General features: G+C 40.3%; 55 protein-coding genes and 3 riboswitches (2 of these 58 running past the window's edge). Of the genes, 22 read left to right on the top strand and 33 right to left on the bottom strand.

Annotation, left to right across the window (positions count from 1 at the left end; genetic code table 11):
* Nucleotides 1–1,500: the start of an S-layer homology domain-containing protein gene (locus RCP16_RS19835; protein WP_308641133.1), read on the bottom strand. 2,580 nt of this gene lie to the left of the window's left edge; only the first 1,500 of its 4,080 coding nucleotides appear in the window; it begins with the start codon at nucleotides 1,498–1,500; its stop codon lies off the left edge, out of view.
* A 171-nt stretch (nucleotides 1,501–1,671) separates the two neighbouring features.
* Nucleotides 1,672–1,871: riboswitch (cobalamin riboswitch) on the bottom strand.
* A 136-nt stretch (nucleotides 1,872–2,007) separates the two neighbouring features.
* Nucleotides 2,008–3,084 carry a branched-chain amino acid aminotransferase gene (locus RCP16_RS19830; protein WP_137223989.1) on the bottom strand — a complete coding sequence of 359 codons (1,077 nt, stop codon included), beginning with the start codon at nucleotides 3,082–3,084 and terminating at the stop codon, nucleotides 2,008–2,010.
* Nucleotides 3,085–3,264: 180 nt separating this feature from the next.
* Between RCP16_RS19830 and RCP16_RS19825 the strand changes: the two genes are divergently transcribed.
* Nucleotides 3,265–4,089 (top strand): class I SAM-dependent methyltransferase, encoded by an 825-nt coding sequence (locus tag RCP16_RS19825; RefSeq protein ID WP_308641132.1) that lies wholly within the window; start codon nucleotides 3,265–3,267, stop codon nucleotides 4,087–4,089.
* 108 nt (nucleotides 4,090–4,197) lie between these two features.
* On the opposite strand, the gene RCP16_RS19820 is transcribed toward RCP16_RS19825, so the two are convergent.
* Entirely contained in the window at nucleotides 4,198–4,800 is a 603-nt protein-coding gene (locus tag RCP16_RS19820) for a YjgB family protein (RefSeq protein ID WP_308641131.1), read from the bottom strand.
* A 290-nt stretch (nucleotides 4,801–5,090) separates the two neighbouring features.
* On the opposite strand from RCP16_RS19820, the gene RCP16_RS19815 reads away from it, so the two are divergent.
* The 4 genes from RCP16_RS19815 (at nucleotide 5,091) to RCP16_RS19800 (ending at nucleotide 9,592) form a co-directional block, all read left to right on the top strand.
* Nucleotides 5,091–6,653 carry an NAD(P)H-binding protein gene (locus tag RCP16_RS19815; protein WP_241669387.1) on the top strand — a complete coding sequence of 521 codons (1,563 nt, stop codon included), beginning with the start codon at nucleotides 5,091–5,093 and terminating at the stop codon, nucleotides 6,651–6,653.
* Nucleotides 6,654–6,863: 210 nt separating this feature from the next.
* Complete coding sequence (gene pepT / locus RCP16_RS19810; protein WP_308641130.1) at nucleotides 6,864–8,102, top strand: peptidase T; 1,239 nt, start codon at nucleotides 6,864–6,866, stop codon at nucleotides 8,100–8,102.
* A 63-nt stretch (nucleotides 8,103–8,165) separates the two neighbouring features.
* Nucleotides 8,166–9,284, top strand: coding sequence for a 5-methyltetrahydropteroyltriglutamate--homocysteine S-methyltransferase (locus tag RCP16_RS19805; RefSeq protein ID WP_137223995.1), 1,119 nt, complete (start codon nucleotides 8,166–8,168; stop codon nucleotides 9,282–9,284).
* 38 nt (nucleotides 9,285–9,322) lie between these two features.
* Entirely contained in the window at nucleotides 9,323–9,592 is a 270-nt protein-coding gene (locus tag RCP16_RS19800) for a YkgJ family cysteine cluster protein (protein WP_069326579.1), read from the top strand.
* A gap of 114 nt (nucleotides 9,593–9,706) precedes the next feature.
* Here RCP16_RS19800 and RCP16_RS19795 read toward each other — a convergent pair whose 3' ends face one another.
* On the bottom strand, nucleotides 9,707–10,417 hold the full coding sequence (locus RCP16_RS19795) for a helix-turn-helix domain-containing protein (RefSeq protein WP_308641129.1): 711 nt from the start codon (nucleotides 10,415–10,417) through the stop codon (nucleotides 9,707–9,709).
* A 336-nt stretch (nucleotides 10,418–10,753) separates the two neighbouring features.
* Here RCP16_RS19795 and RCP16_RS19790 point away from each other — a divergent pair, with 336 nt between their 5' ends.
* Complete coding sequence (locus RCP16_RS19790) at nucleotides 10,754–11,596, top strand: methyl-accepting chemotaxis protein (RefSeq protein WP_137223999.1); 843 nt, start codon at nucleotides 10,754–10,756, stop codon at nucleotides 11,594–11,596.
* A 198-nt stretch (nucleotides 11,597–11,794) separates the two neighbouring features.
* Nucleotides 11,795–12,634, top strand: coding sequence for a methyl-accepting chemotaxis protein (locus RCP16_RS19785; protein WP_193555955.1), 840 nt, complete (start codon nucleotides 11,795–11,797; stop codon nucleotides 12,632–12,634).
* Between the two features lie 141 nt (nucleotides 12,635–12,775).
* Here the strand turns inward: RCP16_RS19785 and RCP16_RS19780 are convergent, their stop codons facing one another.
* Nucleotides 12,776–13,924 (bottom strand): GGDEF domain-containing protein, encoded by a 1,149-nt coding sequence (locus tag RCP16_RS19780; RefSeq protein WP_161594277.1) that lies wholly within the window; start codon nucleotides 13,922–13,924, stop codon nucleotides 12,776–12,778.
* A 265-nt stretch (nucleotides 13,925–14,189) separates the two neighbouring features.
* On the opposite strand from RCP16_RS19780, the gene RCP16_RS19775 reads away from it, so the two are divergent.
* Complete coding sequence (locus RCP16_RS19775; RefSeq protein ID WP_069326575.1) at nucleotides 14,190–14,813, top strand: acetate uptake transporter; 624 nt, start codon at nucleotides 14,190–14,192, stop codon at nucleotides 14,811–14,813.
* Between the two features lie 73 nt (nucleotides 14,814–14,886).
* On the opposite strand, the gene RCP16_RS19770 is transcribed toward RCP16_RS19775, so the two are convergent.
* The 4 genes from RCP16_RS19770 to RCP16_RS19755 form a co-directional block, all read right to left on the bottom strand.
* The gene (locus RCP16_RS19770) at nucleotides 14,887–15,525 is read right to left on the bottom strand and encodes a methyltransferase (protein WP_308641128.1); all 639 of its coding nucleotides are present in this window, start codon (nucleotides 15,523–15,525) and stop codon (nucleotides 14,887–14,889) included.
* A 148-nt stretch (nucleotides 15,526–15,673) separates the two neighbouring features.
* Nucleotides 15,674–16,777: a carbohydrate ABC transporter permease gene (locus RCP16_RS19765; RefSeq protein ID WP_069326573.1), complete on the bottom strand. Its 1,104-nt coding sequence runs from the start codon at nucleotides 16,775–16,777 to the stop codon at nucleotides 15,674–15,676.
* Nucleotides 16,777–17,859, bottom strand: coding sequence for a carbohydrate ABC transporter permease (locus RCP16_RS19760; protein ID WP_069326572.1), 1,083 nt, complete (start codon nucleotides 17,857–17,859; stop codon nucleotides 16,777–16,779). Before RCP16_RS19760 ends, RCP16_RS19765 begins: the two co-directional genes overlap by 1 nt.
* 107 nt (nucleotides 17,860–17,966) lie before the next feature.
* Nucleotides 17,967–19,394 carry an ABC transporter substrate-binding protein gene (locus tag RCP16_RS19755; RefSeq protein ID WP_069326571.1) on the bottom strand — a complete coding sequence of 476 codons (1,428 nt, stop codon included), beginning with the start codon at nucleotides 19,392–19,394 and terminating at the stop codon, nucleotides 17,967–17,969.
* Between the two features lie 482 nt (nucleotides 19,395–19,876).
* Between RCP16_RS19755 and RCP16_RS19750 the strand changes: the two genes are divergently transcribed.
* Entirely contained in the window at nucleotides 19,877–23,713 is a 3,837-nt protein-coding gene (locus tag RCP16_RS19750; protein WP_308641127.1) for an S-layer homology domain-containing protein, read from the top strand.
* A gap of 167 nt (nucleotides 23,714–23,880) precedes the next feature.
* Here RCP16_RS19750 and RCP16_RS19745 read toward each other — a convergent pair whose 3' ends face one another.
* Entirely contained in the window at nucleotides 23,881–24,216 is a 336-nt protein-coding gene (locus RCP16_RS19745) for a DUF1475 family protein (RefSeq protein WP_308641126.1), read from the bottom strand.
* Between the two features lie 488 nt (nucleotides 24,217–24,704).
* Here RCP16_RS19745 and RCP16_RS19740 point away from each other — a divergent pair, with 488 nt between their 5' ends.
* Nucleotides 24,705–25,640 (top strand): aldo/keto reductase, encoded by a 936-nt coding sequence (locus RCP16_RS19740; RefSeq protein WP_069326568.1) that lies wholly within the window; start codon nucleotides 24,705–24,707, stop codon nucleotides 25,638–25,640.
* A gap of 224 nt (nucleotides 25,641–25,864) precedes the next feature.
* Here RCP16_RS19740 and RCP16_RS19735 read toward each other — a convergent pair whose 3' ends face one another.
* From RCP16_RS19735 to RCP16_RS19700, 8 genes are all read right to left on the bottom strand, one after another.
* On the bottom strand, nucleotides 25,865–26,299 hold the full coding sequence (locus RCP16_RS19735; RefSeq protein WP_069326614.1) for a DUF6526 family protein: 435 nt from the start codon (nucleotides 26,297–26,299) through the stop codon (nucleotides 25,865–25,867).
* Nucleotides 26,300–26,492: 193 nt separating this feature from the next.
* Nucleotides 26,493–26,993 carry a DinB family protein gene (locus tag RCP16_RS19730; protein ID WP_069326567.1) on the bottom strand — a complete coding sequence of 167 codons (501 nt, stop codon included), beginning with the start codon at nucleotides 26,991–26,993 and terminating at the stop codon, nucleotides 26,493–26,495.
* 30 nt (nucleotides 26,994–27,023) lie between these two features.
* On the bottom strand, nucleotides 27,024–28,391 hold the full coding sequence (locus RCP16_RS19725; protein ID WP_069326566.1) for a sodium-dependent transporter: 1,368 nt from the start codon (nucleotides 28,389–28,391) through the stop codon (nucleotides 27,024–27,026).
* A 110-nt stretch (nucleotides 28,392–28,501) separates the two neighbouring features.
* Entirely contained in the window at nucleotides 28,502–29,059 is a 558-nt protein-coding gene (locus tag RCP16_RS19720) for a GNAT family N-acetyltransferase (RefSeq protein WP_069326565.1), read from the bottom strand.
* The gene (locus RCP16_RS19715) at nucleotides 29,059–29,595 is read right to left on the bottom strand and encodes a hypothetical protein (RefSeq protein WP_308641125.1); all 537 of its coding nucleotides are present in this window, start codon (nucleotides 29,593–29,595) and stop codon (nucleotides 29,059–29,061) included. Before RCP16_RS19715 ends, RCP16_RS19720 begins: the two co-directional genes overlap by 1 nt.
* Nucleotides 29,595–29,918, bottom strand: coding sequence for a hypothetical protein (locus tag RCP16_RS19710; RefSeq protein WP_273592752.1), 324 nt, complete (start codon nucleotides 29,916–29,918; stop codon nucleotides 29,595–29,597). The genes RCP16_RS19715 and RCP16_RS19710 overlap by 1 nt, the downstream gene beginning before the upstream one ends.
* Before the next feature lie 50 nt (nucleotides 29,919–29,968).
* Entirely contained in the window at nucleotides 29,969–30,685 is a 717-nt protein-coding gene (locus RCP16_RS19705) for an oxidoreductase (RefSeq protein WP_308641124.1), read from the bottom strand.
* Nucleotides 30,686–30,779: 94 nt separating this feature from the next.
* Nucleotides 30,780–31,175: a hypothetical protein gene (locus tag RCP16_RS19700; protein ID WP_069326562.1), complete on the bottom strand. Its 396-nt coding sequence runs from the start codon at nucleotides 31,173–31,175 to the stop codon at nucleotides 30,780–30,782.
* A 120-nt stretch (nucleotides 31,176–31,295) separates the two neighbouring features.
* Nucleotides 31,296–31,489, bottom strand: a riboswitch (cyclic di-AMP (ydaO/yuaA leader).
* A 393-nt stretch (nucleotides 31,490–31,882) separates the two neighbouring features.
* Here RCP16_RS19700 and RCP16_RS19695 point away from each other — a divergent pair.
* The gene (locus tag RCP16_RS19695; RefSeq protein WP_308641123.1) at nucleotides 31,883–32,341 is read left to right on the top strand and encodes a hypothetical protein; all 459 of its coding nucleotides are present in this window, start codon (nucleotides 31,883–31,885) and stop codon (nucleotides 32,339–32,341) included.
* 41 nt (nucleotides 32,342–32,382) lie between these two features.
* The gene (locus tag RCP16_RS19690) at nucleotides 32,383–33,042 is read left to right on the top strand and encodes a universal stress protein (protein ID WP_371748129.1); all 660 of its coding nucleotides are present in this window, start codon (nucleotides 32,383–32,385) and stop codon (nucleotides 33,040–33,042) included.
* Nucleotides 33,043–33,147: 105 nt separating this feature from the next.
* Here the strand turns inward: RCP16_RS19690 and RCP16_RS19685 are convergent, their stop codons facing one another.
* Nucleotides 33,148–33,996 (bottom strand): GNAT family N-acetyltransferase, encoded by an 849-nt coding sequence (locus RCP16_RS19685; RefSeq protein ID WP_308641121.1) that lies wholly within the window; start codon nucleotides 33,994–33,996, stop codon nucleotides 33,148–33,150.
* Between the two features lie 228 nt (nucleotides 33,997–34,224).
* On the opposite strand from RCP16_RS19685, the gene RCP16_RS19680 reads away from it, so the two are divergent.
* Nucleotides 34,225–34,914, top strand: a complete 690-nt coding sequence (locus tag RCP16_RS19680; protein ID WP_137224025.1) for an SDR family oxidoreductase — start codon at nucleotides 34,225–34,227, stop codon at nucleotides 34,912–34,914.
* Nucleotides 34,915–35,046: 132 nt separating this feature from the next.
* Here RCP16_RS19680 and RCP16_RS19675 read toward each other — a convergent pair whose 3' ends face one another.
* Genes RCP16_RS19675 through RCP16_RS19665 form a run of 3 tightly spaced genes read right to left on the bottom strand, consistent with a single transcriptional unit; the run spans nucleotide 35,047 to nucleotide 36,956 of the window.
* A complete protein-coding gene (locus tag RCP16_RS19675; protein ID WP_069326557.1) occupies nucleotides 35,047–35,340 on the bottom strand; it encodes a hypothetical protein in 294 nt (97 codons plus the stop codon).
* A 36-nt stretch (nucleotides 35,341–35,376) separates the two neighbouring features.
* Nucleotides 35,377–36,462 (bottom strand): DUF4153 domain-containing protein, encoded by a 1,086-nt coding sequence (locus RCP16_RS19670; RefSeq protein ID WP_308641120.1) that lies wholly within the window; start codon nucleotides 36,460–36,462, stop codon nucleotides 35,377–35,379.
* An 8-nt stretch (nucleotides 36,463–36,470) separates the two neighbouring features.
* On the bottom strand, nucleotides 36,471–36,956 hold the full coding sequence (locus RCP16_RS19665) for a DUF4153 domain-containing protein (protein WP_308641119.1): 486 nt from the start codon (nucleotides 36,954–36,956) through the stop codon (nucleotides 36,471–36,473).
* Nucleotides 36,957–37,595: 639 nt separating this feature from the next.
* On the opposite strand from RCP16_RS19665, the gene RCP16_RS19660 reads away from it, so the two are divergent.
* Together RCP16_RS19660 and RCP16_RS19655 are read left to right on the top strand one after the other, a co-directional pair.
* The gene (locus RCP16_RS19660; protein ID WP_308641118.1) at nucleotides 37,596–39,401 is read left to right on the top strand and encodes an ABC transporter substrate-binding protein; all 1,806 of its coding nucleotides are present in this window, start codon (nucleotides 37,596–37,598) and stop codon (nucleotides 39,399–39,401) included.
* 251 nt (nucleotides 39,402–39,652) lie between these two features.
* Nucleotides 39,653–40,003, top strand: coding sequence for a KGG domain-containing protein (locus tag RCP16_RS19655; protein WP_069326554.1), 351 nt, complete (start codon nucleotides 39,653–39,655; stop codon nucleotides 40,001–40,003).
* A 95-nt stretch (nucleotides 40,004–40,098) separates the two neighbouring features.
* On the opposite strand, the gene RCP16_RS19650 is transcribed toward RCP16_RS19655, so the two are convergent.
* From RCP16_RS19650 to mmuM, 3 genes are all read right to left on the bottom strand, one after another.
* Nucleotides 40,099–41,100 carry an asparaginase gene (locus RCP16_RS19650; RefSeq protein ID WP_308641117.1) on the bottom strand — a complete coding sequence of 334 codons (1,002 nt, stop codon included), beginning with the start codon at nucleotides 41,098–41,100 and terminating at the stop codon, nucleotides 40,099–40,101.
* Nucleotides 41,101–41,167: 67 nt separating this feature from the next.
* Entirely contained in the window at nucleotides 41,168–42,583 is a 1,416-nt protein-coding gene (locus RCP16_RS19645) for an amino acid permease (RefSeq protein WP_273592759.1), read from the bottom strand.
* A 93-nt stretch (nucleotides 42,584–42,676) separates the two neighbouring features.
* Nucleotides 42,677–43,669, bottom strand: coding sequence for a homocysteine S-methyltransferase (mmuM, locus tag RCP16_RS19640; RefSeq protein ID WP_308641116.1), 993 nt, complete (start codon nucleotides 43,667–43,669; stop codon nucleotides 42,677–42,679).
* Between the two features lie 383 nt (nucleotides 43,670–44,052).
* Here mmuM and RCP16_RS19635 point away from each other — a divergent pair, with 383 nt between their 5' ends.
* Together RCP16_RS19635 and RCP16_RS19630 are read left to right on the top strand one after the other, a co-directional pair.
* Nucleotides 44,053–45,183 (top strand): glycoside hydrolase family 88/105 protein, encoded by a 1,131-nt coding sequence (locus RCP16_RS19635; RefSeq protein WP_308641115.1) that lies wholly within the window; start codon nucleotides 44,053–44,055, stop codon nucleotides 45,181–45,183.
* A 166-nt stretch (nucleotides 45,184–45,349) separates the two neighbouring features.
* The gene (locus tag RCP16_RS19630; protein ID WP_308641114.1) at nucleotides 45,350–46,315 is read left to right on the top strand and encodes a serine hydrolase domain-containing protein; all 966 of its coding nucleotides are present in this window, start codon (nucleotides 45,350–45,352) and stop codon (nucleotides 46,313–46,315) included.
* Nucleotides 46,316–46,357: 42 nt separating this feature from the next.
* On the opposite strand, the gene RCP16_RS19625 is transcribed toward RCP16_RS19630, so the two are convergent.
* From RCP16_RS19625 to RCP16_RS19590, 8 genes are all read right to left on the bottom strand, one after another.
* Complete coding sequence (locus tag RCP16_RS19625; RefSeq protein WP_308641113.1) at nucleotides 46,358–46,903, bottom strand: DinB family protein; 546 nt, start codon at nucleotides 46,901–46,903, stop codon at nucleotides 46,358–46,360.
* Between the two features lie 84 nt (nucleotides 46,904–46,987).
* The gene (locus RCP16_RS19620) at nucleotides 46,988–47,920 is read right to left on the bottom strand and encodes a helix-turn-helix transcriptional regulator (RefSeq protein WP_308641112.1); all 933 of its coding nucleotides are present in this window, start codon (nucleotides 47,918–47,920) and stop codon (nucleotides 46,988–46,990) included.
* A 170-nt stretch (nucleotides 47,921–48,090) separates the two neighbouring features.
* Nucleotides 48,091–49,452, bottom strand: a complete 1,362-nt coding sequence (locus RCP16_RS19615; RefSeq protein ID WP_308641111.1) for a nucleobase:cation symporter-2 family protein — start codon at nucleotides 49,450–49,452, stop codon at nucleotides 48,091–48,093.
* A complete protein-coding gene (locus RCP16_RS19610) occupies nucleotides 49,446–50,078 on the bottom strand; it encodes a xanthine phosphoribosyltransferase (protein WP_137224046.1) in 633 nt (210 codons plus the stop codon). The genes RCP16_RS19615 and RCP16_RS19610 overlap by 7 nt, the downstream gene beginning before the upstream one ends.
* A 180-nt stretch (nucleotides 50,079–50,258) precedes the next feature.
* Nucleotides 50,259–50,362: riboswitch (purine riboswitch) on the bottom strand.
* A gap of 123 nt (nucleotides 50,363–50,485) precedes the next feature.
* Nucleotides 50,486–50,875 carry a hypothetical protein gene (locus RCP16_RS19605; RefSeq protein ID WP_308641110.1) on the bottom strand — a complete coding sequence of 130 codons (390 nt, stop codon included), beginning with the start codon at nucleotides 50,873–50,875 and terminating at the stop codon, nucleotides 50,486–50,488.
* A gap of 61 nt (nucleotides 50,876–50,936) precedes the next feature.
* Entirely contained in the window at nucleotides 50,937–51,869 is a 933-nt protein-coding gene (locus RCP16_RS19600; protein WP_308641109.1) for a dihydroorotate dehydrogenase, read from the bottom strand.
* The gene (locus RCP16_RS19595; RefSeq protein WP_308641108.1) at nucleotides 51,850–52,596 is read right to left on the bottom strand and encodes a dihydroorotate dehydrogenase electron transfer subunit; all 747 of its coding nucleotides are present in this window, start codon (nucleotides 52,594–52,596) and stop codon (nucleotides 51,850–51,852) included. The genes RCP16_RS19600 and RCP16_RS19595 overlap by 20 nt, the downstream gene beginning before the upstream one ends.
* A gap of 117 nt (nucleotides 52,597–52,713) precedes the next feature.
* A complete protein-coding gene (locus RCP16_RS19590; RefSeq protein WP_245703429.1) occupies nucleotides 52,714–53,706 on the bottom strand; it encodes a YdcF family protein in 993 nt (330 codons plus the stop codon).
* 220 nt (nucleotides 53,707–53,926) lie between these two features.
* Between RCP16_RS19590 and RCP16_RS19585 the strand changes: the two genes are divergently transcribed.
* The 5 genes from RCP16_RS19585 to RCP16_RS19565 all read left to right on the top strand — a co-directional run.
* Nucleotides 53,927–54,295, top strand: a complete 369-nt coding sequence (locus tag RCP16_RS19585) for a YxeA family protein (protein WP_308641107.1) — start codon at nucleotides 53,927–53,929, stop codon at nucleotides 54,293–54,295.
* 144 nt (nucleotides 54,296–54,439) lie between these two features.
* Nucleotides 54,440–55,147: a response regulator transcription factor gene (locus RCP16_RS19580; RefSeq protein WP_308641106.1), complete on the top strand. Its 708-nt coding sequence runs from the start codon at nucleotides 54,440–54,442 to the stop codon at nucleotides 55,145–55,147.
* Nucleotides 55,144–56,139: a sensor histidine kinase gene (locus RCP16_RS19575; RefSeq protein WP_308641105.1), complete on the top strand. Its 996-nt coding sequence runs from the start codon at nucleotides 55,144–55,146 to the stop codon at nucleotides 56,137–56,139. Before RCP16_RS19580 ends, RCP16_RS19575 begins: the two co-directional genes overlap by 4 nt.
* A 101-nt stretch (nucleotides 56,140–56,240) precedes the next feature.
* Nucleotides 56,241–57,005, top strand: coding sequence for an ABC transporter ATP-binding protein (locus RCP16_RS19570; protein WP_069326537.1), 765 nt, complete (start codon nucleotides 56,241–56,243; stop codon nucleotides 57,003–57,005).
* A protein-coding gene (locus tag RCP16_RS19565) for an FtsX-like permease family protein (protein WP_308641104.1) crosses the window boundary here: on the top strand, nucleotides 56,980–57,671 show its start. The gene runs 1,201 nt beyond the window's last position; only the first 692 of its 1,893 coding nucleotides appear in the window; it begins with the start codon at nucleotides 56,980–56,982; the stop codon falls past the right edge of the window. The genes RCP16_RS19570 and RCP16_RS19565 overlap by 26 nt, the downstream gene beginning before the upstream one ends.

The following is a 57,671-nucleotide window of genomic DNA, read 5'->3' as shown; positions in this document are numbered from 1 at the left end:
TTTGTCATTCTCAAATGTATTCTCGTTATATATAAAATCTGCTTTTTGTACCGTAATATTAAAGCCACTACTTGATTTCGGTACAGCTGGTGTTGTGTTTACTGATTCTACTAACGAAATACCATAGTTTGCAAAATAGAAATAAATTTGATCTGCTTTTTCAAGCTGAAATACATCCATCCCTACATCTGGAGATATCCATTGTCCATTGCGTTTAACCGCAAATAACCAACCGCTATATTGAGAAAGGTCTCCACTTTTAATACCTGCAATACTTGTTACATATTTACCAAAAGCAGAATTAGTAATTGTTAATGAAATTCCTTGTTGCGAAGCTACATTTTCTAGTGCTCCAAGCGCATATACAGCTTCAGTAACACCTGTAGTTACTGGTGCAGAAGGTCCTTCTACAATCACATTTGCTTGTACCTTTTCTCCTTGTTCTGGAGTTGGAGTCGGATTTGGATTAGGTGTAGGCTCAGGTTGTGGCTCTACTGGTGGATTCGGATTAAAGTATAACAATCCACCATTTTGTGTATAGAGATCATACGCTATTAGAGCTCTTAATGCTTGCTCTGTAGAAAAAGCTTTATTGGATTCTTCTTGATTTAACGTATGACGGAAACCACCATCACTATTTTGAAAAGCAAGTAAACGATCGATTAACGATTTTCCATTTTTCTCAAATTGAAGGTCAGTTGGATTGAGTCCAAATGAAGCTAGACCAATAATCGTCTGAGCAATCGATTCACTGCTCGAATCGTCTGACTTCTGGATCAACCAATTGACGGCTTTTTGTCCTGCTGTCTGTACATCAGCACGATCTTTGTAAGGTGCTAATGCACTAAGTGCCATACCATAATAATCTGTTGCCATTTCGGGTCCATTGATCGCTGCTACTACACTATCAATCAGTGTATCGCGCCCTTGCTTCGCACCATTAGGTACTTGGTAAGTGCCTGAATCCAGAGCAATCAAGGCAAACATCGGCCCATTAACACCTTGTTGATTAATATTGTCATGATTGTATAATTTGTCGATCAAATTACAGTTAGAAATATTCGTCGCATTCAAGCCTGCGGATGTTCCAGCAATCACCATACGTGCCAGTTCGGTTACCGAAGGCTTGGCTTGAGCACATAAGTTGGTTACTTCTGTTCTCAGACTGGTATAGTAGCTAGCCGGTAACGCTTTGCCTGTACGTGCATAGCTCACAGCGATCCAATCGCCATCTACTCCACCATTAGCGTCTATATATTGCATTGCTTGCGTGATAGCCTGACCATATACAGATTGGGTGACGTTCGTATTGACGGTTGAATCGTTAGTAGAAGAATCATTCGAAGTGTAGACCGCTTGAGATACGGTGGTTTTCGTAGGATTCGATTCATCTGCCGCATAAGCAGAAGCAGAAAATACACCGGATGAACCTAGCGTAGAGATCGTAAGCACCAGTGTTAAGATCGTAGCGATCCACTGACGGGATAGAGATGATTTCATATGAGACCTTCTTTCTTGTTTTAATAAAATGGACATAACGACAGTACAACATAAAAAAGCCACTTCAGCGGAAGTGACTTAAAAGGCATAACAGTACAGCATTTCATCGCCTATCTATAGTGTAGGCTTAGAATGATATGACTGTTTCTCCTCTTTGCTCCGAAGATGATAGAAACGATTGCTCTCAAGGCAGGTCTCCTGGCTCTGCTTCATCACATCCTCCTACCTTCCCATCGCTTCATGCAACAGTGGCGTACTACTGGAGTTGTTCAGCATTTACAGTGGCGGGACCGCGCCGGAATACACCGGACTTCCCTTTTAAGCGGATACAAAACTATATTCGTATCTGCACCTTGGACAATAGAATATATGTAATTGTCGTATTTATCATAGCGATAGCACAGGGCTTTGTCTACGAATTACGCTAAATTACTTATAGGAAATATATGAAAAATAAAAGCGCATCCTGCTCACAGGATACGCTTCTTTATAACAATAAGATTCAGCTTACGCTTTAACTTCCATCGTCCAACCAAATGGATCTTCGGCTACGCCTTTTTGGATGCCTGTTAATGTCTCATACAACTTGGCAGACAATTCGCCTGTTTTGCCTTCGTTGATGATCATTTTTTCACCTTGCCAGTTCAGTTCGCCCATTGGAGAAATAACCGCTGCGGTACCTGTACCGAACGCTTCTTCCAATTTGCCTTCTTTGTGCGCTTCTTCTAATTCATCAATTGAAAGAATGCGTTCTTCCACAGGAATATCCCAGTGCTTCAGCAATTGAATAATCGAATCGCGCGTAATTCCGCTAAGAATACTACCGTTTAGTGCAGGTGTTACCACGATACCGTTAATTTTGAAAAAGACGTTCATACTACCGACTTCTTCGATGTATTTACGGTGCACGCCATCTAACCATAGCACTTGAGAGTAACCCAATTCTGTAGCGCCTTCTTGTGCTTTAAGTCCTGCTGCATAGTTACCTGCTGTTTTCGCCATACCTACACCGCCGGGAACAGCACGTACATATTTAGATTCAACGAAAATTTTAACCGGATTGATGCCTTCTGCATAATAAGCACCTACAGGTGAAAGAATAATCATAAATTTATACTGACGAGAAGGAGATACACCAAGAGTTGGTTCAGTTGCGATAACAAATGGACGCACATACAGTGAATTACCTTCACCTTCTGGAATCCATTCACGATCCGTTAGAATCAACTGACGCAAAGCTTCAAGTGCCAATTCAGGATCAACTTCTGGAATACTCATACGCTCATTTGAAATATTTAGACGCTCTATATTTTTGGTAGGACGGAACATGAGGACACGTCCATCTTCGGTTGCATATGCTTTAAGCCCTTCAAAAATCGTTTGTCCATAATGGAATACTTTTGCCGCCGGGTCCATCATAATGGGTTGATACGGAACGATACGTGCATCATGCCAACCTTGCCCTGCATCGTAATCCAAAATAAACATATGATCTGTAAATTGTGTACCAAATACTACCCCATCCATTGATGACGGTTTCTCTTTTTTATTCTTTGTATGCTCAACAGTGATCTCTATACTCATAGTCTATATCTCCTTAAACAAATTATTCCCTAAATCATATCACTTCTTATCCCAAATCGAAAATACTTAAAAACAATAAGTTGATAGGTAAGCTGTCAAAGCAACTTTAGCCTCTACTCAATGCCTCTTTTTCCTTTATAATAAATCACAGTACATTCAAACAAGGAGGCAAGATCTGTTATGACTATTCCTGAAAATAATTCGATCAACAATATCGAGCGGTTTTCCGGTTTTGAAGATGTCTATGATCAGCATCGTCCAGTGGCGCCTAGTCTTGTAGTTGATATCCTTTCAAATTATTTGCAAAAGAAACCCGGACTTGTGGTCGATGTAGGCTGTGGTACAGGGTTATCTTCTTTTATATGGCGGGATCGGGCAGACCGAATTATTGGGGTAGAACCGAATCTGGATATGTTAAATAAAGCTCGGTATAAGCTCAGTCTGACGACACAAGCCGATCATTTATCATTTGAACAAGGCTACTCGAATCAGCTTTCTCTGGATTCGAATAGCACCGATATCGTCACATGCTCTCAGTCGTTCCACTGGATGGAACCTGTCAGTACACTCAAAGAAATCGCTCGTGTGCTGGTGCCCGGTGGTATTTTTGCGACATATGATTGCGACTGGCCACCTACAGTCAACTGGCAACTGGAACGCGAATACAACAACTTATTAGCGATCTCAGAGCGTATTATTGCAGAACAAGCAGACCCTCACAAAGTTGCTCATAAGAGCAATAAAGACAACCATCTTCAACAGATTGAGCAAAGTGGCTACTTCCGATTTACCAAAGAAATTGTATTTCACAATATCGAAGCATGTAGTGCAGAACGGTATGTAGGGATTTTGCTCAGTCAGGGGGGAATTCAAGCAGCACTTCAATTAAAATCTGATTATTTAGAATCCGAGATTAATATTTTCCAAGCGATGGCAGATGATTATTTCCGTGGTGGAGTCACCAATGCTATGTTCAGTTATCGGATGAGACTCGGGATTCGTTGATCGAGATGGCTTGATTAGGATTGGAAATGAGAAGAAGCACTGAACTAATGTTCAGTGCTTTTGTTGTGAAGAATACGTATCTTCAAGCTACTATATTTTCAGGTTCATTTACAACCCTTTTTCACGTAAATTGATATGATCTAGCTCTGTACTGCTATTAAAAATAAATTCTAACTGATAAGCTCCGCGCACATACGTAACTTTCGTTTGCTTCATTTTGCCGTTTTTGATTGTTGTTGTAGCACTTGGCGTGTACCAGTTTTTGAGTAGCATTTTCATCGTGATCCCACCAATATTGGTCTGACGTTCAACAGTAGTACCGAAGTAACGCATCTCACGAATTTTGGTCAATTTATAGTTAAATGCATAACCCGGATTCCCCATCTCTGCATGATACGTATCGAATCCGTCAGCATCGGTCATCGCTTTGTCCGGCTTACCAAAAGCTTTCACCACTTGATCTCTAGTCGTTTTGCCGACTGTAAATGCACTGGCATTGCCCGGAAATTGCCCTTTTAAAGCTGGTTTGTAGAAGCTATTTAGCGTTTTCAAAGCCATTTGGCTATCGCTAGCCGTAACTTTGCTAGGTGTAGCCGCAGACACCGTCTGTACAGAAGCGAATCCACTGGTGAGTCCAAGCGTTCCGACAGCCAATACACCTGTAAGTGTAGCTGTAAGCATGACTTGTTTGATCGATTTTTGAGTATTCATATTCATTTCCTCCTTGTGAATAAGGCTATAAACTATGTCTTATTCATGTGTGTGTTGCTTGATTCCAACGATAGTCTGTTCATTGTGATAGAGATTAAGTAACTATATACTTATCTATACCAAAAGTATAAGCGCTTATACTTAACATTTCAGAGTATACTTTTTAAAGTGTTCTACTGTCAACAATATAGGACTTTGGTCGCTATGTTCATCTATTAACATGAGGTTGAAGTTCTAGAGAAAAGGGTATTTAACAGCTACAGACTTTAAAATGAACAGGGGTGGAGACAATGGATATGGAGACAACAACAAGCGAAGAAACGACTATACCACATCGTCCAAGAATTGCGTTAACAGGAGCAAGTGGTTATATCGGGCACAATCTATTGAAGCGACTAACCGATCATTACGATGTCATTGCTTTGTCCAGACATGGCGATGATAAAGAAAACAGTGAACATGTTGAATGGCGTTCTTGTGAATTGTTCTCGATATCTGATGCAGAAAAAGCGTTAGAAGGTGCAGACTATGCGATCTATCTTGTACATTCTATGATGCCAACTGCCAAGCTAACCCAGGCTCATTTTGAAGATATGGACGTTATTTTAGCAGATCATTTTGCACGGGCAGCCAAAAAAAATGGAATCAAACAAATCGTTTATCTAAGTGGTATTATTCCTGAAGGAGTTCCACGGGACAAATTATCACGTCATTTACGTAGTCGTCTGGAAGTGGAACAGATTCTAGGCTCTTATGGAGTGCCTGTAACGACTATTCGTGCAGGGCTGATCGTCGGACCTCAAGGTTCTTCGTTCCCGATCCTTGCCAAGTTGGTACAACGTTTACCCGTGATGACATTACCGACATGGACACGTACAGAGACGCATCCTATTGCTTTATCTGATGTACTGCAAGCTTTGAAAAAAAGTATCGGTAGTACCGAATTATATAATCGTGCGATAGATGTCGGTGGCCCTGATATCATGACATACAAACAAATGATGATGAAAACCGCAGATGTGATGGAGAAAAAACGTGCCTTCCATGACGTTCCTTTTCTAACGATTCATCTATCCCGTCTCTGGGTTACACTGGTGACAGGAATGCCCAAAGAGATGGTATATCCACTTGTTGAAAGTCTAGCGCATCCCATGGTAGCGAATCCTGAACGCAAAGTCGAAGGCATCAGCGATGGACAGATTACATTTGAAGAGTCTGCCAAATCTGCACTGGAAGAAGAAGCGAAGGAAAAAGAAAAAGCCAAAGAGAAAAAAGAACAGGCTAGTGCTTCTTCTGCTTCTGCCCCCGCTCCTGCAACGGAATCAGTGTCAGATGTACGCTCTATCCAACGTGTCGTTTTACCTGATGGTAAAAATGCAGATTGGGCAGGCAAGTATTATATGGAGTGGTTAGGCGGCATAGCCAAATTCTTGATCCGTACTGAATATGATGGTAGCAGTATTTACCGTGTTTATATTCGCCCTTCCCGTCAGCCTATTTTGGAGTTAACCTATTCTCCTGAATTAAGCAGTAAAGATAGTGCAGTTTACCATATTACAGGCGGCGCTTTTACCAAAACCAAAGAAAATCATGAAGGACGATTGGAATTTTTACAAGTTCCGGGTACACAGGATTGTGTTATTGCTATCCATGATTATCTTCCTTCTTTACCGTGGTTTATCTACAAATTCACTCAAGCCAAAGTGCATCTATGGGTCATGTATGCTTTCCGTCGTCATTTGAAACGAATGATCAAAACAGGCAAGCAACATGAATTCCCGGGTGGTCAACAATCTCAAGATTCGCAACATGCCCCTACGCATGCGATAAGCGGTACCCACAGTACGCCTTAATATCTTTGTCGATAAGTAGGATAGAACGCATCATAGGATTTCACAGGTCTGAACATTCATTGTCATGATGAATAGATTCAGACCTTTTTATATCGTCGATTAATACATGTATAAACAAGGATCTGAATCTCCTTTTGGGATGATCTGTATATTCATGATAAAATAAATAGATACGATAGATACCACAAGCCGAAGGGAGCTTATTATACTGTGAAAAACGAACTAATTGAACGCTTAACTTCTTATGTGCAAATTGATACCCAATCTAACGAGGATAGTGAGACTTGCCCTTCTACTCCGGGACAATGGACGCTTCTTCACCAATTGGTTGAAGAATTAGAACAGATTGGTATGGAAGATGTCACTCTAGACGGCAACGGTTATGTCATGGCGACTTTGCCTTCGAATACAGATCAACAAGCACCTGTGATCGGCTTTCTAGCTCATGTTGACACAGCGACTGACTTTACAGGCAAGAATGTAAAACCAAAGCTTCTTGAAAATTATAATGGTGGCGATATTCTACTGAATGCTGATGTAGGCGTTGTGCTTTCACCAAAAGATTTTCCGGAATTGGAGCAATATAAAGGTCATACACTGATGACTACCGATGGAACTACACTACTTGGTGCGGATAACAAAGCAGGGATTGCTGAGATTATGACAGCGATGCACTACTTGATCGATCATCCCGAAATCAAGCATGGCAAAATCAGAGTAGCTTTTACACCGGATGAAGAAATTGGTCGCGGCCCGCATTTGTTCGATGTAGCGAAGTTCGGTGCAGAATATGCGTATACCGTAGATGGCGGTCCACTGGGAGAACTTGAATATGAGACATTCAATGCCGCTGCCGCTAAAGTCACTTGCAAAGGCAGTAATGTACATCCTGGTACAGCTAAAAACAAAATGGTGAATGCAGCGAAAATTGCGATGGAACTGCATCGTCGTCTTCCAGCAGGTGAAGCTCCTGAATTTACAGATGGTTATGAAGGATTCTTCCATCTTTCTTCTATTCAAGGAGATGTAGAAGAAACGCAATTATCTTATATTATTCGTGATTTTAACCGTGAAAATTTTGAACATAGAAAAAATCTATTAACTAGCATTGTCGAAGAATTTGGACAAACGTATGGTGAAAACAATATTTTGATCGAAATGAAAGATCAATATTACAATATGCGCGAGAAAATTGAGCCTGTAAAACATATTGTCGATATAGCAGGACAAGCGATGAAAAATGTAGGTGTTGAACCTCATATCACGCCTGTTCGCGGAGGAACCGATGGTGCTCAATTGTCTTATATGGGTCTACCTACACCGAATATTTTTACAGGTGGCGAAAATTATCATGGTAAATACGAGTACGTGTCTGTAAATAATATGGTCAAAGCCACAGAAGTGATTGTTGAAATTGCTCAATTATTTGCCAAATCAAATCAAGCGTAATATTCCGTCTGGATCGAATAACTTATAGTCCATCTAAATACGATAGAAAGCAGGTATAACTCTATGACATTTTCGACTTCTCTTCAACGCACAGTAGCTCCTTTTCGTGCAGATCAGGTAGGTAGTCTACTACGCACTGATACGATCAAGCAAGCTCGTCTTCAATACACAAGCGGTGAACTTCATGCAGATCAGCTACGTGAGATTGAAAATGAAGAAATTCGCCGAATCGTAGCGAAGCAAGAAGAAATCGGTTTATTATCGATTACAGATGGTGAATTTCGCCGGGCATGGTGGCACTTTGACTTTTTAGAGCGTTTGGATGGAGTTGAGGGGTACGACACTGAAGGTGGTATTCAATTTCACAATACAACGACCAAAGCACACGGAGTCAAAGTCACAGACAAAATCGACTTCACTACTCATTCGCATGTGGATGATTACGCATTTCTGCATAGCATCGTCAGTCAAGGTCGTACTGCGAAAATGACGATTCCAAGTCCGAATATGTTGTTGTTCCGTGGTCAAATTGAAACGGATTTGTATGAGGATCGTGATGTTCTTTTGCATGATTTGGCACAAGCGTATCAAAAAGCCATTCGTGCTTTTTACGACGCAGGTTGCCGTTATCTGCAATTGGATGATACGTCATGGGCAGCATTCTTTTCAGAAGAAGCCAAAGCCAAGTTGCGTAACGATGGCAAAGATCCAGATCAAATGCTTGCAGATGCGGCTAAATTAATCAATGAATCGATTGCTAATCGTCCTGCTGATATGATGATTACAATGCATATTTGCCGGGGTAATTTCCGCTCGACATGGGCAGCATCTGGTGGTTATGATGGCGCAGCCGAGACCATTTTGGATGGACTGGATCTGGATGGATTATTTATGGAATATGATGACGAACGTTCAGGATCATTTGATGCGCTTCGCTTTGTGAAACGTCCGAATCTACAAATTGTACTGGGTCTGGTCACTTCCAAATATGGAGAATTGGAACATCCTGATGAGATTAAGCGTCGGATTGATGCCGCATCCAAATTCGTGAATCTAGATCAATTATGCTTGAGTCCACAATGTGGATTTGCTTCAACAGAAGAAGGTAATTTATTAACCGAAGAGCAACAATGGGATAAACTACGTCATGTTATCCAAATCTCGCAAGAGGTCTGGAAATAAATATCGCATGTGTGCATTAAATATTGGAGTGAATCATTATGGAATGTCGGGTTGGCTGTGCCGCCTGTTGTATCGCAATCTCTATTTCTTCACCGATCCCGGGGATGCCGGAAGGTAAACCTGCTGGAGTTCCTTGTCCCCAACTAACTACAGAGCGCCGTTGCGGATTATTCGGTCGACCGGAGCGTCCAGACGTATGTGGTGGATTACCAGCTTCTTTAGAGATGTGCGGTACAACAAATGAAGAAGCTTTTGCTTATCTAGAAGCCTTAGAACAAGCAACAGCTCCTACCAAGTATAGATCATAGCATCATACATCATCGCTTTAACCATTTCCCTTTTACAGATGATCAGAATACAAGCATCTTTTCTGCTGACGTATACTTGGTCTGTAAAAGGGATTTTTGTGTCTACTCCTGATCTTAATCTTCAAAAAAGGCAAGCTGGATTAACTGTTTGGCACGGCTTAATTTTTTGGCGTCTAATTGTTGTAACATCGCAACAATATCATTCTTTTCTGCGGACTCACTCGAAATTTCCACTTTAGAAGAAAGTATACGAGCTGGTTCATTGATCTGTATGGCCTTTTCTTCGATCTGAACCCATGAAGTGCTTATCACATCTTTCATCAAAGATACAAGAAAGCGGATATCTTCTATTTTATATTGATGAAGAAATTGGCTCATATTGTGATGGATATGCTGGTGTAATTGTTGATGTAATATAAATACTTTTTTGCCCAAAGGCGTTAATCGAAACAGCACTTCTTTTTTATTATCTGGCACAGGCTCGAACTGAATCATGTAGATATCTGCTAATCGGCGTGTGATTTTGGATACACTGCCTCTAGGAATGTTATATTGCTTGGAAATAGTAATTCCATTTACAGGCTCTAACTCTCCAATCGCATCAATCACATGAAGCATCTGTACAGTCGCTACTTTTAAAAAATCGATGACATCCGAGTCAGACGTATGCATCATCATCCATTTCTTTTCTTCATCTTCCCCTTCAGCTTGAAACCGCTGTTGAATCGCAGCCATATGATCGATAACTTCGGTAATTAATCCGTTCTGCTCTATCTCGTTGTTCATGATCGTCTTCTCACCTTCATCTTTTTGATATCGTGCCATACTTACCAACCTTTATTTACATCTCAATATAACCTTTTTCTCAGTATAGCAAGAGAGTCTCTGATTAGAAAAAAATAGAAAAGCTATTTACAAAACAGTTTTGAAGCCTTATTAACTAAGCAAAACAGTCTTTATATTGTCCCAACAATGTAATTATTTCTATATATATAAATAAATATATTTTACTGTATGAAAAAGTTAAAATTTTAAATTTAGTTGCGTATTTAGCACGGTTTATCAGACTTTCTCGCCGTTTCAGCCTTAATTTCACGATCTGAAATTCCGATATTATAGAAGTATGCCACTATAAAATTGTGATCAAAGGGTGATGAATGAATGAGTACGACGGATTCCTTATTAAAGTTTGTTCCTTACATCGGTAAAATTTTGAGAGAACGCGCAACCATCTGTCTCTATAACGAGACTCATATGCTTTATTATGAAGAACTAGATGGAATCGATCTTGGATTCAAAACAGGGGATGCTCTTCCAGCGGGATTCGATCATTACGCTTCCTTAACCGATAAAATTAATCCTTCAATCAGCTATTATCCTAAAGAAGTGTTTGGCGTTCCTTTAGAAGGAATTAACGTACCTATTTATGATGGCAGTACACTTATCGCTGTTCTTTCTGTAAGTTACGATAAGACGACGCAAGAAAACTTAGATTCTGTTTTACAAGAAAATGTCTCTGCTGCTGATGGTCTTGTCGATATGGTACAACATGTTGCTGCTCATGCTCAGCAATTACAAGCAACCAGTGAACAAATTTTGCAAAACAGTAAAATCACTGTTGAAAAATCAGGCAAAATTAACGAAGTGGCTACATTGATCAAAGACATCTCAGAACAAACCAACTTGCTCGGTCTAAACGCAGCGATTGAAGCAGCTCGTGTAGGCGAACTTGGAGCTGGATTTGGCGTTGTTGCGACTGAAGTGCGAAAATTGTCAGTTAATGCCAAACAAGCGACCGGTGATATCGAAACCGCTCTGCGTGATGTACAACAATCAATTCGTCATATGGAAAATGAAATTGCTCAAATTACCACTTCTTCTCAAGAACAATCTTCTCTGGTTGGCTCCTTTACTGATGTTATTGAACGTCTGCAAGCAGCAAGTACCTCCATGAAATTGATAACAGACAACCTTTATCGTTACAGTGTTCCTCTCAAAAAATAATCTTCATTTACCTATTTCAATCCACCTACTAGAGTTATTTAAAGATAGAAGCTCTATGATGATAGAGCTTTTTTCACTCATACCTGTCTCTAGTTGTTGTCCCTTAAAAACATTAGCCTTTACTATAAGGCGCTTCTATCCGATAGTAATACATATAGATACTATCAAAAATTGAGTACGAAAAGGATGATTAGAATTATGCCAGTAATGGATGCACTATTAACCGCTTTGCCGTTCATCGGAAAACTTTTACGCGAGCGAGCTACGATCTGTCTTTATGATCATGAGAAAATTCTCTATTATGAACAATTTGGAGGCATTGATCTCGGATTCGTCTCTAACGGCCCTTTAGCTCCTGGCTTTGAAAACTTTGCTGGAATTAAAGATAAAGTGAATCCATCCATCACTCCTTTTCCTAAAGAAATGTTCGGTGTGTCTTTAGAAGGTATTAATGTGCCTATTCATGATAATGGTCAAATCGTTGGTGTTATGACAATCAGTTATGACCAAAGAACGCAAGAAGATCTACAAGGCGTTATGACAGAAAACGTTGCTGTATCTGAAAATCTTGTCGACATGGTACAACATATCGCTGCTCATGCTCAACAATTGCAAGCAACTAGCGAACAAATTTTGCAAAACACCAAAACAACGGTTGAAAAATCAAGCAAAATCAATGAAGTGGCGATCTTGATCAAAGACATTTCAGAACAAACCAACTTGCTTGGTCTGAATGCTGCGATTGAAGCGGCTCGTGTAGGAGAACTTGGTGCAGGATTCGGTGTCGTAGCTACAGAAGTACGTAAATTGTCTGTTAACTCTAAAAAAGCTACAGGCGATATCGAAACCGCTCTACGTGATGTACAAGAATCTATTCGTCAAATGGAAAACGAGATCACTCAAATTACCACTTCTTCTCAAGAACAAGCTACTCTTGTAGGTTCCTTTACCGAAGTTATCGACCGTCTACAAGCTACAGGCGAATCGATGAAAGATATCACTAAAAATATCTACTACTATAACAGTCAGCAAAAATAATCTATTGTGCTTCTATAAATAGCAAAAAGCGCTACAATCCGTAACAGCGATTGTGGCGCTTTTTTTTGTCGATCTATTTCTACTATCTACTATAGCGATGCTGTATTCGTTGATCACAAGTAACGATTATCTCCTATCTTCTTATATCGTCACAACACTTCGTTCGATTCGGTTACGTCCTGCATGCTTTGCTTGGTATAATGCATAATCACTGCGCTGATATAACATACTCAGATGAGTATCTGAAGTAGCGAGTACAGTGACAATACCGATACTAATCGTATAGGACAACGGTAAAGCATGAAAGCGATGATTTTCAATAGTAGAACGTATCTGTTCTGCTATTTGGCTTGACTGTTGTTCATCTGTATCTGGTAGAAGAATAGCAAATTCGTCTCCACCATATCTTCCAAATATAGCTTGCTCTTCTAAACTATTTGCAATAAGTATTGCCATATCTCGTAGTACGCGATCTCCTACATGATGACCATATGTATCATTAATATTTTTATAATGATCAATATCGAATAAAAGATAAGAAATCGATTGTTGTTTTTTGGCTAATGTATGAATACAGTTTTTGCTTTGGATCATAAATGTACGCCGATTCAAAATACCGGTCAGTTCATCATAGCTAGCAATTCGTAACAGCTCAACATCCGCCTGTTCTTTGGATAACAGCACAAATCCGGTATTTCCCAAGATCATAATTAAATAAAGGGAAAGAAACGTAAACGTTTGATACATGCCTGTTGTAAATAATCCAACCTCATTCCCTAAATAAATAGCAGAAATAGCTCTACACCATAGACTGATTGCAACAATACTATACAAATACCCCATTAAGTGTTGAAGCGAGGACGCTTGGCGATCTGAAATCATACGATAGGCGGGATAGAGGATAAATAGAGATGTAGCTATAGAAGCGTAAATAATGCGAGTCGTCTCTGTCACATTCAAAAGGTATATAGATACAAAACCGATAATGATGATGACCATCCATCCGATATACAAATGGCGGACTTTTCTAGAAAATGCTTTTTGCAATACCAGAAATGATGCAGGCTCAAATGCCGCCCCGATAAACAACAATGAATTAGCTGCCACTATCGAGAAAAAGTCCGGTGCTGTATTTTGAAAAAGTAACATAAACCATGCAATCGCTTGTACCCACTTAGAGGCATAGAACATATTCACAGCACGATCTTTTGTATAATTCTGACGATACGCTCGGATCAAAATAACTGTAAAGATATGTCCAAATACAAGCGAAATGAATACTGTTTTCATATCCAGATTGAAATCCATCTGTTTTATTCACACACCTTAATCGATGATATTTAATTATGTATCAGTATAACAAGTTTTGAGTAACGGAAATAGTCAAATCATTACCCGAATTGGAATAAATAAATTGTAGTGACATACACTTTACTGCAATTTATATGTAAATAATAATATTTCTTTTCTATCTGCGTCTTTTCAGGTACAATGCTTGAGGTATGTCTGACGAACCGTTAGAGATACCTAACAATTATTGGAGGCTAAAATCCTTATGCAAACTTCTTCGCAAACTCAAGTTAAGATCATTAATGCTGATCCTAGCGCACTCGGCCTATTCGGTCTGGCTATTGTTACTCTGGTAGCTTCTTCTCAAAAGCTAGGTCTGACTACAGGTCTAAGTTATGCTATTCCCTGGGCGATCTTTCTAGGTGCTTGCGCTCAATTATTCGCTTGTATTCAAGATTCCAAGCGAAACAATACATTTGGTACGACTGCATTTGGAGCATTTGCTTTCTTCTGGTTCGCTATGGCAGGCAACTGGATGATCAAAATGGGTGTATTCGGAACAGCTCTTGCGAGTGATGTAGATGGTAAACAGTTAGGTTTTGCTTTTGCCGGTTATCTAGTGTTTGTTCTCTTTATGACGATTGGTGCGATGGAAACACACAAAGTATTGTTTATTATTTTCTGCTTGATCGATTTGTTATTTTTAGGGCTGACTTTTGATGCGTTTGGTGTAGCTCCTCATATTTTCCATACGCTTGCGGCTTATGCAGAAATGGGTATCGGCATTGTATCTTTATACGGTACAGGCGCATTGGTATTGAATACGCATTTCGGCAAAACCTTTTTACCAATCGGTAAGCCTTTCGGTATTTTCAAAGATCACAACTAATACAACAGCATACTGAACGAAATATATTCAAAAAACACATGTAGGCATTAAGCTACATGTGTTTTTTGGTTGCTTATACTTTATAGATATAGATTTTGGTGCGGTGGATATCAACGCACTGAACGACTTTCTCAGGTGTCCAATCCGGTAATGCAAAATACACGCTAATAATATATGTATAGGTTGTGGCACGTTCACGCAAAATAGGATTTAATCGCTTCATGGCTCCCGGAAACAAATAGCAGATAATCATATTGGCTTCTTCATACGGATACTGATACATATCACCACGAATCCAGTTCACCGATACTTTTTCAAATCGTGCCCAGAGCTTCGAAATCCAGAACGGTATGAATGAGTTCTCAATGCCTGTGACTTTATATTCAGGGCAATGCTTCGCTAGAAATATCGCTAATGTTCCCCAACCTGATCCGGTTTCGATGATAGTTTTGGGACGTGTTTTGTAGTCCATATGTTGTTGGATAGTTGAATATCGCTCAACTGGATCATCGATCTTTAACTTGAATAGTGGACGATCCAATTCTTGTATTTTGGATAAACGTAATACTTCTTCAGCAATCTTGCTTCGGATCAATGCAGAAGCAGGCAATGGAGAGATACCATTACGCCAGCTATAATACACGATCGACAATACAGCAATCAATACAACAACCAGCAATACAGTCGATACGACCAACGATCCAGTATCCATAGATGCTCTACTCCTTTGTAAATGGTAGTCTATTTATGATACAATTCCCGGCTATGAAATACCAGTTTCTTCTATATTTATCCTCAACCATAAAACCACTTCCCTGTAGAAAGGAAAGTGGTTTTTATAGTTGTTCTTTGTAAGATTATTATCCTTTGATCGATCCACCCAATAGACCACGTACAAAGTACTTCTGTAGTGCAAAGAATACAGCAAGTGGTGTTAACATGGAGACAAAAGCAGCTGCGGTTAACAAATGCCAGTCACTACCACGCGAACCAACCATATTCGCAATATTCATTGACAGTACTTGTACTTCCGGTTGAGAACCGAGGAAGATAAGCGACACCAGATAATCATTCCATACCCATAAGAACTGGAAGATACTGATCGAAGCCAGTGCCGGTACAGATAATGGAAGAATCAATTTGGAGAAGATGGTAAAGTTAGTTGCTCCATCCATATAAGCTGATTCAAACAGATCACGAGGAAGCTGACTGATCGAATTGTACATAAAGTAGGTAATTAGCGGTAACCCGAAAGCAGTATGGGCTAACCATATACCAAAGTATGTTCCATTCAGTCCGAGTGCTGTATAATCGCGCAAAATAGGAATCAAAGCAACTTGTAAAGGTACGACGAGCAATGCGATCACAATAACGAAAAAGAATCGTCGTCCTTTAAATTTCAACCAGGCAAACGCATAAGCGGCAAAAGAAGCGATAAAGATCGGAATCACGGTCGATGGAATAACAACAGCAATCGTATTCCAGAACGATCTACCCATGCCGCTACCTTGCTCGGTTTTGACCGTGCCATCCGGTTGCGTGATTTTGTACTGTTTCCCCCCTAGAACCGTTTCATAGTTCTGAGTGGTGAAATTAAGCGTCATTCCGCTCCATTTTTTGTCCTGAACATCGACCGTACGTGAACGGCGATTTTCCCAGACCAGACGTTTGTCGCCTTGCATTACACCCGCTTTGAGCTGATCATCGCTGAATGTCTGTCCGTTAACTGTAATCGGCTGACGAAGGTCGGTATCTTTTGGAAGCTTGACTTGTTCTTCAGTTGCCCACTGGCGATGAGGGAATACTGTCCACCATCCGGTTTGTAAAATATCGGCGGCTGGACGTACAGATGAGATTAATAGCCCTAGCGTAGGAATAAACCAGATAATACAGATAATCGCTAGAATCGTATTAACCAACCAACTCGCTTTGCGTTTGGGTGCCTTATGTTTTCGTTTAGCCATCAGAAGCTTCCCTCCTTCTGAAGCTGGCGCAGATTCAGGATAATAACCGGAATAACTGCAATCAGCAACACAATCGCAAGCGTAGAACCATAGCCTGCATTTTGATACATAAATAATTGACGGTAGAACTCAGTCGCAACCACTTCTGTTCCATACTGTCCACCCGTCATAATCATAACGACATCGAATATTTTCAGTGTAAATACAATAATAGTTGTGGTTACTGCTAGAACGGTACTGGAGATCACAGGCAACATGATTTTGAAAAAGATACGCACTTCGCCTGCGCCATCCATACGTGCCGCTTCCAACATATCTTCTGGTATTCCTTTGATCGAAGCGGAAAAGATAACCATTGCAAACCCGGTCTGCATCCAGACCAATATGACAATCAAGAAGAGGTTATTCCAGGGTTGCACCATACTGAGCCAGCCCTGCGGCTGGAGTCCTAACTGCACCATAATTGCGTTAAGTAGACCGATCTGGTCATCGCCTGGTTGATAGTAATAAATGAATTTCCAGATAACGCCTGCGGCTACGAATGAAATCGCCATCGGCATAAATACAATCGCTTTGGCAAGACGCTCAAAGCTACTGCGGTCAGCCAGTACAGCGACCAACATACCCAAAATTACGCATGCTAATGTACCGAATACCACCCAGAGCAAGTTATTACGTAGCGCTGTTAACAATAGTCGGTCTGTAAATACAGCCCCAAAGTTAGCCAGCCCTACAAAGCGGGTAGAATCAGCATTAAAAAAGCTTAAGTATAATGTGCGTAGTGTCGGTAAAAAGAGCAACCAACCTAGCAACAATACAGCAGGTCCTACAAATACATAAGGAATTATACGTTCTTTCCATTTATCCGAGTATTGCTCAACCACCCAGTTCAGAGACCAGTAAATCGAATAGATCCCAAATATTCCCCAGATTACAGCAAGCACAGCATTTAAAACTGGTGGAAGATCCGAGCTTCTAAAAAATAAAAAGATCGAGAAATGCAAGCCTAAGTTTACAGCAGGCACCAGTATCGATAATAAAATCAACTTCAACATAGACCCTTGATTGGCTCGCACGTCCATCGGCTTTCCCCCTTAATCAAGCCAAAATCGGACCGATAGCATCGGCCCGTTCTGACTCATGTCAATGTATACCTGCTATCCATACCTATAGTATCTGAAGTGCAATACTATTGTTTTTTGAAGCCTGATTGAATTTCAGCCATCGCTTCATCTAGACTAGCTGTACCACTCACATAATCCGTCATACCTTTCCAGAACGTTCCTGCGCCTACAGAACTTGGCATCAAGTCAGAACCGTCAAAGCGGATTGTTTTGGCTTCTTGTACAAACTGAGACATACGACGTTCTTGATCATTAGCGAACCAATCATCAGGAGTACCGTTCATTGGAGGTGTTACCCCACCGGATTGAATCCAGCTTTGTAGAGATTCTGCTGTTGTGAAGAATTCCATAACTGCACGTACTTCTGGGCGGTCATTGAACATAGCATAGATATCACCAGAGATCATAGCAGGTGTACCATATTGCTCATCGATCGATGGGAACGGGAACCAGTCATACTCATCTGCTGTTACGCCTTCAGGAATAAAGGATACGATAAATCCTGCTTGACGGTTAAACCAAGCTTTAGGAGGGTCTGTGAACAACGGTTGAATAGAATCCCCGAAGTTCGTTGTTACGATTGAACTACGTCCACCGTATACATAATCTTTGTTAAACCAGATATCAGACATTTTTTTCACTGCATTTTTAACAATTGGATCTGTAAATGGCAATTCACCTGTTAACCATTTGTCGTAGTTTTCAGGAGTGGTTGTACGAAGCATAATATCTTCGATCCAGTCTGTTGCAGGCCAGCCTGTTGCTGTACCACTTTCAATACCGATACTCCAAGCAGGATCGCCATCTTTAGCGATTTGCTCTGTTAATGCCATCATTTCGTCCCAAGTCTTAGGTACTTCATAACCAGCATCTGCGAACGCTTTTTTGTTGTACCAGACTAAGCTTTTCACACTACTACGTGCCCATACGCCCGCAGTCAATTCTTTACCGCCTTCACCTTTCATTTTCGCCATATCTAGCCAGCTATCTTTGTATTGCTCTTTCAAATAGCTTTCGTCCATAAAGCTAGATACATCGACCACTTTACCAGAGTTAGCGAATCCTTCTAACAATCCTGGTTGTGGGAAGTCAGCGATATCCGGTGCATTACCACCGTTTACACGTACATTAATAGTCGCTTCAAATTCTTTAGAACCTTCATAAGCGATATCAATACCAGTCTGATCTTCAAATGCTTTGATACTTGCATTGAATTTCTGCTCATCCGCATCTACGAATGGACCATACATCGTTACTTTGGTTCCTTTATATTCACCTTTTAAGGCTTTCTCTAATTCAGATCCAGCTGGAACTTTAGCTGTTTTGATCATATCTGCGCCTGTTGTTGCTGTAGCTGTTGTATCTGTTCCTGTTGCAGCGGGTTCTGGTGTAGCCGTATTACTTGTTGTTCCTCCGCATGCACTCATGACAACTGAAAATAACAAAACCATCATCAGTGACATTGTGCTGCTTTTTTTCAACTTACGCTTCATGTACTCAGCCCCTTTTTTTGATTACACCTGTAATAAAAAAGCAATAAAAAGAACGTAAATAACAAAATTAGATATTTTTTACTTCTTACCCATTTTCTTATGTATTGGGTGAAAAGTAAATAGGAATCTGATAACGCTATCAAAATATTTTCAAATTCCTGTTATGCAGTGAAAAGTAGCATGGCTGAAAGAGATGCACTACATCTATAAATGTACTTATACACCTCTTTGAAAACGCTTGCATACATCTGCAACCTCATTTTAGGACATGATTGATACATAAGCAAGAGTTATTTTCATCAATGAAAATAAATTAAATTTACCCTTATCTGTACGATATATTCCAGTAAATCATTAACATATATGTAACGTATAAAAATCAATTTATGATTATTTAAAATTAATGTTCAGAAATTGTTCAGTACTGTTCGATATAGTGAATACATGTCACATGATTTAAAAACAAAGGGGATATTTACAGCATGAAAAAATGGATGATTTTATGCTTAGCTGCACTGATTGCATTGCCGGGGACAGCAACAACAAATGTTTTTGCTGAGAGCGATTCAACCAGTACAACAAGTAGCAACACAAGCACAGTTAGCAATGACACTTACTCTTCTGGCACTCCTGTCACTCATGTCGAAAGTACAAATACTGGCGTTACTTCTAATCAAGTCAATAAACCTGTGATTACGCTGATTGGCGATGCACAGATTCAATTGAATGTCGGCGATACTTTTAATGATCCAGGCGTAACTGTACAAGATAATGTCTACAAAGATCTTACTGCAAAAGTTTCTTATACCTTAAATAACCAATCTGTAAACGCTGTGGATACAAGTATTGCTGGTGAATATACCGTTCATTACAATGTAATCAATCCGGAAGAACAAGTTGCGGATGAAGTCACTCGTATAGTTACGGTTAAAGCACTCAGCGGTTATTTTAATCTTGCTAAAACAAATATTCCAAGTCCGTATGGTATGGCTTATCACAATGGATATGTATATGTATCCTCTTATCAACAAGGGATTGATCGTGTATCCGTAACTACAGGTGTAGTAGAACATGTCGTTCAATCATCAGGTTATTTTTTCGGTGTTGCTTTAAATAAAGCAGGCGATCTATTCTATACCAAAAACATAGATGCACATGTTTACAAAATACCTGCAAAATATCTTAAAGATTTTCCATTAGATTCAACAAAACTTAATGAAGTATCCGAGGCTTTCGATTCATATAATAATAGCACTATGTATGGGTTGGCTATTGATAACAATGACAATATGTACATTGGCAACAACAGCTACAATTTTAATTCCAATTTCAATTCTGACAGTAGCCTTATCAAAGTAAACCTGACAACAAAAGCAAGACAGAATGTACTCATAAATAATAATACAAATTCTAATTATTATTATAATGGTGTTTTGGGAATCACTACAGATGCCAAAGGAAATTTATTTTATAGCACTACCGGATTTTTAGGTATGGGTAGCATGGGACTTAAAAAGATAAGTTCTGATCATTTGCAAAACTTGCCTGTAGATAATTCACTTATTGAGTCTTACCAAAGTGATTTTTATTCTGCACAAGGACTCGTTATCTTACCAAATGGTACCGGATATTATAGTAATGGTAATTCTATTCAACCGTTCAAAAAAGTCACTCCTCCTGTGATCACATTGGCTGGTGATTCTTATATTCAATTGACTCAAGGTGATGCTTATGTTGATCCAGGATTCTCGATTAGCGACGCAGTCGATGATAATCTGCAAGCAACGATCACTTATACGTTAAATGGTGAACCTGTAAATGCTATTGACACCTCTGTTGTAGGTGAATATATTGTTCATTACAATGTACAAAACAGCTCTGGTTTGAGTGCAAACCAAATGACTCGTTATGTATCAGTCAAAGCTATTCCGACTGACCTTACACAAGTTGAACTTAATCGTCCATTTGAACTCGCTTATTTCAATGGTGATGTGTACTACGCTGATTATGATCGCGGGCTTTACAAAGTTTCTACCAAAACACTAAAAGTGACTCATATCGCTAAAAGCGATAATATCGTTGCTGTAACTTTAAACAAAGCGGGCGACCTGTACTATGCCAAATCTAACGATAATCGTGTATGGGTACTAGATCATAAGTATCTACAAGACAGTGAATTACTGCCTTATACGACTTCAGATTTAAAAGAGTATAGTACTCTTTATTACAGCGCATCGATTCAATCATTACAATCTAATATCATTGCAACTCAAGGTATTGAGAGTACGATAGAGATTACAGGACTTGCTCTCGATCAACAAGATCGTTTGTATGTAGCTACTAGAGAAGATGGTTACCATCAGGTCGATTCTCAAATTGTCCGTCTATCCGATTCTAATTCAAAACCTGAATGGGTAGCATCGTATCCAACTGTAATTCGCGGTATTACAATTAGCCCGCTTGGTAATCTGTATGTAAATATTGGTTACTCTTATCTTTACAAAGCTAAAGCTTCCTTACTTCAAAATCTTCCAGTTGCAACAGAGAATTTTGAAATGATGGGCGAAACAAACTTTGCTTATGGTGTTACCTTCTTACCAGACCGTACAGGATATACAAGTTCTGTAGAATCGAATACGTTAACTAAATTAGATTTCTTAGACGAAGCAGAAGTATTTCCAGTAACAAGTGTTACGTTAGACAAATCAACATTAGAGTTCAAGAAAAAAGGCGCTGCTCAAACATTGAAAGCGACTGTAACTCCTGATAATGCTACAGATTCTACGGTATTATGGATCAGCAGCAATCCAAGTGTAGCTACAGTAACCGATGGTGTTGTTACTCCAATTGGTAAAGGTACAGCGATCATCAGTGCTTACTCTGTATCTCAACAAGAATTATTTGCAAGTGCAACAGTAACCGTTAAAGAATCCGATGATAAAACGTCATCTTCAGGTGGCTCCCAAAAGATCACACTTAACGTAGATGATGGTAAAGGCAAAACAACGATTCCTGCTACAGCAGTCGTTAACCGTACTACACAAGCAAGTGGTCAAAAACAAGATCAGATTACTTTCTCCACCGATAAAGTGATCGAAGCGATTACGAAATTAAAAGAAGCAGCTCAACAAACCGTTCGTCTGGTTGTTCCAGATAGCAGTGATGAAGTGGCTCAAACCGATATCACATTACCATTAACAGCAGCAAAAGATTTGAAAAATGCAGCAATGAACTTGGAAATCAGCACTAACGATGCTAAATTGTCTGTTGCTTCCACTTCATTGAACAATATCACTAACGATCTTTACTTCCACTTTGTACCTCTTAAAACGGTAGCACAACAAAATGCAGTGGCGAATCGTGCAAAACAAGAAGAGATCGTTAAACAATCTTTAGGCAATGGTGATATCTCTGTAGTAGGTCGTCCGATGACGATCGAAACGAATTTACAAAACCAACCGGTTCAATTGGTCATGCCGATTGAGAACAGTGCGATTCCACAAGATGCAACAGCTAAACAACAATGGTTAAATCAATTGCGTATCTTTATCGAGCATAGTGATGGCGATCGTGAATTGGTACAACCAAGTGTAGTTGATTATGGTAATGGCAAAACAGGTCTACAATTTACAGTGACCAAATTCAGTACGTTTACAATTGTAGATATGCAGAATCTAGCAGCGTCTACAACAAACAATTCAACACCTGACAATAATAACGTCAATACAGATACAACAGCGGGTGTAGTAAAACCTGCTTATATCCAAGGTTACCCTGATCAAACATTCCGTCCGAACAACAGTATTACTCGTGCTGAAATGGCTTCACTATTGTACCGTTTACAAGCTAGCGCACCAAATGCATCAGCTAGTGGCAACGGAAGCTATTCAGATGTATCTACTACGTTCTGGGCACACCAAGCGATTGCTTCTATGCAATCCACTGGATTGATGAAAGGTCTAACTAACGGTAAATTTGCTCCTGCTCAACCGATCACTCGTGCGGAGATGGCTGCAATCGTAAGCCGCTGGCAGGGTCTGACAGGCGCAGGAAGCTCATTTGCTAACGATATTAACGGACACTGGGCAGCGAACGATATCAAGCGTGTAACGACTGCTGGATTGATGCAAGGTGTATCTCCATCTAGCTTCCAACCAAATCAACCGTTGACTCGTGCTCAAGCTGTAACGATTTTGAACAAAATTCTAGAAAAAACAGCTAACTTAACAGCTGGCAACAAAGCATGGAAAGATGTTCCTGCTAGCCACTGGGCATATGCAGACATCATGGACGCTTCTAACTCTTACACTTTGAAATAAGAAAAAGAAGAAGACATGATTATGGTATAACCCAAAAAGGGCAACCTCCTATTCGTAGGAAGTTGCCCTTTTTTTAATGATCTTTTTCGTTAGCAATTTGGCGGTAGAATATGCTTTTTTTCTACAGTTGCTCTACCATTTAGCTGTGCATTTCACTTCATTGCCTATTAGTGTCCTATCACTCGTTTGCCATAAAAGAATCGATGCCAATCCCCATCACTATGACGCAACGCTAGATAAATATATAGCGACGTAGAGAAGTTACCCAAACAAATACATAACACGATCCAAAGAAGCAATCTCCAACCCGATTCTTTGCGAAAAATCATCCAAGAAATAAACAAAATCATCCCCACATAGAAATCGACCAAAACCAACCGACCCCATAACAAGGACAACAACATTTGCCCTTCTACCAAAACATCCCCAAACACAGCCCCATACACATTACTGCAAATCATCACAAGAAATAAAACCAAACTCAACACCTTAGCCGTTTTCATTTATCCTCTTCTCCTACCTTCCCTAACGTACATGTTCATTCCCTATACGGATCAATGAACATATTTCACAACCATCTTCTTACAATCTATTTATCTAACTTACTCTATACATACTTTTATTTTTACTTTATACCATCTATAAATATACTCACTTCTATATCCATTCTTTTCATCTACTCTTTTCCTTACTGCCTTCCCCCTTCAAAAAGAGGAATCAAAAGCATCTGTTTTAAATTACCCACCCCCATGCCTCCTAGCACAGAGCGCAAGAAAATAATTTATTCTGAAAGTCGCCTTTGAAGTCAAATCCCGACTGCTTGCCAGTCATTCAAGGGATTAGACTTCACCAGCGACGGCAAGAACAAATTATTTTCTGGAGCGCTGTCCTAAAACCCTAATCCAATTATCCCGATATTTTAACTCCACATGATATTCTGTTAAAATAAAAAGAGTAATCAAGCAAAGAGATCAAAGGAGCTGAATGAATCATGACTGAAAAACAACAATTAGGTAAAAGCGATCTATGGGTAAATCCAATCGGACTGGGTACGAATGCAGTTGGTGGACATAATCTTTATCCTAATTTGGATGAAGAAGTCGGTAAAGAAATGATCCGTACTGCACTCGCAGAAGGTATCAATTTTCTAGACACTGCATTCATTTATGGGCCTAAGCGCTCTGAAGAATTGATTGGTGAAGTACTTCAAGAAACAGGTAAGCGCAACGAAGTCATTATTGCGACCAAAGGCGCTCACAAATTCACAGATAGCGGTGACGTTGTGATTGATAACTCACCTGAATTTCTACGTTCAAGTGTAGAAGATAGTCTCAAACGCCTACAAACCGATTATATCGACTTATTTTATATTCATTTTCCAGACGAACATACACCGAAAGATCAAGCTGTAGCTGAACTGAAAAAGCTAAAAGACGAAGGCAAAATTCGAGCTATTGGTGTGTCTAACTTCTCGTTAGAACAGTTGAAAGAAGCGAACACTAACGGCGATGTGGATGTCCTTCAAGGTCACTATAATTTATTCCATCGGGATGCTGAAAAAGATCTGTTACCGTATACGGCTGCAAATGGAATCACGTTTATTCCTTATTTCCCACTCGCTTCCGGTCTACTGGGTGGTAAATATACCAAAGACACCAAGTTTGATGATATTCGTGCCAAAGATCCACTCTTTACAGGGGATGCATTTATAGAAAATCTGGCAAAAGTAGATCAACTTCGTCCGATTGCACAGACCAAAGGTGTAGATGTCGCTCATATTGTACTGGCATGGTATCTGACACGCGATTCGATAGATGCAGTCATTCCGGGTGCGAAGCGTTCAGATCAAGTCAAAGACAATCTCAAAACACTACAAGTCCAATTAACACCGCAAGAAATAGAGCATATCAATTCGATTTTTAGCTAAATAGATGCCGTCATCTAATCATTATAATCGAAGCCAAGTACCTGCATTATGTGTAGGTACTTGGCTTTTTCAGTGTTTTTCTAGCAACGATATATGACTGGCTACTTTACTTCCCTTCACTTGCATGTACAAAAAAAGCCGCTCTATATCGAGCGACTTCTGGTCTGTATTTCATATGATTTAGAACTATATCGTATGTGGATATGCATCTGATTCAGTGTAAGTTAGATACGCATCGTATCTGGACGCCAATTCGTAATCGCATTTTCGATATCTGAACCAGATAGATTCTGACTGGCTGCACGTTCGCATAAGGCAGGGAATTCTTCATCACTTGCATAACGAAGCGCTATAATTTGAGATTTGGATAGACGAGAATCCAATTCTTTTCCAGTTAAACGGAAATAGCGGAATTGCTCTTCAATGCGTACAATTCGATCCTGCGTTTTGGTCGCATAGACTCGAATCCGTGGAATAGCGAAAAATAAACACACCATTAATATCAATAATAACCATGATAACAATACATGCTCATCATAACGAATCGCTTCTACCCAGTAGATTACAGTGAGTACAAACGTTACTAATAAAAGAGGCAAAGCCACAAAATGATACGGCCAATCATAACGAATCGATTTCTTTTTCGGTGGTGTTGCCATGATTACACATCCTTTTCCTACTGCAAATGTATTTCCCATGTATTATTACACCAATCACTGGAAATATTATCATGTTGCGTAAGAAAGATATGTTCATTCGCAATCAAGCTGTACAACACCACCTTGAATTAACCCCAAAAAGTAACCCAACGAAATCTTACATAAAATGATGAATATGATCAGAAATAAAATCTTACGCTGGATATCCTCCACCTGGTGGTGGCCATGCGCCAAACAAGCGACGTAACAATACAATTTCACCCAAATGATACGTATTATGAGAAGCAATATTACGCAACAATCCAGCAGCCGTTTCGCCCGGGAAATAGACTAATGGTTGTTCCAAATTCATTGTACGCGCTAATTCACACGCATAATCAATCCCTTGAAGAAAACGATCCAAAACATCTTGCCATGTCGCTTCATCCACTGCTTGTACTTCAGTCGGCCAGCTTTCACTAACATTCGCAGGCATTTGAGGCTTTTCACCTTTAAGATGCGTTAACATGAAGTCTTGCCAGTAATTCATATGACTAATTAACTGGTAAATGGTATATGGAGAATTCTCCAAAGATCGACCTGATAGTTCTAAATCGATATCTGATAAAGCACGTGCAATCGGCAAATGCCCTCTTTCTCCGATCAAAGATTGCACTAACGCTTTGGAAAAAGCTTCTTGTGAAGAAATAGTCATGAGAGTGCTCCTTTGATTGTTGTATTCAGGTTATTCTGGTTGGATAATCCCTACCGAATATAAGAAAATCAGAATAATTAAGATCGGTGCCACATAACGTAGAATAAACATCCATGTGTCGTACCAGAAGCCAGATATTCCTGCTTCTTCTCCTGCACGTTTCCATGCATATCCTGTAAAGATCGTGACAATAAATCCACCTACAGGCATCAAAATATATGAAGTCACAAAGTCGAATAGATCAAAAATACTTTTGCCATCTAATGAAATAAAGCTAAGCACACCGCCTACAGATAATGCAGCAGGTACACCTAGTATAAAAGAAAACACACAGACGAGAATAGCTGCTTTTTTACGAGACCAATTCCATTGTCCCATCGCATAAGCTACAGGTACTTCGAGAATAGAGAAGCACGAAGTGATTGCCGCAATCGCGAGCAATAAGAAGAATAGACCTCCAAAAAAAGCACCTAAAGGCATTTGTGCAAAAGCAGCAGGTAAAGCCATAAATGCTAGCCCTACACCTTGATCTGGTTTTAATCCATAAGAGAATACGGTTGGGAAAATAATTAATCCTGCTAAAAGTGCATAGAATAAATCGCCTGCGCCGATCGCAAGCGCTGCTTTACCTAAAGATTGCTCTTTGCGTACATAAGAACCATACGTTAACATACAACCCATCCCTAGAGATAAAGAGAAGAATGCATGTCCTAATGCTGTTAAGATCGAAGCTCGGCTTAATTTAGAAAAATCAGGTGCTAAGAAAAATTCTACCCCTGCTCCTGCGCCAGGTAACGTCAATGAACGGAACATTAAGATGAGCAAAATCACCAGAAATCCTGGAATCAGAATCTTGTTGTACTTCTCAATTCCACCCGATATCCCTTTAGCAATAACAATACCTGTAATTAGCATCACAACTGCTTGCCAGAATAACGGTGCATATCCACCTGCAAAATTCGTAAAGGCTGCTGTAAAATCAGTATTCACATCAGATAGACTACCGCTAAAAGATAAAACGGTATAATGTAATGTCCATCCTGCAACAACACCGTAATAACACATAATTAGAAATGATGTAACAACAGGAACAGTACCAATCCATTTCCAATGCTTCTTCCCTGTAATGTTGAAAAGCGAAGCCGCAGCATTACCCCGTCCACTTCGACCAATAGCCATTTCTGCTAATAAAATCGGTAGACCTACTACAATCAGACAGATAATAAACATCAGGAAAAAGGCAGCTCCACCGTATTTACCTGTGATATACGGGAACTTCCACATATTTCCTAACCCTACTGAACTACCAATTGCTGCTAAAATAAACCCGCTTGTTGAAAAGCGTTCGATCTTGCCGCTGCCTGTACTTGATGAACCTGAACCTTCTTTTTGTGCCATAGGTATACTCCTTATGAATAAAGTGAATTATGCCTATGTTACACAAAACGTTATATCTTGTCCATGAAAAGAAAGTAACAATTTGAAAAAAGTCAAAAAGGGCTACTTTTTCATTGATTATTAAAGCAATAAGACAGCAATTGTTGCTGATCTTCGTCGGTGATTTCCTGCTGACTGTACTGGTTGTCTGTATATTGTGACAATACATGATTCCAGAATGATTGAGCATGGCTATTTCGTGAGGAGGCATTGGTCTGTAGCTCCCAATCCCCTTTATATTGGTCAAAAATGTGACTAGCGGCTTGACGGGCAACGCCTTGTCCACGAAATGGACGTATCACAAAAAACTCATTTAAATAATACTGCGCCTTAGAACCATCCGGTAAATAAGGAGCCGTCGCTATTAACGCAAAGCCAGCTGGTACGCCATTCACACGAATAATCCACGGATAAAGAACGCCTGGATGTCGCCACCAGATCAGAAAAACATCGCTTTGTTGATGAAGAGTCGCATATTCTTCTTCGTCAAAAACACCTTGTGAATTCGGCAATCGTTCCCAAATCTCTGACAGATCATACAGATAATAAGGATACATATTGCAAATGATATGCGCTTCTTCTTCACGGCAAAGAGTGATCTGGATAAGGTCTGTATGATTATCGCTCATTACGTTCCCCTTTCAGAATGCTCTTCTGGATTGAGTCGCCATTCGATGATCAAATAATCGCTATATTCCCGCCGTATAGTGGCTCCACAGCGGTCGATATAGGTGTGACGTAATTTAGCATAGGAACGTTCGCTTTTGAATAGATGAGCAGAAAGTAAACGGTAGCCTTGAGTGGTTAACGTATCTCGCAATACCGTAATAACAGGAACGGCTAATTTCAAATCTTGATAATTAAAATAAATCTGAAAATCACTAATATAGACAGCATCAAGCCCTTGTGTGATTTCATGAGGATCATCGTCTGATTCGGTAGGCTTGGATGCTTGCGAATACGTCACTTTCAAATAGCCGATCAATACCATCGACACAGGAGACTCAGGCTGATCGATAGCTGGAGATGTAGAAGGTTCTACTGCATGTACATAGATATTGAAGCTATGCGAGTGAGGTTCAAAAGCGATATAAAATTCGCCAATCTCACTGCTGGATAAAGGGATATACCCATCTGGTATAGAGTATGTCTGCTCATTATTCATTATTTTTGTAGAAACTGAATCGTAAACTGAATCGCTTCTAACGCTTCTTGTACAAACGCTTTATTTTCTTTTTCCCATTCATTTGGATCATCCATAAAAGAGTCATCTAACCATTCTTCTAATCCAGTCGCTATTTTACGGCGCTCATTCGGTTGTGCTGGAGCTTTACCACGTAATGCTTGGATTGCACTGCGCATCACTTTGCAGGAAGATTGGATAAATGGATAATCGTCTTTATCCCATGCTTTGGCATTATCCATATCGTAAAAAGAAATCCATTTTTCGATCGTTGAAGCTGCTTGCTTGGGTTCTAATTGAGGCATATTATAATTCTCCATTTCTATAATTGAACTAATACGTACGAATGATGACGTCAACTCCGTTTTTTAGTAGAAGCAGTCGTAGGTTGTGATTCATCGGCAATCCGCTGCAAACGATCTGAAAGATACACATGCGACCCGGGTTTGGCCGTCTGTGCAATTCGATACATCGCTAGAGCGACTGCACTTGCTTCTATTCCCCGATATTTACGAAGAGGGCCCACCATAAGGAAAGATAATGCCTGAGAGATGACAGTGCCAAATTGCTCGCCTGCACGGCTATCTTTACGCTTACCAAGCAATAAAGATGGACGAATCAACGACAACGAGGTATATCCAATCTGTTGTAATCGCTGTTCCAGTTCTCCTTTGATCCGTGTATAAAAGATACTGGACTTCGGATCGGCTCCCATAGAACTGATAACGATAAACTGTTTGGCTCCTTGCTCATACGCCATCTGCGCTACCGCAAATGGATAAATAACATCAATTTCGATCATCTGCTTCTGTGTTCCTGCTTGCTTAATCGTTGTTCCCAGACAACAGAATACATCATCTGCTTTCATATCCGCTCGATAATCTTGCAATTTATTGTAATCCACCACAACCTGTTGCAACTTCATATGTTGCAGTTGTTGCACAGGTTGGCGGACAAGAGCAATCACTTGAGTGTATTCTGTACTTTCTAATAACTGGCGCAGCAACTTTTTGCCTACTAGACCTGTGGCTCCTGCGACTAATGCTGTTTTACCGATCACGATCATCTCCATTTCTGCGCATCGCCTTGATTCCCTATCTTCTTCATTATCAAGATATCATCAGCAAATTGCAAAATAAAATGAGCGATCGATCTACAGCCCCTTTTTATAACAAAAAGGAAGCACTGCTCCCATTCGTATGAATAATGTAATCGGCGCCCAGTCCACGATAAATCAATCGGGATTGGTTGCCTTCTGTAATAACATAGAGTTGCTGTGATGACCATGTTCGGCAGATCTGGATATAACGACAACAGAGCGGTAGACTGCGTTCAAATAAATAAATTTTGCCAATCTTCAACTCTGGAATCCGCCATAACTCTTGTCGCTGTGTGTCGATCACCAGCACATGTTCAATCCCCATTTTCTGATATCGAAGTTGATCGGCTTGACTGTTCACGATCACTGCAAATGGAATCTTTTTTACTTTTAACAATTGCATAAATTGCTCCCCTGCTACAGTAGCCGGTGATACCAGTACAAATTCCTGCTCATATTCCATCCTTGTTCGCGCTCCTCCACCCATTGTAGACAACAAAAAAAAGCCGTTAGAAGAGGACCTCTTCATCAGCTTCTAAGACAAGTGCCTGCGGCATCTTATCATGGCGTAGTTGATTATTGTCGTCTCTCTTATTGCAGCTTACGAGGTTAGCTGACGGATTCGGAAGTAAGAGTCTCCCTACAGAGTTATCGGTCTTCACCAACTGCTCTGATTCACCCCTGAATAGCTCACTAGCATAGTGTCTATTCTTATGGTTCCCCCGCTGATTGAAAGGTCTATTGATACCCTTTTCAGCCATTAAGCTGTAATGAACTTGAAAGAAATCATACGCCCGCTCTTTTCGTTTGTAAAGCAGTACTGAAGCTCGCTATATTCGGATATAGAGCAATCCAGTCGATTGTAGGGTTCTAATGTTCTATTTCCTTCATCTAGCGCTGTTTTACTTTCTTTTACAGGATAAATGGATAAACTGGCGCATTGATGAGTATACAAGACATTACCGTATGAATGAATAGAATGAATCCGATTACATGGTTGTTTTCACAGATATATGATCTTTTTAATACTCAGGTCTGATTTTACTTCTTTCTCTGAGCGGACTATGATTGCTAACAATATCTGACATCAAGTATACCGTTATAGACAGATACACGGATCGTGATTGGATTAGGCAAAGAAACATCATATTAAAGGAGTGTAGATTTTTGATGAGTCTGTTATCGGCCATTTCACCTGTTACTCATGCGGCATCCACTAGCAATACATCTGTCCATGTTATTCATTCTATTGAAGTATTTCAGTATGATAATCGCTGTCTAGCCTTACCTGAAATGGATGGCTATCTGCACTGCGGGCTGTTAAAAATCGCAAGTCATGGAGTTACAGGCTGGGCGGAATATTCATTTACAGATCAAGTTCAGCATCTGGATCTGGTGAAATGGAGTCGAGTATTTACATCACTCAAAAAATGCCCTCTAGATCAAGCACTCTCTCATATCGATCAGCAGCAACAGAATTGGGGAAGTGTACGTAGTCAGGTTGCTTTAGAAGCATTGACTGAACTGCGGATTCGACTACAAGATTCACCTGATGTGTGGACATCGTCAGATGCGCTTATTAATCATGCTTTTTTGTTAGATTACACCATCGCTTATTATTCCTTTTGAACAATTCTGGTTAATGGATCATAACTACGAAATAAAGGAGTGTGCCTTTCTTGAATTCTGAAAAAATTATGGTGTGTGTGTATTATGGGCCCAATGGAGAACGATTGATCAGGCGTGGTATTCATTTATCTCAATTGATTCAGTCCCCACTCTGTGTACTCAGTGTGATTGATCACCCGATCGATGAGATGGATCAGCAAGAAGAGAAATATGTAGAGGCATGGCGCAAATTGACCGAAGAAGCAGGAGGTACATTTGTCCTTTTAGAAAGTCATGGACAAGAAGCTGCTGATATTATTGCTTCAACTGCTCAAAAGCATGATGTGACGCAATTGATTATTGGACAATCTGCTCAGACACGCTGGCAAGAAATCATGAAAGGTTCTATCGTGAATGATCTATTGGAAAAGTTGGGAGCGATTGATCTACATATTGTAGCCGTACAGCGGATGCAAGCGCAGTTAGAAGAAACGCATGAAGAAGGTGTAGATGTAGAAGTCGTTCAGACCCCACGCGGCTATGAAATCGCCTATGAGACACATGGTCGACCGATCGTGATCGAAGGTATCTTTTTCAAAGACATGCATACTGACTTTGATAATGGATTATTGAAGCTATGTATTAACGGAGAATATCAGTATCTGAAAGTATTTAAAGGCAAATTAATGGATGAACTTGTGCTAGAACCACAATCGCTGTGATCTAGTCCAAGAGGATAATGATAATGCCTACCGAAAATAACCTGTAGCCCTCTAAAAAGAAGGGGTTGCAGGTTATTTGACACTATTGCTATAAGAAAAGCATGTTTATTTTGAGATTAAAGGAGGATCTAACACATCGCGAAAGCGAATATCAATCACTTTTCCTTTGATCGCAAAGCCAACATTACCATAGGTCTGATTCGAAGAAATTTGCGTCTGATCTGTATATAACATCGCTCGTCTTCCCTCTTCATGCAGTACACCGCATATCGCTGCAATAATCGCTTCGGCATAACCTTGATCTCTATGATGAGGTGGCGTATAGACACCATTAATTCGTGCATAACGAGGAGAACGATGCGCAATACTTGCAGTAGCCACAGGTTGCCCATCGACTATCCACAAGTATGTATTTCCACTTCCTACTGCACGAGCCGCTGCATGTGCATAATCTTTGGCTGCAATCTCAACACCGAATTCTTCATCTGCAAATTCGCACATATATTGTGCAATTACATCTATATGCTCAAAAGCAGGCTTGATCATTTCACCAGCAATATGACTAAGCGATCTGACTTTGGTACAACTATGTGACTCAATACTGGCATGAAAACGACTATAGATCTTATTCACATCTTGATACGATGCTGCGAATAATTCAGCAACCGCTGGATCTCCAGTAATTCCGCAGAGAACAGGATGCTGATTGCGATATAAATGATGAACTAATTCCTGTATTAATAGACGTCTGGCTTGTATTGCAGGTATAGGAGAAATCCATAACCATGCATTATGACCGGGTGACTGAGCAAATATCGCCCGATGATCTTCTGTTTTGAGCAGCATAGCCTCAGGTGAATCGATAATATGATGAATCAGATTGTAAGGAACCTCATCTGCCAGAAAAAACTCTTGCTTCAATACCTCATCATCTGGATCAAATACTTGCCACATTTTCAAATCCTCCTGCCAATGTTGCTTCATGACTTAAGCACACTATACCATACAAACCGGATGAGAAAGACTTGAAATCCCCTTTTTAAACCTTAAAAAGATATTATTATTTATTTTAAAATATTCTTTTCAAAGTATAAGCTTTCTCACTGTGCTTCCTACATAGACATGATAATGTTGACGTATTCCCTTCCACTATCTCATATCAATAAAGGAGTTTATTGAATTATGAAAACAGGATTCGTTGTCATTACAGGTGCATCATCAAGTATAGGAGAAGCCACAGCTCAACTTTTTATTGCTAAAGGACATAATGTGTTGTTACTTTCTCGCCGGGAAGACCGTTTAAAAGCTTTTGCTGGTCGTCAGGTGATGAAAGCGATTATTGATATTACAGATCGTCCGGCACTCGATCAAGCGATTGCTGAAGCTGAAGAACATTTTGGGCCTGTCAAAGGAATAGTGAATAATGCAGGTCGGATGTTGCTTGGAGATATTACGACTCAAGATCCTGCTGAATGGCAAGAAATGTACAATACGAATGTGATTGGACTTCTTAACGGTATGCAGGCAGTACTACCGTCTATGATCGAACAAAAGTCAGGTACGATTATCAATATCAGCTCAATAGCAGGTAAAAAAACATTTGCAGATCATGTCGCTTATGGTGGGACTAAATTTGCTGTTCATTCAATTAGTGAAAATGTACGTGAAGAAGTAGCTCCGCACAATGTACGTGTTGTAACGATCTCTCCAGGATTGATTGAGACTGAATGGAACGATCAGACCACAGGCGAAAAAGCCAAACTTAACTTAATGCCTCAAACGATTGCAGATACGATCTATTTTGCATTTAGCCAGCCACAAAGTATTAATATTCGTGAGATTGCACTAGCTCCCACTCAACAGCAAAGTTAAATCAGTTCTACTATGTGCTCCTTAAGCCCAAAATTAGACTTATACTATAGATATATATTTTGATATAACATTAGAACCAGACATAGCAAAAAGCTCTCCTTATTCTCTGGAGAGCTTTTTGGACGTGATCTATTAATGTGTTATACCGACAATCGTCACATCAGCAACATATGAACCTGCCCATAATAAAAAGGTAAACCCTTCTTCTAACGGATCATCAGGATCAGTAAGAAACTGGACTTCTGCATACGTATCCCATGAATCAGGTAGCGATTCGGTAATACGTATCTGAATTGTCCATCCTTCTTCTGTAAGATCGACTTTTGTATGCGATAGATCGAGATTAAGTTGTTGATCAGTTAACCATTTCTGCTGTGGCAACGACGTCGGATCTATATTCCATTCGATCAATGCTTGAGTCACCATGTTATTCGGCTCCTTTTGTTCTGTTCTATATTAAATTTATGAATGTACATCGTTACGAAGTGCACGTATCGCCCGATAGTCTGCCCAATTAATGGATTGCCATGATTGTTCTTTTTCAAATAAATAAGCTTTATCCTGACGGAATGTCTGATACGTCTCAGGTAATAATGTAGCTCCTCGCTGTAACAATACAGGAATCGCATCACTGGATAGTCCATTTAGATATTCGAAATCAATCTGCCCTGTCTGCTCATACCGATCTAGATTCTGAACAGCGATGATTCGATCCATGCCTACATAATTGACTACGACATAAGCAGTAAGCGCAAGCACGATATAGCATTTAGCAAGCGGTAGCTTTTTCCAATAAATACGCAGACCAGCCACCAACAACAGTACCCCGAGAAAGATCATAAACGCATGAACAAGAAACCGTATATACGTATAGCCATACGCTTGTTCATATACAATAAGACGAGTAAAGGCTGAATATAACATCACTCCAGAGCAAATAACCAAAATGTACAACATACTATTATTGATATGACGCAAAATGCGATGACTTTCTGCCATATAGAGCAGTACACATACCATAATTATAAAGTTGAGCGAAGTGACCATCACCAATTCGACAAATCCACTACGAGCATATTCTGCATACGAACTTCCATCAGGAATCTGCCCTTGTCCTGCGCCAAATAAATACGAGAATTGGATCACTACAAACAGCACATACACGATATTAATCAAGATCAATATTGTTGCCATAATTATAGGATCAATACGTACAGGCTTACGCTGAACCGAAGGATACGCAGACAATGGTTGAGGCCCGTATACGGTCGGTGTCGATGAAACTGCCCCTGTTGGAGTGGCGGCTGAAGCAGGTAAAGGATGTGGTCTGTAATTCGCTACTGGTGGATACAGATAAGGTTGAACAAACCCCCATAAATATCCGAAAAAGATAAACCCACCAATAACAATCCAAAGTAAACGGAAACTTCCTTCACCAAAAGACAAGCTATCGATCCAGTTCGGTAATGTTGATAATAGATCACCAAAAATGCGATCAGCGGATGTTAGCAGACTGATAATAATCAAAAGTAACGGTAATGCGATCACCAGACCGATTAGGATCTTGGTGAAGATTTTCTTTTTTCATTTTCCATTTTGTTTGTAGCGACATTTTTGAGTATTCGAAAAGGGGTGACCCAATGTCTTACCGATTGCGGAATTAGATGATCCAGTGCATCAACAATCAGCATCGGTTGATACCATGTTAATCGACGATGACTAAGCATATATGCCAGATGAAGAAAGATCAGACCGGGTATCATCAATGCGTTCAGCACCATAAAGATCGGATTCGTAAATAATCCATACGTCAAAGACAGCAAAATAATCACCGTCATCGAAAAACGGCTAAACCATGCCCCTTGCCGTAACTTATCGCCTGCATAAGTATACATATACAAGTAAAACAAAATAATAAAGACTGGATACGAAATCCCTAGCTGATGTCCATAAAATAAATACTGATGCACTGTAGCAAGCCCCAAAGCACTAAGTAATGCTATCCAAGTCCGATGCTTCGCCACAATCAATTTCTCATACATGTTAAATCTCCTTTTTTGGAGCAATAGCCTTGCGCTCCACAGTTTGTCATTTGTTAGCTTACTAGCAACCCCGTTATGTTCTATGATGTTCTGTAATATTTCGTTATGTGTTTTTTGTTGCTCCTATCATCCATCTATTCCTCTAGCCCTTTTTCTAAGATGAGATAGCCCTGTTGTTATATTTATTGTAGATGATAAAATACGAAGATAAAGAGAAGAATAATTCTATAAAATTTCCTATTTTATTTCAATATCGTTCTATTTATAAATTAATGACTAAATAAATCGCCCATTCGTACATCCATATATATTCAGAAACACTTAAATCCTAAAAATAAAATGCTAATCCTAAATCTCTAAAAGTACCTATTCCTTCATAATGTGCTTACTATTCTTAATGTAATTATTCTCCCTCGTGCTTTTAAAAGTTCCCCCCTGCCCACCCCAATGTACAATCATTCGGGTGTCTCCATGCTCGGAGCGGAGGGAAAGGAATCGTCTGTAAGAAGCGCTCGCCTTTGTAGACGGATTTTGACCATTAGAGCGGTTGTTCAAAAAATCCGGCTACAACAGCGATCGGCAGGACGATTCCTTTCACGGAGCGTACTTTCAGCATGTAACCCAAGGAGTGTTATCCCTATGAAATTACATCATCAGTTTTTGTTGTTACATTCGCAGTATGGTCAACATATCGAAGTGCAAATCACATTAGATGAGCTAGCCACAACGTTTGAATGCACACATCGTAATGCTCTAAATTTGATCACACGGATGGCAGAGCAAGGTTGGATCAAGTGGAATTCACAACGTGGACGTGGACGACGATCGACACTTACCTTTTTAATTCAACCCGAAGAAATTGCGATTGAGTCTATGATGCAGACCATTCAGCGCAAAGATATTCAGCAGACCTTAACCGAGATCCGTCAATATGCCCAATCTTCAACATTGGAAAATAAAGTGCAGGATTGGTTGTTTGGATATTTCGGCCCTCATTCAGAAATGCAACGTAATCGTCAGGTGGATACGTTGCGCTTGCCAATTCGTCAACAGATTCATACCGTTGATCCGCTGTATATGAATTTGCTGGCAGAGTCTTTTGTCTCTAGCCATATCTTTGATGGATTGGTACGGCAAGCTTCGCATACACAGCAGATTATTCCGCATCTGGCACATGATTGGGAAGTCAACGAATTAAGGACAGAATGGACGTTTTTTCTCCGCAAAGAAGTCATGTTCCATCATGGGCAAATGATGACAGCCGATGATGTGGTCTATACTTTTCAGCGATTAAGACAGACTTCGCAACCGATGTTATATCGCTTTATCGCCAAACAAATAGAATCGGTACGAGCGCTCAACAACAATACGGTACAGATCATTTTGAAGCAACCGAGCGAATTGTTTTTGCCTTTTTTATGCACCAGTCGAGCAGCTATCGTGCCTAACGGATTGAATCGACGAGGAGAAGAATTATTTGGTGTGAAGCCAAGCGGTACAGGTCCTTTTCGCATGGTCGAAATGAGTAAAGATAACTGCGTACTGGAAGTGTTTAAGCCTCATTTCCAAGGTCGAGCGCATCTGGATCAGGTAGAAATTATTCATATTCCTTGGAATGTCGCACCCGATCAACTAGAACAGCCAGATCGCCAATCTCCTTTTCATATGATGCATCAGCATACATCCAGATCGTCCTCAGAACAAGGCGCATGGAGTCAGATGCATTCACCGGTCACGGTACGCAAATTTGTCACGTATAATACGCGCAAAGAAGGACTGCTTCGTGATCCGCATATTCGTGCTCATATTAGCCAGTGTCTACAATTAGCACGTGAAACAGAGTCTGGAGCTCTCACTCATCCAATCGCTAACGATAGTTCCTCCTCCTTGTCTGGTGATCTTTGGACTCTGCAAAGTAGTGCTAATCCTACCGCCCTTCTACCGGAACTGAATCCAGAAAAGATAGTGCAGATATCGACTACATCATTACGTATTTTGACAATTCCACAATATCGCAAAGATGCACGCTGGATCGCAAATACGTTACAGCAAGCTGGATATCAATGTACTGTCGTGTCTACACCTGTTGAGCAATTTAAAGGTAGTGTGCGGATGGAATCTGATCTAATTGTCTTCTCACTGACACGGGATCAAGATGAACAATTGCGACTATTCGATCTATATCGCACGTTAGCAGGTCATGTAGAACATCATACGGTTATTGATATTGAGACACTGTTAGAACAGATTCAGCGTCAACCGGATCCGTTAATACGTACTCAATATTTTCAGCACATTGAAGATCGATTACTTTCTGAATATCAATTGCATATTTTATACGAAAAGCCTTTTCAGACGACCTATTTACCTTCTGTTCGTGGTGTTACGTTCAATAGTCAGGGTTGGGTTGACCTTCGTCACATCTGGTTTCCACCGAAAATATAATTTAAGAATTATTTTTTTGTTTTTTTGAGGAAAAACTGAAACCAGTGCAAAAAAACCGGTTAATAATAATGTATAAAAGCTTGATATCACAGCATTTCTAGTCGTATATAGTCACCAAGTAAGCTGATGATATCCATTTATTTATTTACCAATAAAAAGAATAAAATACAATGTTTAACATTAAATAAGCTGGTTAATATAATATCGTAGCACCATATATCTTAAAAAATTTCAGAGGAGTGAATTAGAAAATGGCAAACAACAAGAGCAACAACGACAACAACAACATGAGTCGTGAAGAAGCAGGTCGCAAAGGTGGAGAAGCCACTTCTAACAATCATGACAAAGAATTTTATCAAGAGATTGGGCAAAAGGGTGGAGAAGCCACTTCGGAATCGCATGGCAAAGAGTTCTATGAAGAAATCGGTAAAAAAGGCGGAGAAGCTACTTCAGATTCTCATGATAAAGAGTTCTATCAAGAGATCGGGCAAAAGGGTGGAGAAGCTCGTAGTGATTCCGACGGTAATGATGGCAAAATGAGCCGTGAAGAAGCAGGTCGCAAAGGCGGAGAAGCGCGCGCGAAACAACGTAACGATGACTGATTTGCGTTACAGATGTAAAGTAAGAAGATTATAGAATAGAAAAATACCTGTTTCCTTTAATAGAAGGAAGCAGGTATTTTTTATACATATTGATATTATTGAGGAATCGTAATCTCATCTACATAATTGGTCGCCATCATGCGCTCTACTTCAGCTGGAGTGTTGGTCTGACCCAGTACCCACATCATTTTGGTGGTCAGTGCTTCTGTCGTCATATCGTAGCAAGGAATAACGCCTTTTTCGAGCACTTTCTGCCCGACTTCATAGATCGTCAGGTCGCCACCTTCATATAGACATTGAGTGGTAACTACGATACTTATTCCACTTTTGACCAATTCTTCGATCTTGTCGATCAGATTGATTTCTTTGAACGGCACACCGCCCATTCCGAATCCTTCGACAATAATACCTTTATAACCTAATGCTTTGACCGCATCGAAAATATCTGGTTGCATCCCCGGAATTAATTTGATTAGAAATACATTCGGTGAATAATGATCATTGTATATATGCCCGGTTGGACGAATACTCTCAGGAATTTCATTATATACAATCGTATCTTCTTCCAGATACCCGATATACGGATGGTTAATACTTTCAAATGCATTGTAACTTTTGGTTCTGACTTTGGAAGCACGAGCGCCGTTAATAATTTTGCCATTGAACACGACAAACACGCCAGATAATTCGGTAGCTGCTGTACGGAACGCATCTTTGATATTGATCCGTGAATCACTATGCTCTGCCAGTACAGACACCTGCGACCCTGTAATGACTACAGGCTTATCGAGTGCCCCTAACATAAAACTAAGTGCACTTGCTGTATATGCCATCGTATCGGTACCATGCGCAATGACAATCCCATCATAATGAGGCAAATGTTCATGTACCGTCTGCGCGATAGTCACCCATTCTTCAGGTTGAATATTGGTACTATCGACGCTCATGAGTGTCATCGCTTCAATTGTACAAATATCTTTCAGTTCAGGTACAGCGGCAACGATATGTTCTGCGGATTGAGTGGGTGTAAGTCCCCCACCTTGTTCGCCTGAAGAAGAGATAGTACCGCCTGTATTAATAAACAAAATATTTTTCATTATTGTAAGTCCCTTCGCTGTTCTTGTACCGCTCCATTAGCCTTGCTTTTTGTTTTCAGTATATCACTCAAACTGCCTTTTTTCCTCTTCTATTCTGGATATAATACGCTACATAACACAGAACCATAAAGGCAATTCCGCAATAAAAAGCAAGACTTTGATTCGGGTCAAATGCAATCCCGATACACGAAGCTAGACACAGCACAAAAGCAGCAATCGGCACAATTGGATACAGCGGTGTCCGGTACTTCAGCTCACTTAACTGATGCCCTTCACGTATAAATTGCCGCCGGAACATAAATTGAGAAGCAGCGATCCCCATCCAGACCACCACGACAGCAAATCCGGATACCGAGACCAAGAAAATATAGATCGTATCTGGTGCGACAACGCTCGATAACAGCGATAATCCACCGCCCACCATACTAATAATCATCGCATTCAGTGGAATCCCAGATGAAGTGAGACGTGAGAATAACGAAGGTAACATTTTTTCTTTGGATAATGACCATAACATCCGTGAAGAAGCATATAATCCTGAATTAGCCGCAGACAGTAGCGCTGTAATAATCACAAAATTCATAATATCTGCCGCATAAGGAATCCCTATTCGATCAAATACAATAACAAATGGGCTCTCAATCACTCCTGCATCTCTCCACGGGATCAATGCTGATAATACAAAAATCGTTCCTACAAAAAAGATAATCAATCTTCCTACTGTAGCTTTAATCGCACGCGGAATCGTTTTGTCAGGGTCTACACTTTCCCCTGCGGCTATCCCGATCAGTTCAGTACCAGAAAAAGCAAAGTTAACGGATAACATCGCCATAAAGATCGGCAAAATGCCATTCGGGAAAAGCCCTCCATCACTGGTGAAATTGCTGAATAGCGGTGCACTTGCGCCTGCTTCTCGCATCGGAATCACTCCAAAAACAGCGGCTCCGCCCAGTATAATAAACAGTAAAATAATCGCTACTTTGATACCTGAAAACCAGAATTCCGCTTCTGCAAAAAAGCGTACCGAAAAGGCATTTAATAAAAACACAAGCAGTGCAAATACACCACTCCACATCCATACCGAGGTATCCGGGAACCAGCGTTGCATCAATAACCCTGCTGCTGTAAATTCAGACCCCAGTGCGACTGTCCATGTTAACCAGTACATCCATGCGACCATGTAACCTGTACCCGGTCCGATAAACTTGGCGGCATACGCATGAAAAGCTCCTGTGACAGGCATATGTACCGATAGTTCTCCCAGACAAAGCATCACTAGATATACGATGACAGCGCCGACTAGATAAGCAAGAATCGTTCCTAGCGGTCCTGCCTGGTTAATCGTATAACCCGAACTTAGAAATAACCCTGTTCCGATTACTCCACCTAATGACAGCATCACAAGGTGGCGACTTTTCATTTTGCGCTGAAATGTACCTTCTTCTGTACCTGTTTCTTCCACTCGCTCTTGCTCTAATGCCATCGTACCCCGACCTTTCATCACCTTATCTATATAGAGATCAATTGAGAAATGGTATAGCGACCAAATATCAAACCTTTGACAGATAAGTATAAATTAATACAACATACTTTCTTTAATTTGAGCAATATCATTCGGCGTAGTACGACAACAACCACCGATTAGACGTGCGCCTTTGGCATACCATTGTTGTGCTTGTTGTCCATAATTCTGCTCACAAGAAGCACCATGCCATGTTTTGGTTACAGGATCATACTGCTCACCTGAATTCGGATAGACCACAATCGGCTTATCTGTGCTTGTCGCAATCTGCTCAATCAATGAAGGAATATATTCTAATGCTGTACAATTGACTCCTATCGCTGCTACTTGCTCATGAGCATGTAACCATTTCGCACAGTCAGCTATAGGTTCGCCACTACTAATATGCTGTCCGTCTTTAGCACTGAAGCTTATCCATGCATACGAACCCGGGAACTCTTCCAATACTTTGACAATCGCACGGGCTTCGACCAGACACGGAATCGTTTCGCAAGCTAGAATGTCTGCACCGGCTTCGATCAATAACTGAATACGTGGACGATGAAAATCGATCAATTGCTGTTCATTCAGATCATAATCTCCTCGATATTCAGAACCATCGGCTAGAAAAGCACCATAAGGCCCTACCGAAGCGGCAACTAGTGGTTTAGGACGATCATATTCATCAGTCGGTTGTAACGTATCTGCTGAACCTTCGATCGGTTGCTCGGTACGATATTTCTGTACATAATGTGCCCAGAATTGATCACGTGCTTCTACCGCAAGCTGTACCGATTGTTGAATAAGATGAATCGCTTCTTGTTCTGTTAATCCTTTTTGGACAAAACCTTCAATCGTAGCTTGATAGCTAGCTGTGATCGCACAGTCAGCACCTACTTCAAAATATTCACGATGTACATCAGCAATCCATTCCGGATTTTCCAGTAATAATTGAGCCGACCACAGACTATTATTGAGGTCAGCACCTCTGCGTTCTAATTCGGTTGCCATCGCTCCATCCAGCACCATAAACGGAAAGTGTTGCAAAATATATTGTATAGGGTTCATGTTTTACTCCTTTTATGCGGTAATGTGAATGAGTCTGAACGTATTTTAGATGATTATATGCTCTTTGTAAACCTTCATCTTTATTCGCAAAATACACCTTGCATCAGGCTCGTTTTCTATTTGAAAGACATATCATATACCAATTCAAAAAGATCTGCTGTAAAAAAATGTTGTAAGCCTTTTCATAAATGATGTAAAATAATGTTAGCTACATGTTTATCGTTCTTTATATGAAGCAGGTAAAAAGCGATTATGTTTTTCCTTAAGAAGTAAAAGGTTATAGATCATTTTTGTTCACGTTAACATTTTGTCGGAGAATACTCTTTGTAGATGGATATGAAAACCGTATAGAACACAAATTGATAATCGAGGTGAATGATGGAATGACAAGCACAGTATATGATGTAGATACGATCCAGAATTGGGCGGCACAAATGAGTGATTCCGTAATAAAGCGTAATCCTGAATTGAAGCATAAATGGGAATATGATAATGGTGTTATTTTCAAAGGCATGGAGTTGGTCTATGCATTGACTCAAGATCGCAAATACTTAGATTATATTCGTACTAATATGGATTTCTTTATTGAAGAATCAGGCGATATTCGCAGTTATCGTGTAGATGAATACAATATCGATCATGTGAATAATGGAAAGTTATTATTTCCTCTTTATCGTGAAACAGGAGAAGAGCGATATCGCCAAGCTGCTGATTTGCTACGTCAACAGTTAATGAAGCATCCTCGTACCAGTGAAGGGGCTTTCTGGCATAAGCAAATTTATCCTTACCAGATCTGGTTAGATGGACTGTATATGGGTGCTCCTTTTTACGCAGAGTATATTCGTGAATTTGCAGATATCAAAGACTATAGCGATGTTACGCAACAATTCAAATTATGTTATCAGCATACCCGTGATGCGCAGACAGGACTGCTTTATCACGCATGGGATGAGAAAAAGGAACAACCGTGGTGTGATCCTACAACCGGTCTATCCAAAAACTTCTGGGGACGTTCGATGGGCTGGTTTGTGATGGCACTGGTGGATGTACTGGATATTTTGCCAGAAGATCAGGAAGATCGGTCAACGATTATCCAGATGTTGAGCGAAACAATGGAAGCACTGATGAAGGTGCAGGATCAGGCAAGTGGTGTCTTTTATCAAGTGCTGAATCTACCTGATGCCAAAGGCAATTATCTAGAAGCTTCAGCTTCGTGTATGATTCTGTACGCCGTTGCTAAAGGTCTGCGTAAAGGATATCTACCCGAGCGCTATCAAGTCAAAGCCGAGCAGATTCGCAAAGGGATTATCGAGGAATTTATCACGATTACAGAAGAAGGTCTGATTAACCTCAACAAAACCTGTCAGGTGGCTGGTCTAGGTGGCAAAGATAAGCGTGACGGTACGTATGCTTACTATATTAGCGAACCGATTATCTGTAATGATCCGAAAGGAATCGGTGCTTTTATTCTGGCAATGGCTGAAGCGGAGCTGTTGAATAAAACTGCTCAATAAATAGACTTTAAGCAGATAAAATTAATAAAGTATACTCGAGTATTCATAAACAAATAGTACGATAAAATAAGCGTTGTGAAGCCGTAACGATTCTGTTATCGCTTCACAACGCTTATTTTTGTTTTATGATGAGAAGAACAATGATCTCAAAGGAGGGTCCTTTTCTATGCCATTTATGGATACTACACCGCTCGTCAATCAACTGGTTGAGCGTGAATTATATAGTTGTCTGATCGTCCAACATGGCGTACAGATTTTAGATTACTACCGTGAACCTGACAAGAAAGAGATTCCACTCAAAATCAATTCGTGTACCAAAAGTATTCTTTCCAGCTTGGTCAGCATCGCTATCGACCAAGGGATTATGCCTGCTCCAGATACAGCGATTTCTGCCTTTTTCCCACAGCTGCATACAGACCCTGATCCACGTAAAGCTCAGATCACGATTGAGCAGTTACTGACGATGTCTGCTGGGTTCAACTGGACGGAATTTGGAGGACAGCATTCTTTTCCCACGATGAGCAAAACGTCCAACTGGATCGACTTTGTGCTTTCTCAACCACTTGTGCATGAGCCGGGTACTGTGATGGAATACAATTCCGGTTGTTCTCAACTGTTGGCGACTATTCTGGCACAGACTTCCGGTCAATCGGTTGCTTCGTTTGCTGAACAGCATCTGTTTACACCACTGGGTATTACTCAATATGTCTGGGAGACTGATCCTCAAGGTGTACACACAGGTGGATTTGGATTGCAATTGCCTCCATCGGCTATGCTACAATTTGGGCTATTGTATTTGCATGAGGGCAAAATAGGCAATCAACAACATATTCAGTCTTCTACGGTCGAACATGCTACAAGCCCATTGATTGCTGTAGATAGCCCGCAAAAAGCTCATTATGGCTGGCACTGGTGGCATTCTTCTTTTACATTGGACAGTCAGCCTAAAGTCGATATTCCGTATTATTATGCTTTAGGATTCGGTGGACAATATATTGTCGTTGTTCCTTCTTATGAATTAGTCGTCACCGTCTCCGCAGATCGCTTTAAGCGAAAACGCACACCACTTGATGTATTCCGTGACTTTGTTGTACCTTTGCTGGAAAATGTAAACAACACGACTGTGAATTGATGCTGTCGTGTTGTTTTGCTATTCATCTATAAGATTGTTTGCTTATACGGTCATCCCTAGAAATTGATCTAACCGATCTTTCTGAAGCCAGTGATGACGGTAATGCATCTCAATAATCGCAAACCATTCTGTAGCATTTAATTGCCCGAATCTTGGATGAGCTACTGTATACTGCGGATCGGTTGTCGCTAACAAAGGTTCTATTGCTCTCATGCGTAATCGTACTTGCTCTAATCCTTCTAGCAATTCAGCTTTGGTATGCGGTTGTGTAGGTGTGTACATAGGCGAAGCAGGCACTTGAACACGAATCGGTGGAAAGCTTCCCATTGCTATAATATGTTCGCCTGCATGTGTTTTGTACATTGTCTCTGTGATGGCTTCTCCTGCTTGCTGACGCTTGATACACGTATCAATATTCGCCAGATGCATACGTTGCGCGGATTGTATCAAATGATTATACATTTGCCCGAGTGACCACTGCTGTGGATCGGGTTGTAAGGTTAGTTGTTCGATACTGTACGGTTCCAACGCTTGAATATACCGCTCTACCTCTTGTTCAAATTGTTGCAATATGGTTTGGGTGTTCATCTAATATCCTCCTTGTGCGCTTAGCGATTGATCTAAGCGACTCATTTGTATCTACTATACAAAAACGCTACTGACACCATATTGTCAGTAGCGTTTTAGCATATTATTTATTTTTTCAATCATATGTTGGCGCAGCGATTCCGGTTCTAACACTGTCACCGAATCTCCCCAGCTTAATATCCAATAAAGCACATCTTCAAAGTGGCGTACACGCATCGTCACTATAGTATATTGCTCTTGCGGTTCGATCGTTTCCATATAAAAGTGACCGACTTCCTGAATACGTTCTGTCATATGAGATTCAAATTGTAGACGTATGACCATATGACGATGATCTGGTGGTCGATATTCCGCCAATTTGAAATCTTCAGGCATCACAAAATGTTCATCTAATTCAACCAAATCCGATAGACGAGATAGCCGAAAATGGCGAATATCCTGCCTTATTTCACAGTAAGCTACCAATATCCAATGATTCATATTTAACGCTAATCCATAAGGACAGACGGTTCTTGTAATAGTCTGCTGATGTGGTTTGCTATATCCGAACTGCAACTTACGCTTTTGTACGATCGCTTGTCCTATCGGTTCTACATATTGCCGATCATCGACGTTATATAAAGTTTGACGTTGCGCTAATAACCGAATTCCTTCGCGAATTGGGTCTGATTGTTCTCGTACTCTTTCTGGTAAAATCGATTCGATCTTACGACGAGCAGACTCTGCATTATGACGATAATGTTGTCCGAATTGCTGTTCTACAAAATCGGTACCTAGCAATAATGTGACCGCTTCTTCTGCCGTAAAGTGAATCGGTGGCAAAAAGTACCCTTCGCTTAACGAATACCCTTGCCCGGGAGAGCCCAGTAACGGCACACCCGCTTCACTCAGTGCTTGCATATCCCGATAGATCGTTCGGACACTCATTTCAAAAGTAGCTGCCAGATCTTCTGCACGTATCCATGATCTGCGCTGAAGCTCCAATACAATCGCTAACATGCGTTCTGTTTTATTCATCTGCTTCACCTCATCCGCTCACAATATAATGGCTACAGATACTATACTGTATTTGCTTGCTTTGACCAACTGTTAGCTGAAAACCTATGTATTTCAACGATGACCGAACAACAAAAAACCGTTACTGCCTTTTGCACAGTAACGGTTGATATCTTGTTATCATTTATCGTTTAGGTGGTTTGTGAAGAGATTCCTGTTTTCATCTGCGTGCTATCTCCTGCATCTGAAGCCATTCCACTGGTCGATTCATCTTCTTCAGCGTTATCGAACATTTCACCTTTGCGCGATAAAATAATATTTAACAGTACCGCTGTAATCGAACCGGTCACGATTCCATTTTGTAATAATGTCTGTGCAAAGCTTGGCAGTTGTCCGAACATATCCGGCAATACTGCTGAACCTAATCCGACAGCAATACTACAGGCTACAATCATCAGATTACGATCATTACGCAGATTCACTTCAGACAGAATCGAGATCCCCGATGCCGCTACCGATCCGAACATCACGATCATGGCTCCGCCTAATACAGCATTTGGAATAACCGTCGTGAGTGCTGCTAATTTAGGCAATAAACCAAGTACGATCATAATACCGGATGCCGCAAAAATCACATTACGTGTTTTGACTTTCGTGAGCGAGATTAGACCTACATTTTGAGAGAATGCTGTATAAGGGAAAGCATTGAAAAATCCGCCTAGCATAATCGCAAGACCTTCAGAACGTAGTCCATTGACGATCTGCTTTTGCTCCACTTTCTGTTCAATCGCTTTACCCACAGCAATATATACTCCTGTCGATTCCACCATACTTACAATATTCACAATCACCATCGTGACAATCGCCGTTAAGCTAAATTCTGGTATGCCGAAGTAGAAAGGTTGAGCCACACGTACCCACGAAGCGTCCCCGACCGATCCGAAATGCACCATGCCCATACTGTAAGCGACCACAGTACCAACAAATAATCCAACCAATACCGAAATCGAGCGTAAAAATCCTTTAGCCAAACGATTCACCAATAAAATTACCAATAACGTTATCAGGGCCAGCATCAGATTACGAGGTGCCCCAAAATCACTGCTTCCTTGTCCGCCTGCTACATTGTTCATCGCAACTGGAATCAAAGACAATCCGATAATCGTTACTACCGAACCGGTTACGATTTTTGGGAAAAAGCGAAGCAATCGACCATACAGTGGAGCGATCAAGACCACGAATAGTCCGGATAAAATAATAGCTCCATAGGCGGTGGCGAGATTAGAGGTCGAAGCAATCGCAATAATCGGGCCTACAGCAGTAAATGTACATCCCAAAACAACAGGTAATCCACTACCAAAATAACGTGTACCCAGCACTTGTAATAATGTAGCAATCCCGCATGTAAATAAATCGGCGGCGATCAGATATGCCATTTGTTCAGCAGTCAGATGAAGTGCCCCACCCACAATAAGCGGTACAGCAATCGCTCCTGCATACATCGCCATGACGTGCTGAAGCCCTAATGTAAATATTTTGCGTCTACTTAACATGAAGACTCCTCATTTCTAGAGGCTACCGTTACCAGATCAGGTACCAGTGGTGTCTCATCAATAAAATCAACATGCTCTGGGGACATTGATGAAATACGTGCTAACGATTGAATCGGAATCTGGCGTTCTTCCAGTAATCCTCGTCCTTCCTGGAACGTCTTCTCAATCACACAACCCACACCAACCAGTGTCGCTCCTGAAGCTTCTACGATATCAGCCAAGCCCACTAGTGCTGCTCCTGTTGCTAAGAAATCATCAACAATCAAGATGCGATCTTCTTTATTGAGATAACTTTGTACAATCGTGACCTGATACGTTTCTTGCTTGGTAAAAGAATGTACAGATGCCGCATAGACCACATCTCCTTGAGTGATTGCTTTTTTCTTTTTGGCATATACAAAAGGGACACCTAAAGCGATTCCTGTTGCCATCGCAAATTGGATACCGCTTGCTTCAATCGTTAATACTTTAGTAATCTTCTCATGGGCGAAAAGCCGTGCAAATTCTTTGCCGATCTCCACAGCTAATGCTGTATCTACCTGATGGTTAAGAAATGAGTCCACTTTCAATACTTTTTCGGACAAAATCTGTCCTTCCTGACGAATCCGTTCTTGTAATGCTTTCATATGGTTTCTCTCCTTTAGAATAACAGTGCGATTTGAGGGGAAATAAAAAAGACAGACCTCCTTGAGTGATTGCTCTCAAGTGAAGTCTGTCTGTATCGATCATCTATAATCATCATGTCCAATTATAAAAATACGATCTGCATAACAATGTATTGATCCAAAGCGAACGTTATCGCAATGCCAAATACATGCTTCACTCATAGTCAGATCATTACAGTGGTGATCCGGTAGAAACTTTTGGGCCATATTCCCAATATTATATGAGGTCGATTGCCGATTTCTCGCACAATCTGTATAAAATTATATATGTATACTACACGTATTCATGTAACGTTTCAAGAATAATTTTCATATTTTCATAAGAAGGCATTTTTTTATAACCTATTCTACTTCGACAAACCATTTTTTCAAATTATTTTCTGCTTCAATATAGGATTCAATAGAACAGAGATAAACAAATGAGCTAACCCGATAGTAGAAGCTACAAACACAATAAATATACCCGAAATCACATATTCTTTGTATCCTAAAATGATCATCAATACTACAAAATTAAGGATATATACACTACCCATATACATTTTCACTCTTTTGGGATGCGAATTGAAATATAAAATAACTTGTAATAACGTAGAGAAAAATAAAATATAGAAAGCAGGCATAAATATAATCAATATGGAGAGATCATAAAATAATAAGAACTCATTTGACAAAGAACTACTTGGCCAATGCACGATTACTCCGTAGGAAGAAAGAATAGCAGATGCCATCATCCAAATGTAATAAATGTATATCAATTTGCTCTCCTCCTACATCGTAAATTGTAATACTGTAGTTATAAAATACTTCTAAACAGTATCACACTATTCCACGAATCTCATCTAGCGATTGTACCTTTTCTTTTTCCATCCAAGCGGTAAGACCTGCGACTAATTCTTCGCCTGCATGCAAATTCACAAAATTATACGTCCCGATCTGCACAGCTTCGGCTCCAGCCATAATGTATTCAATCATATCTTCTACAGAGCTAATCCCGCCCATCCCTACGACTGGAATCGATACAGCATGGGAGACTTGATGCACCATCCGCAAAGCAATCGGCTTGATCGCCGGGCCAGATAGACCTGCATACATATTGTGAAAAGCACTGCGTCGCTGATAAATATCGATCTTCATCGCCGAAAAGGTATTTACGAGTGATACCGCATCCGCACCTTCTTGCTCACACATATACGCCATCGCTACAATATCCTGTGCATTGGGCGATAATTTGACCATTAATGGAATAGAAGTAACCTGTCTGACTTCTCGCACAATCTGGCGAGCCACTTCGGTATCTACTCCGAATTGAATACCGCCTTCTTTGACATTAGGGCATGAGATATTTAGTTCTAAAAGATCGACGGCTTGTTGTCCCTGACGTTGACGTAAGTCACAAGCTTCACTGATCTGCGCCGCACCATTTACGTATTCTTCCAGATTGGCTCCACCCAAATTGGCAATCACAGCTGTATTGCTGGCTACCAGTTGATCTAATTCATTTTCCAAAAAAGAAGCGACTCCTGGATTCTCCAGACCGACACTGTTCATCATGCCTGAAGGTGTCTCTTGTACCCGACAACCGGTATTGCCTGAACGTGGATGTAACGTCAGACCTTTGCTGGCTATACCGCCAAGTATACTGAGATCGTAAAGTTCACCATATTCTCGTCCAAATCCAAAAGTTCCCGAAGCCATAATAATCGGATTACGTAAAGCAACACCTGCTAGATTACATATGAGAGAGGTCATTCCAATTCACCTCCTCGGCTGTAAATACAGGGCCTTCTTTACAGACACGCCGATTCCCATGAACCGTCTGGATGGAGCATGTCAGACAAGCGCCGATGCCACATGCCATTCTTTTCTCAGTTGAGATATAGAGTAATGTGGAAGCATGCATTGCTTTTATTTTCTCCGCCAATGCTTGTAACATTCCCGCAGGGCCACATGCCATAATCACTGAATACAATGTAGGATCAATGATATCAGTTATCTGATGGTATTGTCCTTGAGTGATATGAATCTGATCGGCTCTATCTACGACCTGCTCGAACGATTCAACTGCAAAAGACTGATGATTAAATCCTAAATAGATCTCTGCTTGATGGTAATGCTTGGTGGTTAATAGTAGTGGCGCTACACCCATTCCGCCACCAACGAGAGCAACCGATTCATGCTCATCTACGATCGGGAATCCATTTCCAAAAGGGCCGGACAGTTGAATCTCTTGCCCTGCTTGTACATTCGCAAGTAACGTTGTCCCTCTACCTGTCACTCTATACAAAAAAGCGATATAATCATCGCCTTGATCGTGAATACTTAGTGGGCGAGATAACAAAGGATCGGTCATCGCTATCCCTTGCATAGCACAAGGTCGCACCATATAAAATTGCCCCATGCCTCCTGCCCATTGCCCTGCTACCTTGATCACATACACGCTTGGAGCTACTTGTATATTCGATATAATATTCGCCATACACACTTCCCCCTTTTCACCGTTCACTATCTTACAGGGAAGTGTAGTATTTGGTTGTAACTATTTTCACAGTCTTTTGATTTTTGACATTTAGTTCTTTTTTGAATCTAGATCTTTTTAACGTACCAGATTGATATTAAACAGACTCAGCCCCACAACCGTTAGTAAAATCAATGCGGTCATCATCACATGGACTTTTTTGTACATCACTAGAATAGCTATATATTCACGGATAAATGCATTCGGCAAATAATAAAAAGCAGTACGTGAGCCGACACCATCACCGTTGATTCCTGCTTCTCGTGCATAGATACCGGCACGGAATAAATGGAAATTGTTCGTCACAAAAACACAGGAATATGGTTTTCCTGCCATGCGTTCATCCATTTTTTGTTTGGAAAATTGCATATTTTGTAGCGTATTGACCGATTGATTTTCGACAATAATATGGTCATTGGGGATACCTTTGGACAATAGATAGTCACGTATCGCTTCAGCTTCAGCAACCGTCTCATCACTACCTTGTCCACCAGAAGCAACAAATAGAGGCGGTGTATGTATTTTGCGTTGACGATCATAAAAAGCAATCGCACGATCAATACGACTCGCTAATAAAGGAGGAACACGATCTTTGATTAATCCACTTCCTAAAATAATCATAAATTCTTGACGAAGCTTCACTCGATTGAGGTTGTACAATGTCGAAGAGGCAAGATAACAGATAAACAAAAACCCATAATAAACAAAACACAATTGGATAAAAATAATAAATGGTTGCAAAATACCGACTGAAGGCATAAGAAAAGTAATCACTGGCAAAGTGGCAATACCAATCCCAGCAAGCAAAGATAGCAAGTTAGGTAATTTCCAGCCTTCTTTGGATAATAGCGTTCGTCCATTGTAGATCAGTGCTATTCCAATCACTAACAACATCACAGGCGAAAGTAGTAGCAAAATAAGCACTAATAGCAGACCGATATAGGGAATAACGCCATCCAGATTACTAATTGCATACACAATTGAACTGAATAAAAGTAGCAATATTCCTATCGTCAGAAAGACTCCATTTCGTACCCGCCGCTGATCGATTGCGTAATTGATAACGAACAAGATAAGAAAAAAACAGTCAAACTGTATATATAAATCACGTATCTTCCTCCTGTTGTCTATGTTCCGTTTCTGGTCGTCCTTTTTCTTTTTTAGCATATCGAGTTCAAGTTATACATCAACTTACAACGCTGTAAGATAGACGTAAGGCAAATCGATAGTGTCACTTATCTGTTAAGCGTAAAGTGAACGGTAGTATTGCTATACGAAAGGAAAAATCACTATGCGTAACGGAACCAAGCTTTTACTATTTGTACTTACGATCTTTATATTGCTTGTGATTACACTGGTTAGTCAATTATCTGAACGGGATCTTGCTAAGCGTAATCCGTGGATACCCAAGCAGCATTATTATGTACAGGTTCATCATTCATCATCTACCCAATCTTCTTCATCAGACAGTACTGTCGAATACACATTACCCGCATGGGATGACAAAGGAAACGCTCAAACGATTACATTTTCCGGTATACATCCATTACGGGAAGATGCTTATCTACAATTGATCCTCAAAAATAACGAAGTGCTCTCTTATCAGGAAATAGCTTATCCGCAGATTCCCGATTTGGCACAGCAACATTTGCATCGTTAACCGTCCAAATAGCTTCTATTGAAATGCAAGGTATCACCAAAAAAGGTCTCTCTTTCTGCTTCTATTTACGATAACATGGAACAGAATAGAGTTCTTTCTCATGTCAAAGATGAATAAGAACATTGATGTAAGGAGCGAATAAATATGCAGACCCTTTTGATCGTGGAAGATGATCGTAAGATTGCCGAGTTATTACAATCGTATATTGTGAAATATGGCTACCATGTTATTGTAACCACAGACTTCGAACATGTGCTACAACAATTTCAACAAGAGCAACCTGATCTGGTTCTGCTGGATGTGAATCTTCCCAGTTATGATGGGTATTACTGGTGTAGACAGATTCGTGCACATTCGATCTGTCCGGTGATCTTTATCTCTGCACGTGCAGGTGAAATGGATCAGATTATGGCGCTTGAAAATGGAGCCGATGACTATATTACCAAACCATTTGATTATGGTATCGTTATGGCGAAAATTCGCAGTCATTTACGGCGTGCATATGGTGAATATGCATCCAAACATGAAGAATTGATTTGGCACAAAGAAGGTCTATCCTTATATCCTGAACGGCTTGAACTTCATTACAACAATCAAAGCGTCTTATTAACGAAAAAGGAAGCTGATATTATCGAAAGTCTGATCGAACGGCATCCACGGGTAGCTAGTCGGGAAGCATTACTTGAAAAGCTATGGGATGATCAGACGTATGTCGATGAAAATACACTTAACGTCAATATCACCCGTGTACGCAAAAAGTTTCTAGACCTCGGACTCATCGATGTTTTAGAAACAGTGCGAGGAATCGGATATCGTCTGCATGTCACCTGGAATAAGGATAGTTCATTATGAAGCTTTTTCTCAAAGAACATCTGCTACTGATCATTATTCAAATCATTCAATTTAGTGCGGTGATGGGCATTTACTGGTTGGATGGATATCGACATACAGGGCCTGCACTATATTCGATTATGTTGGGTTTATTTTTGTTAAGTGGGTATTTAGGATATCAGTATTATAGTCGTCGTCAGTATTACCGCCGCTTACAAGAACCTTTGCTATCGTTAGATGACTCGATACAGCGATTAGATCAAGCTCCTGTAGCAGAAGCGTTAGAGCAGTTGTTACGCCAGCAATATCGGTATTATCAACAACAGCTTGCTACGATTCAACAGCAACAGCAACAACATCTCACCTTTATGAACCAATGGGTACATCAGATGAAAACGCCTTTGTCAGTGATCGAACTGACTGTACAGGATATTGATGAACCTGAATTTGCTAGTATTCGTGAAGAATTAGAACGCATGAGTTCAGGGTTGAATACGATTTTGTATATGGCGAGATTGCGGACATTTGAACAGGATTTTCATATTCGTATGATCTCTTTATCTGAAGTGATTCGCGAAGTGGTACAAGAACACAAGCGTCTATTTATTCGCAATCAAGTGTATCCTGATGTACAGATCAAAGATGGCGATTTATGGACAGAGTCCGATCAGAAATGGCTATTTTTTATGTTGTCTCAACTGGTGATTAACGCTGTCAAATATTCTGCACATACTCATCATAAAGTGATGATTTCTTCATATATTCGTCATCAGCAAGTGGTTATAGAAGTGAAAGATCAGGGTGTAGGCATTCCTGCTTCTGATATCAAGCGTGTTTTCGAACCTTTTTTCACCGGCGAAAATGGACGACGTTTTCGTGAATCTACAGGGATGGGGTTATATCTGACTCGTGAAGCCGCTCAGCGTCTGGATCATCAGTTAGAGCTAGAATCGAAGGTAGATACAGGTACGACTGTACGTATTATTTTCCCATCGTATCAACGTAAACACTAGCTTACACCGCTGTAAGGTGATTGAAAGAGAAATCGATAGTTCCTCTTCCAAGTTCTATCTATACTGAACTTATGTAATCAATCACCGAGGAGGAAAATGACATGCTACAAGTCAATCAGGTTAGCAAGATCTATGAAGGTAAAATAGCGTATCAAGCGCTCTCTAATATTCAATTTACGATAGAAGATGGTGAATTTGTCGGAATCATGGGTCCATCAGGAAGTGGCAAAACGACCCTACTGAATATGATTGCTACCATCGATGAACCAACAACCGGCGAGATTTTGATCCATGATCGTAATATTAATCAATTGAATAAAAATGAACTTGCGAAGTTTAGAAGACGGGAATTAGGATTTGTATTTCAAGACTTCAATCTACTGCATACATTAACGGTCGAAGAAAATATTGTTCTACCCCTTACACTCGATGGCGCTAAAGTTAGCGAAATGAAATCCAAAGCAGCCATCATCGCCGAACAATTAGGCATCTCTGCGATTATGAATAAACGCACCTATGAAATCTCAGGCGGACAAGCTCAACGTGCGGCTATTGCGCGCGCCATGATTCATGCTCCCCATCTTTTACTAGCTGATGAACCTACAGGAAATCTGGATTCCAAGTCTGCTCGTGATGTTATGGAACTACTGGAAAAGATCAATCAAGAACAACAGACAACGATGATGCTGGTGACTCATGATCCATTAGCAGCTAGTTATTGTCAGCGTGTTATTTTTATACGAGATGGTAAGTTCTATAGCGAGATTCATCGTGGCGAACATCGTCAGACGTTTTTCCAAAAGATTATTGATACCTTGTCACTGCTAGGGGGTCACGCCAATGACATTTCGTCAATTCGCGTATAATAATGTCGCCCGTAATAAGCGCTTGTATGCCGCTTATTTTCTAAGCAGTATGTTTACCGTTATGGTCTTTTTCACCTTTTCGATCTTTGCGTATCATCCTGCGTTAAACGGTAATGGACTGAGTCAAAATGCCGCTGCTGGATTATCTGCCGCCAAATGGGTGATCTATGTATTCTCATTCTTTTTTGTACTTTATTCGATGAGTTCTTTTTTACGATCACGGCAAAAAGAATTTGGATTATTGATGATGCAAGGGATGTCTACAGGGCAATTACGCCAGATGGTTTTTTTGGAAAATATGATTATTGGATTTGCCGCTACGTTAGGTGGAATTGGACTAGGGCTTGTGTTCGCCAAAGTGATTCTGTTAATCGGTGAACGGATGCTTGTACTGGAAGAAACACTATCTTTTTACTTTCCTATACAGGCGATCACCATCACGTTTATTTCATTTATGATTCTGTTTGTGTTGATCTGCTTATTTATTACAGCTATCCTACGTAATCGTACATTAATTACACTGATCAAAAGCAATAAGACCTCTAAAGGAGAACCTAAAGCATCGATCTGGTTATCACTTATTGTCATACTGCTGATTGGAAGTAGTTACTTGATCTCGCTACGTGCTTCAGGTGATCAGGCGATTTATTTATTAGTGCCTATTAT

It is taken from the genome of Paenibacillus nuruki, from assembly GCF_963311185.1.
Classification (GTDB): domain Bacteria; phylum Bacillota; class Bacilli; order Paenibacillales; family Paenibacillaceae; genus Saccharibacillus; species Saccharibacillus nuruki.
The sequence above is the reverse complement of the archived record's forward strand: the minus strand, read 5'-3'. Positions and strand labels throughout refer to the sequence as shown.

Coding starts and splice junctions, on each gene's coding strand:
- RCP16_RS19830 (WP_137223989.1), bottom strand. CDS start 3,084: ATGAGTATAGAGATCACTGTTGAGCATACAAAGAATAAAAAAGAGAAA.
- RCP16_RS19825 (WP_308641132.1), top strand. CDS start 3,265: ATGACTATTCCTGAAAATAATTCGATCAACAATATCGAGCGGTTTTCC.
- RCP16_RS19820 (WP_308641131.1), bottom strand. CDS start 4,800: ATGAATACTCAAAAATCGATCAAACAAGTCATGCTTACAGCTACACTT.
- RCP16_RS19815 (WP_241669387.1), top strand. CDS start 5,091: ATGGATATGGAGACAACAACAAGCGAAGAAACGACTATACCACATCGT.
- RCP16_RS19805 (WP_137223995.1), top strand. CDS start 8,166: ATGACATTTTCGACTTCTCTTCAACGCACAGTAGCTCCTTTTCGTGCA.
- RCP16_RS19800 (WP_069326579.1), top strand. CDS start 9,323: ATGGAATGTCGGGTTGGCTGTGCCGCCTGTTGTATCGCAATCTCTATT.
- RCP16_RS19795 (WP_308641129.1), bottom strand. CDS start 10,417: ATGGCACGATATCAAAAAGATGAAGGTGAGAAGACGATCATGAACAAC.
- RCP16_RS19790 (WP_137223999.1), top strand. CDS start 10,754: ATGAGTACGACGGATTCCTTATTAAAGTTTGTTCCTTACATCGGTAAA.
- RCP16_RS19785 (WP_193555955.1), top strand. CDS start 11,795: ATGCCAGTAATGGATGCACTATTAACCGCTTTGCCGTTCATCGGAAAA.
- RCP16_RS19780 (WP_161594277.1), bottom strand. CDS start 13,924: ATGAAAACAGTATTCATTTCGCTTGTATTTGGACATATCTTTACAGTT.
- RCP16_RS19775 (WP_069326575.1), top strand. CDS start 14,190: ATGCAAACTTCTTCGCAAACTCAAGTTAAGATCATTAATGCTGATCCT.
- RCP16_RS19770 (WP_308641128.1), bottom strand. CDS start 15,525: ATGGATACTGGATCGTTGGTCGTATCGACTGTATTGCTGGTTGTTGTA.
- RCP16_RS19765 (WP_069326573.1), bottom strand. CDS start 16,777: ATGGCTAAACGAAAACATAAGGCACCCAAACGCAAAGCGAGTTGGTTG.
- RCP16_RS19760 (WP_069326572.1), bottom strand. CDS start 17,859: ATGGACGTGCGAGCCAATCAAGGGTCTATGTTGAAGTTGATTTTATTA.
- RCP16_RS19755 (WP_069326571.1), bottom strand. CDS start 19,394: ATGAAGCGTAAGTTGAAAAAAAGCAGCACAATGTCACTGATGATGGTT.
- RCP16_RS19750 (WP_308641127.1), top strand. CDS start 19,877: ATGAAAAAATGGATGATTTTATGCTTAGCTGCACTGATTGCATTGCCG.
- RCP16_RS19745 (WP_308641126.1), bottom strand. CDS start 24,216: ATGAAAACGGCTAAGGTGTTGAGTTTGGTTTTATTTCTTGTGATGATT.
- RCP16_RS19740 (WP_069326568.1), top strand. CDS start 24,705: ATGACTGAAAAACAACAATTAGGTAAAAGCGATCTATGGGTAAATCCA.
- RCP16_RS19735 (WP_069326614.1), bottom strand. CDS start 26,299: ATGGCAACACCACCGAAAAAGAAATCGATTCGTTATGATTGGCCGTAT.
- RCP16_RS19730 (WP_069326567.1), bottom strand. CDS start 26,993: ATGACTATTTCTTCACAAGAAGCTTTTTCCAAAGCGTTAGTGCAATCT.
- RCP16_RS19725 (WP_069326566.1), bottom strand. CDS start 28,391: ATGGCACAAAAAGAAGGTTCAGGTTCATCAAGTACAGGCAGCGGCAAG.
- RCP16_RS19720 (WP_069326565.1), bottom strand. CDS start 29,059: ATGAGCGATAATCATACAGACCTTATCCAGATCACTCTTTGCCGTGAA.
- RCP16_RS19715 (WP_308641125.1), bottom strand. CDS start 29,595: ATGAATAATGAGCAGACATACTCTATACCAGATGGGTATATCCCTTTA.
- RCP16_RS19710 (WP_273592752.1), bottom strand. CDS start 29,918: ATGCCTCAATTAGAACCCAAGCAAGCAGCTTCAACGATCGAAAAATGG.
- RCP16_RS19705 (WP_308641124.1), bottom strand. CDS start 30,685: ATGGAGATGATCGTGATCGGTAAAACAGCATTAGTCGCAGGAGCCACA.
- RCP16_RS19700 (WP_069326562.1), bottom strand. CDS start 31,175: ATGGAATATGAGCAGGAATTTGTACTGGTATCACCGGCTACTGTAGCA.
- RCP16_RS19695 (WP_308641123.1), top strand. CDS start 31,883: ATGAGTCTGTTATCGGCCATTTCACCTGTTACTCATGCGGCATCCACT.
- RCP16_RS19685 (WP_308641121.1), bottom strand. CDS start 33,996: ATGTGGCAAGTATTTGATCCAGATGATGAGGTATTGAAGCAAGAGTTT.
- RCP16_RS19680 (WP_137224025.1), top strand. CDS start 34,225: ATGAAAACAGGATTCGTTGTCATTACAGGTGCATCATCAAGTATAGGA.
- RCP16_RS19675 (WP_069326557.1), bottom strand. CDS start 35,340: ATGGTGACTCAAGCATTGATCGAATGGAATATAGATCCGACGTCGTTG.
- RCP16_RS19665 (WP_308641119.1), bottom strand. CDS start 36,956: ATGTATGAGAAATTGATTGTGGCGAAGCATCGGACTTGGATAGCATTA.
- RCP16_RS19660 (WP_308641118.1), top strand. CDS start 37,596: ATGAAATTACATCATCAGTTTTTGTTGTTACATTCGCAGTATGGTCAA.
- RCP16_RS19655 (WP_069326554.1), top strand. CDS start 39,653: ATGGCAAACAACAAGAGCAACAACGACAACAACAACATGAGTCGTGAA.
- RCP16_RS19650 (WP_308641117.1), bottom strand. CDS start 41,100: ATGAAAAATATTTTGTTTATTAATACAGGCGGTACTATCTCTTCTTCA.
- RCP16_RS19645 (WP_273592759.1), bottom strand. CDS start 42,583: ATGGCATTAGAGCAAGAGCGAGTGGAAGAAACAGGTACAGAAGAAGGT.
- mmuM (WP_308641116.1), bottom strand. CDS start 43,669: ATGAACCCTATACAATATATTTTGCAACACTTTCCGTTTATGGTGCTG.
- RCP16_RS19635 (WP_308641115.1), top strand. CDS start 44,053: ATGACAAGCACAGTATATGATGTAGATACGATCCAGAATTGGGCGGCA.
- RCP16_RS19630 (WP_308641114.1), top strand. CDS start 45,350: ATGCCATTTATGGATACTACACCGCTCGTCAATCAACTGGTTGAGCGT.
- RCP16_RS19625 (WP_308641113.1), bottom strand. CDS start 46,903: ATGAACACCCAAACCATATTGCAACAATTTGAACAAGAGGTAGAGCGG.
- RCP16_RS19620 (WP_308641112.1), bottom strand. CDS start 47,920: ATGAATAAAACAGAACGCATGTTAGCGATTGTATTGGAGCTTCAGCGC.
- RCP16_RS19615 (WP_308641111.1), bottom strand. CDS start 49,452: ATGTTAAGTAGACGCAAAATATTTACATTAGGGCTTCAGCACGTCATG.
- RCP16_RS19610 (WP_137224046.1), bottom strand. CDS start 50,078: ATGAAAGCATTACAAGAACGGATTCGTCAGGAAGGACAGATTTTGTCC.
- RCP16_RS19600 (WP_308641109.1), bottom strand. CDS start 51,869: ATGACCTCTCTCATATGTAATCTAGCAGGTGTTGCTTTACGTAATCCG.
- RCP16_RS19595 (WP_308641108.1), bottom strand. CDS start 52,596: ATGGCGAATATTATATCGAATATACAAGTAGCTCCAAGCGTGTATGTG.
- RCP16_RS19585 (WP_308641107.1), top strand. CDS start 53,927: ATGCGTAACGGAACCAAGCTTTTACTATTTGTACTTACGATCTTTATA.
- RCP16_RS19580 (WP_308641106.1), top strand. CDS start 54,440: ATGCAGACCCTTTTGATCGTGGAAGATGATCGTAAGATTGCCGAGTTA.
- RCP16_RS19575 (WP_308641105.1), top strand. CDS start 55,144: ATGAAGCTTTTTCTCAAAGAACATCTGCTACTGATCATTATTCAAATC.
- RCP16_RS19570 (WP_069326537.1), top strand. CDS start 56,241: ATGCTACAAGTCAATCAGGTTAGCAAGATCTATGAAGGTAAAATAGCG.